The organism is Paraburkholderia sp. BR10141 (assembly GCF_056155635.1).
On sequence record NZ_JBMIQH010000012.1, the window covers coordinates 1 to 56260 of the forward strand.

At 64.4% G+C, this 56260-nt stretch carries 56 protein-coding genes and 1 pseudogene; 30 read left to right on the forward strand and 27 right to left on the reverse strand.

Annotated elements, in window-relative coordinates:
- Positions 1-767: 767 nt before the first annotated feature.
- Positions 768-1160 (reverse strand): annotated as a pseudogene (locus tag ACOJB8_RS18035) (PaaI family thioesterase); the annotation flags it as partial.
- 367 nt (positions 1161-1527) lie between these two features.
- On the opposite strand from ACOJB8_RS18035, the gene ACOJB8_RS18040 reads away from it, so the two are divergent.
- Positions 1528-1836, forward strand: a complete 309-nt coding sequence (locus tag ACOJB8_RS18040) for a DUF4148 domain-containing protein (protein WP_342947245.1) — start codon at positions 1528-1530, stop codon at positions 1834-1836.
- Between the two features lie 24 nt (positions 1837-1860).
- Here the strand turns inward: ACOJB8_RS18040 and ACOJB8_RS18045 are convergent, their stop codons facing one another.
- Complete coding sequence (locus ACOJB8_RS18045) at positions 1861-2694, reverse strand: oxidoreductase (protein WP_475013473.1); 834 nt, start codon at positions 2692-2694, stop codon at positions 1861-1863.
- 94 nt (positions 2695-2788) lie between these two features.
- Between ACOJB8_RS18045 and ACOJB8_RS18050 the strand changes: the two genes are divergently transcribed.
- The 12 genes from ACOJB8_RS18050 (at position 2789) to ACOJB8_RS18105 (ending at position 14483) form a co-directional block, all read left to right on the forward strand.
- Positions 2789-3760: an AraC family transcriptional regulator gene (locus tag ACOJB8_RS18050; RefSeq protein ID WP_475013474.1), complete on the forward strand. Its 972-nt coding sequence runs from the start codon at positions 2789-2791 to the stop codon at positions 3758-3760.
- 460 nt (positions 3761-4220) lie between these two features.
- On the forward strand, positions 4221-5309 hold the full coding sequence (locus ACOJB8_RS18055) for an ABC transporter ATP-binding protein (RefSeq protein ID WP_342947242.1): 1089 nt from the start codon (positions 4221-4223) through the stop codon (positions 5307-5309).
- Entirely contained in the window at positions 5299-6225 is a 927-nt protein-coding gene (locus ACOJB8_RS18060) for a carbohydrate ABC transporter permease (protein ID WP_368617097.1), read from the forward strand. The genes ACOJB8_RS18055 and ACOJB8_RS18060 overlap by 11 nt, the downstream gene beginning before the upstream one ends.
- Complete coding sequence (locus tag ACOJB8_RS18065) at positions 6222-7085, forward strand: carbohydrate ABC transporter permease (RefSeq protein WP_368617096.1); 864 nt, start codon at positions 6222-6224, stop codon at positions 7083-7085. The genes ACOJB8_RS18060 and ACOJB8_RS18065 overlap by 4 nt, the downstream gene beginning before the upstream one ends.
- Positions 7086-7200: 115 nt before the next feature.
- Entirely contained in the window at positions 7201-8532 is a 1332-nt protein-coding gene (locus tag ACOJB8_RS18070) for an extracellular solute-binding protein (RefSeq protein ID WP_069266376.1), read from the forward strand.
- Between the two features lie 74 nt (positions 8533-8606).
- Positions 8607-10118 carry an arabinosylfuranosidase ArfA gene (gene arfA, locus ACOJB8_RS18075; RefSeq protein ID WP_475013475.1) on the forward strand — a complete coding sequence of 504 codons (1512 nt, stop codon included), beginning with the start codon at positions 8607-8609 and terminating at the stop codon, positions 10116-10118.
- A 17-nt stretch (positions 10119-10135) separates the two neighbouring features.
- Positions 10136-10900: a FadR/GntR family transcriptional regulator gene (locus ACOJB8_RS18080; protein ID WP_256094849.1), complete on the forward strand. Its 765-nt coding sequence runs from the start codon at positions 10136-10138 to the stop codon at positions 10898-10900.
- A 189-nt stretch (positions 10901-11089) separates the two neighbouring features.
- On the forward strand, positions 11090-11995 hold the full coding sequence (locus tag ACOJB8_RS18085; protein ID WP_475013476.1) for a hypothetical protein: 906 nt from the start codon (positions 11090-11092) through the stop codon (positions 11993-11995).
- Positions 11996-12394: 399 nt separating this feature from the next.
- A complete protein-coding gene (locus tag ACOJB8_RS18090; protein ID WP_342947239.1) occupies positions 12395-12580 on the forward strand; it encodes a hypothetical protein in 186 nt (61 codons plus the stop codon).
- Entirely contained in the window at positions 12577-12822 is a 246-nt protein-coding gene (locus tag ACOJB8_RS18095; RefSeq protein ID WP_141710761.1) for a DUF6726 family protein, read from the forward strand. The genes ACOJB8_RS18090 and ACOJB8_RS18095 overlap by 4 nt, the downstream gene beginning before the upstream one ends.
- Positions 12823-12836: 14 nt before the next feature.
- Positions 12837-13658 (forward strand): hypothetical protein, encoded by an 822-nt coding sequence (locus ACOJB8_RS18100; RefSeq protein ID WP_368726885.1) that lies wholly within the window; start codon positions 12837-12839, stop codon positions 13656-13658.
- 129 nt (positions 13659-13787) lie between these two features.
- Entirely contained in the window at positions 13788-14483 is a 696-nt protein-coding gene (locus tag ACOJB8_RS18105; RefSeq protein WP_083245386.1) for a flagellar basal body L-ring protein FlgH, read from the forward strand.
- A 621-nt stretch (positions 14484-15104) separates the two neighbouring features.
- Here the strand turns inward: ACOJB8_RS18105 and ACOJB8_RS18110 are convergent.
- On the reverse strand, positions 15105-15923 hold the full coding sequence (locus tag ACOJB8_RS18110; protein ID WP_368684492.1) for a response regulator: 819 nt from the start codon (positions 15921-15923) through the stop codon (positions 15105-15107).
- Between the two features lie 85 nt (positions 15924-16008).
- On the reverse strand, positions 16009-16560 hold the full coding sequence (locus tag ACOJB8_RS18115) for a hypothetical protein (protein ID WP_406953794.1): 552 nt from the start codon (positions 16558-16560) through the stop codon (positions 16009-16011).
- Between the two features lie 479 nt (positions 16561-17039).
- Here ACOJB8_RS18115 and ACOJB8_RS18120 point away from each other — a divergent pair, with 479 nt between their 5' ends.
- From ACOJB8_RS18120 to ACOJB8_RS18130, 3 genes are all read left to right on the forward strand, one after another.
- Positions 17040-17951, forward strand: coding sequence for a lysozyme inhibitor LprI family protein (locus tag ACOJB8_RS18120; RefSeq protein WP_475013480.1), 912 nt, complete (start codon positions 17040-17042; stop codon positions 17949-17951).
- A 78-nt stretch (positions 17952-18029) separates the two neighbouring features.
- Positions 18030-18797, forward strand: coding sequence for a response regulator (locus tag ACOJB8_RS18125; RefSeq protein WP_406953792.1), 768 nt, complete (start codon positions 18030-18032; stop codon positions 18795-18797).
- A 4-nt stretch (positions 18798-18801) separates the two neighbouring features.
- Positions 18802-20115, forward strand: coding sequence for an ATP-binding protein (locus ACOJB8_RS18130; protein ID WP_475013482.1), 1314 nt, complete (start codon positions 18802-18804; stop codon positions 20113-20115).
- Positions 20116-20155: 40 nt separating this feature from the next.
- Here ACOJB8_RS18130 and ACOJB8_RS18135 read toward each other — a convergent pair whose 3' ends face one another.
- Positions 20156-21088: a tyrosine-protein phosphatase gene (locus ACOJB8_RS18135; RefSeq protein ID WP_083245429.1), complete on the reverse strand. Its 933-nt coding sequence runs from the start codon at positions 21086-21088 to the stop codon at positions 20156-20158.
- A gap of 430 nt (positions 21089-21518) precedes the next feature.
- Between ACOJB8_RS18135 and flhC the strand changes: the two genes are divergently transcribed.
- Entirely contained in the window at positions 21519-22229 is a 711-nt protein-coding gene (gene flhC / locus ACOJB8_RS18140) for a flagellar transcriptional regulator FlhC (RefSeq protein ID WP_475013485.1), read from the forward strand.
- An 18-nt stretch (positions 22230-22247) separates the two neighbouring features.
- Here flhC and ACOJB8_RS18145 read toward each other — a convergent pair whose 3' ends face one another.
- Positions 22248-22799 (reverse strand): phiTE_015 family protein, encoded by a 552-nt coding sequence (locus ACOJB8_RS18145; RefSeq protein ID WP_475013487.1) that lies wholly within the window; start codon positions 22797-22799, stop codon positions 22248-22250.
- A 23-nt stretch (positions 22800-22822) separates the two neighbouring features.
- Between ACOJB8_RS18145 and ACOJB8_RS18150 the strand changes: the two genes are divergently transcribed.
- The 3 genes from ACOJB8_RS18150 (at position 22823) to ACOJB8_RS18160 (ending at position 25524) form a co-directional block, all read left to right on the forward strand.
- Positions 22823-23296, forward strand: a complete 474-nt coding sequence (locus ACOJB8_RS18150) for a hypothetical protein (protein ID WP_475013489.1) — start codon at positions 22823-22825, stop codon at positions 23294-23296.
- 119 nt (positions 23297-23415) lie between these two features.
- Positions 23416-24387, forward strand: coding sequence for an alpha/beta hydrolase (locus ACOJB8_RS18155; protein ID WP_475013491.1), 972 nt, complete (start codon positions 23416-23418; stop codon positions 24385-24387).
- A 162-nt stretch (positions 24388-24549) separates the two neighbouring features.
- Complete coding sequence (locus tag ACOJB8_RS18160; RefSeq protein ID WP_475013493.1) at positions 24550-25524, forward strand: hypothetical protein; 975 nt, start codon at positions 24550-24552, stop codon at positions 25522-25524.
- Between the two features lie 75 nt (positions 25525-25599).
- On the opposite strand, the gene ACOJB8_RS18165 is transcribed toward ACOJB8_RS18160, so the two are convergent.
- The 13 genes from ACOJB8_RS18165 to ACOJB8_RS18225 form a co-directional block, all read right to left on the reverse strand.
- The gene (locus ACOJB8_RS18165; RefSeq protein WP_475013495.1) at positions 25600-27147 is read right to left on the reverse strand and encodes a methyl-accepting chemotaxis protein; all 1548 of its coding nucleotides are present in this window, start codon (positions 27145-27147) and stop codon (positions 25600-25602) included.
- 69 nt (positions 27148-27216) lie between these two features.
- Positions 27217-27633 carry a PaaI family thioesterase gene (locus tag ACOJB8_RS18170; protein ID WP_069266736.1) on the reverse strand — a complete coding sequence of 139 codons (417 nt, stop codon included), beginning with the start codon at positions 27631-27633 and terminating at the stop codon, positions 27217-27219.
- 57 nt (positions 27634-27690) lie between these two features.
- Positions 27691-28467 carry an enoyl-CoA hydratase/isomerase family protein gene (locus tag ACOJB8_RS18175; RefSeq protein WP_069266737.1) on the reverse strand — a complete coding sequence of 259 codons (777 nt, stop codon included), beginning with the start codon at positions 28465-28467 and terminating at the stop codon, positions 27691-27693.
- Positions 28468-28475: 8 nt separating this feature from the next.
- A complete protein-coding gene (locus ACOJB8_RS18180; protein ID WP_475013497.1) occupies positions 28476-29138 on the reverse strand; it encodes a 4-carboxy-4-hydroxy-2-oxoadipate aldolase/oxaloacetate decarboxylase in 663 nt (220 codons plus the stop codon).
- On the reverse strand, positions 29135-29803 hold the full coding sequence (locus ACOJB8_RS18185; protein WP_342947225.1) for an RraA family protein: 669 nt from the start codon (positions 29801-29803) through the stop codon (positions 29135-29137). Before ACOJB8_RS18185 ends, ACOJB8_RS18180 begins: the two co-directional genes overlap by 4 nt.
- A 36-nt stretch (positions 29804-29839) precedes the next feature.
- Positions 29840-30493, reverse strand: a complete 654-nt coding sequence (locus ACOJB8_RS18190) for an RraA family protein (protein WP_475013500.1) — start codon at positions 30491-30493, stop codon at positions 29840-29842.
- A gap of 40 nt (positions 30494-30533) precedes the next feature.
- Positions 30534-31532: a DODA-type extradiol aromatic ring-opening family dioxygenase gene (locus tag ACOJB8_RS18195; protein WP_475013502.1), complete on the reverse strand. Its 999-nt coding sequence runs from the start codon at positions 31530-31532 to the stop codon at positions 30534-30536.
- 43 nt (positions 31533-31575) lie between these two features.
- The gene (locus tag ACOJB8_RS18200; protein WP_475013504.1) at positions 31576-32814 is read right to left on the reverse strand and encodes a CaiB/BaiF CoA transferase family protein; all 1239 of its coding nucleotides are present in this window, start codon (positions 32812-32814) and stop codon (positions 31576-31578) included.
- Positions 32815-32826: 12 nt separating this feature from the next.
- Positions 32827-33270, reverse strand: coding sequence for a Zn-ribbon domain-containing OB-fold protein (locus ACOJB8_RS18205; protein ID WP_083245431.1), 444 nt, complete (start codon positions 33268-33270; stop codon positions 32827-32829).
- 2 nt (positions 33271-33272) lie between these two features.
- Complete coding sequence (locus ACOJB8_RS18210) at positions 33273-34436, reverse strand: thiolase domain-containing protein (RefSeq protein WP_342947220.1); 1164 nt, start codon at positions 34434-34436, stop codon at positions 33273-33275.
- Positions 34433-35578 (reverse strand): acyl-CoA dehydrogenase family protein, encoded by a 1146-nt coding sequence (locus tag ACOJB8_RS18215; RefSeq protein WP_475013506.1) that lies wholly within the window; start codon positions 35576-35578, stop codon positions 34433-34435. Before ACOJB8_RS18215 ends, ACOJB8_RS18210 begins: the two co-directional genes overlap by 4 nt.
- Before the next feature lie 18 nt (positions 35579-35596).
- Entirely contained in the window at positions 35597-36790 is a 1194-nt protein-coding gene (locus ACOJB8_RS18220; protein WP_368602136.1) for an acyl-CoA dehydrogenase family protein, read from the reverse strand.
- A gap of 16 nt (positions 36791-36806) precedes the next feature.
- Positions 36807-38966, reverse strand: a complete 2160-nt coding sequence (locus ACOJB8_RS18225; protein WP_475013509.1) for an acetate--CoA ligase family protein — start codon at positions 38964-38966, stop codon at positions 36807-36809.
- A 311-nt stretch (positions 38967-39277) separates the two neighbouring features.
- Between ACOJB8_RS18225 and ACOJB8_RS18230 the strand changes: the two genes are divergently transcribed.
- The 7 genes from ACOJB8_RS18230 to ACOJB8_RS18260 all read left to right on the forward strand — a co-directional run bounded on the left by ACOJB8_RS18230 (position 39278) and on the right by ACOJB8_RS18260 (position 46009).
- Complete coding sequence (locus ACOJB8_RS18230; protein ID WP_256094894.1) at positions 39278-40021, forward strand: GntR family transcriptional regulator; 744 nt, start codon at positions 39278-39280, stop codon at positions 40019-40021.
- Between the two features lie 38 nt (positions 40022-40059).
- Positions 40060-40437, forward strand: a complete 378-nt coding sequence (locus tag ACOJB8_RS18235; protein ID WP_475013511.1) for a RidA family protein — start codon at positions 40060-40062, stop codon at positions 40435-40437.
- A 69-nt stretch (positions 40438-40506) separates the two neighbouring features.
- Positions 40507-41511 carry an amidohydrolase family protein gene (locus ACOJB8_RS18240; RefSeq protein ID WP_069266748.1) on the forward strand — a complete coding sequence of 335 codons (1005 nt, stop codon included), beginning with the start codon at positions 40507-40509 and terminating at the stop codon, positions 41509-41511.
- Positions 41512-41513: 2 nt separating this feature from the next.
- Entirely contained in the window at positions 41514-42761 is a 1248-nt protein-coding gene (locus ACOJB8_RS18245; RefSeq protein ID WP_475013513.1) for a Rieske 2Fe-2S domain-containing protein, read from the forward strand.
- Positions 42762-42828: 67 nt separating this feature from the next.
- Positions 42829-43815: a PDR/VanB family oxidoreductase gene (locus tag ACOJB8_RS18250; protein WP_475013515.1), complete on the forward strand. Its 987-nt coding sequence runs from the start codon at positions 42829-42831 to the stop codon at positions 43813-43815.
- A gap of 31 nt (positions 43816-43846) precedes the next feature.
- Entirely contained in the window at positions 43847-44650 is an 804-nt protein-coding gene (locus tag ACOJB8_RS18255) for a crotonase/enoyl-CoA hydratase family protein (protein ID WP_069266750.1), read from the forward strand.
- 24 nt (positions 44651-44674) lie between these two features.
- A complete protein-coding gene (locus ACOJB8_RS18260; protein WP_475013518.1) occupies positions 44675-46009 on the forward strand; it encodes a 3-hydroxyacyl-CoA dehydrogenase in 1335 nt (444 codons plus the stop codon).
- 76 nt (positions 46010-46085) lie between these two features.
- On the opposite strand, the gene ACOJB8_RS18265 is transcribed toward ACOJB8_RS18260, so the two are convergent.
- From ACOJB8_RS18265 to ACOJB8_RS18290, 6 genes are all read right to left on the reverse strand, one after another.
- Entirely contained in the window at positions 46086-46832 is a 747-nt protein-coding gene (locus tag ACOJB8_RS18265; RefSeq protein ID WP_342947214.1) for a GntR family transcriptional regulator, read from the reverse strand.
- 369 nt (positions 46833-47201) lie between these two features.
- Positions 47202-48344: a porin gene (locus tag ACOJB8_RS18270; protein ID WP_342947213.1), complete on the reverse strand. Its 1143-nt coding sequence runs from the start codon at positions 48342-48344 to the stop codon at positions 47202-47204.
- Between the two features lie 80 nt (positions 48345-48424).
- Positions 48425-49819 carry a spinster family MFS transporter gene (locus ACOJB8_RS18275; RefSeq protein ID WP_475013520.1) on the reverse strand — a complete coding sequence of 465 codons (1395 nt, stop codon included), beginning with the start codon at positions 49817-49819 and terminating at the stop codon, positions 48425-48427.
- A gap of 445 nt (positions 49820-50264) precedes the next feature.
- Complete coding sequence (gene ubiM, locus ACOJB8_RS18280; protein ID WP_406953776.1) at positions 50265-51461, reverse strand: 5-demethoxyubiquinol-8 5-hydroxylase UbiM; 1197 nt, start codon at positions 51459-51461, stop codon at positions 50265-50267.
- A gap of 23 nt (positions 51462-51484) precedes the next feature.
- Entirely contained in the window at positions 51485-51934 is a 450-nt protein-coding gene (locus tag ACOJB8_RS18285; RefSeq protein WP_475013523.1) for a hemerythrin domain-containing protein, read from the reverse strand.
- A 273-nt stretch (positions 51935-52207) separates the two neighbouring features.
- Positions 52208-52417: a hypothetical protein gene (locus ACOJB8_RS18290; protein WP_069266757.1), complete on the reverse strand. Its 210-nt coding sequence runs from the start codon at positions 52415-52417 to the stop codon at positions 52208-52210.
- 220 nt (positions 52418-52637) lie between these two features.
- On the opposite strand from ACOJB8_RS18290, the gene ACOJB8_RS18295 reads away from it, so the two are divergent.
- The 3 genes from ACOJB8_RS18295 (at position 52638) to ACOJB8_RS18305 (ending at position 55223) form a co-directional block, all read left to right on the forward strand.
- The gene (locus ACOJB8_RS18295) at positions 52638-53681 is read left to right on the forward strand and encodes a D-cysteine desulfhydrase family protein (RefSeq protein ID WP_475013525.1); all 1044 of its coding nucleotides are present in this window, start codon (positions 52638-52640) and stop codon (positions 53679-53681) included.
- A gap of 54 nt (positions 53682-53735) precedes the next feature.
- On the forward strand, positions 53736-54122 hold the full coding sequence (locus ACOJB8_RS18300) for an SgcJ/EcaC family oxidoreductase (RefSeq protein WP_069266759.1): 387 nt from the start codon (positions 53736-53738) through the stop codon (positions 54120-54122).
- Between the two features lie 246 nt (positions 54123-54368).
- Complete coding sequence (locus tag ACOJB8_RS18305; protein WP_069266760.1) at positions 54369-55223, forward strand: alpha/beta fold hydrolase; 855 nt, start codon at positions 54369-54371, stop codon at positions 55221-55223.
- Between the two features lie 133 nt (positions 55224-55356).
- On the opposite strand, the gene ACOJB8_RS18310 is transcribed toward ACOJB8_RS18305, so the two are convergent.
- Positions 55357-55494, reverse strand: a complete 138-nt coding sequence (locus ACOJB8_RS18310; protein WP_475013528.1) for a hypothetical protein — start codon at positions 55492-55494, stop codon at positions 55357-55359.
- 22 nt (positions 55495-55516) lie between these two features.
- Positions 55517-56227 (reverse strand): YceH family protein, encoded by a 711-nt coding sequence (locus ACOJB8_RS18315; RefSeq protein ID WP_342947208.1) that lies wholly within the window; start codon positions 56225-56227, stop codon positions 55517-55519.
- Positions 56228-56260: the final 33 nt, after the last annotated feature.

Below are 56260 nucleotides of genomic sequence, written 5' to 3' on the forward strand. Positions count from 1 at the left end.
GGCGCGGGCGCGGGTGCGGGCTCCGGCGGCAATGGTGCGGGCTCGGGGGGCAGCGGTTCCGGCTCCGGTGGCGCCGGTGCCGGTTCGGGTGGCGCCGGTGCCGGTTCGGGTGGCGGCGGTGCCGGTTCGGGCGGCGCCGGCGCCGGTTCGGGTGGCAATGGTGCGGGTTCGGGAGGGGGCGGCCACGGTGCCGGCAGCTCTGGCGCAGGCAGCTCCGGTGCAGGCAATTCGGGCACGGGTAGCGCAGGTGGAGGCGCCGGCGGTGGTAATGCGAGTGCTGGCGGCCCTGGCGTGGCATCGGCCAGCGCCCTGGGAAGCATGTTCGCCCGGCTGCGCATGAGGCAGAACGTAGTCGCGGTAATGCCCCGGACCGCGCCGAACTCCATCGCGCACCCCGCGCCGGCAACATACGGCCAACCGAGGGCGGGTGCGGGCGGGAGCGCAAACGCCTCCTCGACGGCGACCTCGGATACCGGCTACGGCCCGCCAGGCGCCGTTGGCACGGGCACGGGCACTCGTAGTACGGCAGCCGCCATACCGGTCAGCAGCCAGTACGGCCCGCCGGGTGACGTCGGCCCGAGTCCCGGTTCGGGTCCCTGGGGCGGCTTCGCCGTGGATACGGGCGGTATTGAACCACCGATCCTGACCCCCAACGGGCCGGTCAAGTGATCGAGGACGGCTGCCACGCCGAAGCGTCATAGCGACAGGGTTGGTGCTGCCGTTGCATCTTCCGCTTCCTGGGGTGGTTCCAGGCGAGTATTTCCGGATCAGCGAGTGATGCTTGCGCCCGGCTCGATGGGTTGAGCCGGGATGTGCCCTCTCTTCAAAAAGCAGGTTGCGGTAGCGGTCGCTAACAGCTTTCCATCGAAGGACTTCAATGTACCCACCGGGGTCGCGATGTTTCGAGAGATGTGAACCGAGCGAGCCTCGGCCACCAGATCCTGATCGATCGGTACGGGTCGCAACATCTAGACTTGCAGATCGATCGTGCCGTATCCAACGCCCGCTTCCAGCATCGAATGAACTGCGCAGCCCGTTGCGGAGTCGAGTACCGTTGCCGCGAAGCCGCCGTGGACGCCGCCAGGAGGGTTGAGATGTTGCTTCTCCGCGCGCGCTGAAAGCTTTACATAGCCTGGATCGACGTCCAGAAACGTCATCGGTGGAATACATTGCAATGTCGTCGTCCTTGCTTGCGTCGCGCCGAAGTCAGCGCGACCGCAGATCGCTCGACAGCGTCGGCGATCCGCTTCGACAGCGCCGGACCGGCACCGCGCGCGCCAGCGTGACTCCGCCCGACAACATCGCAAGCAGCGCGATCGCACGGTCGTCGCGCACCGCGCCGGGTTCGTCGGGCAGCCCGCCGAGACCTCCTCGATCAAGCGGCGCAACTCTGCCTCATAGGCTTCGCGAGTCTTTCGGTATCTACTGCGCCTCCCCCGGCGACTGGTCTAAGGCAAAATAAACGCGGAAATCACGCGCGACGGGTGGCACCGCTCGTCGCGCCAATCGCACGCGTGGAGATGCGCCATGGAACGCCGCCCGAAAAACCGCTTCATGCTGACGGCGCTGGCGCTCCAGCTGGCTGGATGTGCCGCCGGCGGCGTCCCACCAGGCGGGCCACATCTGAGCGCAACGGAGTGCCGTGACCTCGCCGCACTCAGGAGCAACGCGCCTCCGACGATGGCGCAACACCAAAGCGAGGTTGCAGCGTTGAGGAAGGCAGGCTACGCCCCGTCACCATGGAACGACCCGTACTACCCCGAGGATCTACAAGTGGCGCAGCACCGGGTCGAGCAGTGGTTTGCAACGGAGTGCCAGCAGTCTCAAGCCGGGTGAGAAGCCCCGATACACCGGCAATCTTCAGCCGTCAGTCGAGACCGTCACGCTCTCCCAGGCACGAATTTCGTCTTCCAGCGCCGACAGCTTGTCCCTCACGAGCCCCAGAGCATCGCTACCGAGCAAAAGATGCGCGGGCGGGTGGTCCGCGGCAATTGCGGCAAGCATCGCGCGTGCAGCCTTTTGGGGATCGCCCAGTTGTTTGCCGCTTTTCTCCTCGCGCGCTTTGCGGACAGGGTCGAATATCGCGTCGTAATCCGGGATCGAACGCGGCGTCCGTTGCATCGAGCGACCGGCCCAGTCGGTGCGGAAGGAGCCAGGTGCGACGGCTGTCACCGCGATGCCCAAAGCCTTGACCTCTTTACCCAGCGCCTCGGAAATGCCCTCCAGTGCGAACTTGCTCCCGCAGTAATAACTGATGCCCGGCATGGTGATATAGCCGCCCATCGACGTGATGTTCAGAATGTGGCCACGTCTGCGCGCACGCATGAACGGCAAAACCGCCTTCATCATGGCGACAGCGCCAAACACATTGACGTCGAACTGTCTGCGCATTTCGGCCAGCGGCGATTCTTCCATGACGCCTTCATGCCCGTAGCCGGCGTTGTTGACCAACACGTCGACCGGCCCGACGCTCGCCTCGATTTCCTCGACGATACCGTCGATCACATCGAAGTCGGTCACATCGAGCACGCGTGCGAATGCGCAATCCGCAGAGAGAGACTCGAACTCGCGCTTCGCCTCCACACTTCTCACGGTACCGACGACTTTGTGACCTGCCACAAGCGCCTCTTGCGCAAGCGCGCGGCCAAAGCCGCTGCTTACGCCAGTGATGAGCAGAATTTTGCCGGACTCCATTGAAGCTTCTCCCGAATGTTGGCTGGTGAGTGCATACTAGTCTGACGCGCGGAGCGCGCAAAGCAAAATTCCGCTATTTTTCTTGCCTAAAACTATGAGCACGAAGCGGGCCTCTACCCACAATCCCGACCTCCCGTCGCGCAGCCGCAAGCGCATCATTGCGTTGCTTCGCGCGTTGGCGCCCGAGGAGGGCTACAACCTCACCGCGCTGCCCGGCGTGCGTATTCTGCGTTCGAACCGGCCGCTGTCACGCACGCCGGTGCTCTACGACCCCGGCATCGTGATCGTTTGTCAGGGGAGCAAGCGAGGCTATTTCGGCGACCATCTCTACCTGTACGACGAACAGCACTATCTCGCCGTGTCCGTGCCGGTTCCGTTCAGCATGGAAACCGATGCGACCGAGCAGCGGCCATTGCTTGCGCTCTACTTGCATCTCGATTTCACGCTGGCCGCGGAACTGGCGGTACAGATCGATCGCGAAGGCGTAACCGGGCACGTGCAAGCGCCCCAAAGCATGATGTCGACGCGGATGGATGACGCAATGCAGGTATCTGTGCTGCGCTTGCTCGAAGCGATGCATCGGCCTCTCGAAGCCGCAGTATTGGGCCCGTGCCTGCTGCGCGAACTCTATTTCCGGGTGCTCACAGGCGCACAAGGCAGTTCGATGCGCGAGGCTTTGGCGATGCGCGGTCAGTTCGGCCGAATTGGCAGATCGCTACGCCTGATCCATGCCGGCTATGCAAAGCCGCTGGACGTGATGCAGTTGGCGCAAGAAGCGGGCATGAGCGTTCCGAGCTTCCATAGCCACTTCAAGGCGATCACACAGGTTTCGCCTATGCAGTACGTCAAGTCGACGCGTTTGCATCAGGCTCGTCTGTTGATGCTCCGCCAGGACCTGACCGCCGAAGCAGCGAGCCTCGCAGTGGGTTACACAAGTGCATCCCAGTTCAGCAGGGAGTTCAAAAGACTCTTCGGCCTGACGCCTGCAGCGGAAACGAAGCGGATGCGCGCGAGCTTTGCCATTCCGGAGCCGTTAGCGGATGCGATATATGTTTCGTCGCATTGAGTCTGGCTCGCTTTGGGCTTAATGGGCGACAACGCTGCGGAAACGATGTCAACGGGCAGCGCCCGCGCTCTGTCACGGTTGTTCCAACAGATCCCGTTTCCGCATTAATGCTCTCAGTATTCCAAATTAATATTCACGCGATCTACTTACGCAGACATTTCGCTAGCCCTCTCCGTTCTGATAGGTGTGGAATGCCGCGGCACAGGCTACAGTTTGCATCGAGGGCGCCCCTGCGTCCTCTCTTGGTGTCTCCTCAAACCTCTTGCCCGCCTCGTGCGGGTATTTTTTTGCCTCGCGAATACGCGCGCGCAATCACCCTCCTCTTCGACGCAATACGCATAAACCCATTATTTGGGACGTCGAATGATTAAGTGTTTACACGAATGGGTTAGCACGCCACTCTTTTCATAATATCAACGCACTGTATGCGGCGGTACGAGACTACTCCACAGGAGGCACCGTGACGGGCATCCGACTGAGCGGCGTAACGAAGCGGTATGGCGAAACCGAGGTGATCACCGGCCTCGACCTCGACATTCAATCCGGTGAGTTCCTCGTCTTCCTCGGCCCTTCGGGTTGCGGGAAATCCACCTTGCTGCGCATGATCGCCGGCCTCGAAACCGTGAGCGACGGTCAGATCAACATTGGCGAGCGGCGCGTGAACGACCAGCCGCCAGGCAAGCGCGGCGTGGCGATGGTGTTCCAGCACTACGCGCTCTACCCACACATGACCGTGTACGACAACATGGCGTTCGGCCTGCGCAATACCGGCGTGAGCGCGGGCGAAGTCGACCAGCGCATCAACGAGGCCGCGCGCATGCTCGAACTCAGCCCGCTGCTGCAGCGCCGCCCTGCCCAGCTTTCGGGCGGCCAGCGCCAGCGCGTCGCCATCGGCCGCGCCGTCGTCAAGGAACCCGAAGCATTTCTCTTCGACGAGCCACTCTCCAACCTCGACGCCGCGTTGCGCACCCGCACGCGGCTCGAGCTCGCGCGCATTCATCAGCGCCTGCACTCCACCATGGTGTTCGTCACGCACGATCAGGTGGAGGCCATGACGCTCGCCACGCGCATCGTCGTCATGAACCGCGGGCGTATCGAGCAGATCGGCGCACCGCTCGACATCTACAAGCGGCCCGCCACGCGCTTCGTCGCGGGCTTCATCGGCACGCCGGCCATGAACTTCATCGATGTCGAGCGCGTTGGCGACAACGGGGGCCGGCTAATCGTCGCTCTGCCGTTCGATGGCGTTGAGGCGCCCACCGCGATTGCCGCGGCGAGCCTGCCAGCAGGCAAGCTCACGCTGGGCGTGCGTGCCGAACACGTGCTGCTGGACCCGCAAGGGCCGCTGGTCGGCCGCGCCGAAGTCATCGAACGGCTGGGCGACCGCTCGCTCGCGCATGTGAGCATGCCCAACGGTCAATTGCTCGTGGCCGAATTGCCGCGCGCACGCGAGCTCGAAATCGAGACGGGCGACACCATCCGCATGAGTCTCGACGCAGCCCACCTGCATGTGTTCGATGAAACTGGCAAGGCCTGGCATGGCCTCTAACCGCTCGCTCGCCATGCGGCTTGCGCAATCGCGCAAGGGCCGGCGGCGCAACCTGCGGGCGCCGTGGTCCAACGCGCTGTTCGTGCTGCCCTTCGTGATCGTCTACGTCCTGTTGCTGATCGTTCCGCTGTGCTTTGGCTGGTGGCTCAGCCTGCAACGCGTGGATTTGCTCGCCGGCACGAGCGAATTCATCGGCATTCGCAACTATCTCGACCTCACCCTCGACCCGATCTTCCGCGGCGCGCTGCGCAACACGTTCTACTTCGTCATCCTCACGGTTCCCGTGTTCGTGCTGCTCGGCCTCGCGCTCGCGCTGGTGCTGAACCGGCCAGGGCGCTTCGGCGCCGCGCTGCGCGCGCTCTTTTTCGGCTCTTCCGTGTTATCGGTCACAATCGTCACGCTGGTCTGGAAACTCGTGATGATGCCCGGCAACGGCCTGCTCGCCGACCTGAGCCACGCGCTCCATTTGCCGGAATTCGTTCCGTTGATGCACGAGGCCACCGCGCTGCCCGCCATCGCCGTCGTCACGGTCTGGTGGATCATGGGCCTGCCGATGATGCTGTTCCTGGCCGCGCTCCAGCAGATTCCGCAGGAACTCTACGAGGCCGCGGCGCTCGACAGCGCCTCGCGCTGGCGCACGTTCACGAAGATCACGTTGCCTTCCATCTGGCGCACCGTTGCGCTCGTGGCGGTGATCGAAGCCGTGCTGCAGTTTCAGTTGTTCGGCCAGGCCCAGTTGCTCACGGACGGCGGCCCGAACAATTCCACGCGACCGCTCGTGCAATTCATCTACGAAACCGGCTTCCGCCAATGGTCGTTCGGCTATTCCGCCGCCGCCGCGCAAGTGCTGTTCGCGCTGATGCTGATCGGCGTGGTTGCACAGGCCTGGCTTCTGCGCAAGAAGGAGAGGGTATGAGCACGCTCGCTTTCGAAACCCGCTCCCGCGGTTCGCTGACGGGCCGCATGGGCGACTGCCTGATGCTGGGCGCCGTGGTCGTGCTCGCGCTTTTCTGGATCACCCCGCTCGTCTGGGTGCTGTGCCTCTCGTTCAAGCCGAATGCATTTCTCGAACGGCACACCGACGTGCTCTTTTCGCCGCCCTTCACGCTGCAGAACTACACGAACATCCTCAACACCTCGGCGGTGGGCGGGTGGCTCGTCAACAGCCTCATCGTTTCGATCGGCCAGACGCTGCTCACGCTCGTGATCGCCTCGCTCGCTGGCTATGGCTTCGCGCGCACCGAGTTTCCCGGCAAGCGTTATATCTACGTGCTTTGCCTTTGCGGACTCGCGGTGCCCGAACAGGCGCTCGTGATTCCGCTGCACCATATCTTCGCCACGCTCGACTGGCACAACACCTATGGCGCGCTGATCCTGCCGCGCCTTGCCTCGCCGTTCGGCGTCTATCTCATGACGCAGTACTTCAAGGCCGTGCCCATCGAGATCGAGGAGGCCGCCTTGCTCGACAATGCCTCGCGCTTCAAGGTGTTCTGGCGCGTCGTGCTGCCGCTTTCGCTGCCGGCGCAGGCTACGCTCGCCATCTTCACGTTTCTCAGTGCGTGGAACGACTATCTCTGGCCGCTCGTCTCCGCGTCCAAGCCAGAGATGTACACGCTGACGATCGGGCTCGCCTCCACGCAAGGCAATTTCGCGCAGTCCGAGGGCATCGGCTACCTCATGGCGCAGGCCGTCTTCGCCGGCTTGCCCATCTTCGTGCTGTATCTGTTCTTCCAGAAGTACATCGTGGCGGCCGTAGCCGGCACCGCAGTTCGGTAGGCGGTGACCCCGAACCATACATCGGCCGGTCGCCAATTGATTCGCAGTACAAACAAAACGATCCACTGGTAGCACGTGAACAACGCGCCAGCGGGGTCTTGCACAGGAGAGAGACATGAGAAGATCGTTGGTGCGCGGCGTACTCACGCTGGCTGCGCTCGGCCTCGCGGCGACCTTGACCGCGCCGGCCCACGCCAAAACGGAAATCACACTGTCACGCTTTTTCGGCGCCTGCGACGCCGAATACGGCAAGGTCAATGACGTGAGCCAGGCCTCGGGCGAATGCGGCATCATCACGACGCTCGTGAACCAGTTCAACGCGACGAACAAGGAAGACATCGTCGTCAAGCCGCAGATCATCGAGTGGGCGCCCTACTATACGCAGATCGATGCGCGCATTCTGAGTCGCGACGTGCCGACCATCTCGGTCATGCACGAGGCGGTCCTGGGCGACTACGTGAAGCGCAATCTGGTCGAGCCGCTCGACGACGGCTTCAAGTCGGTCGGCGTGGACACCAACGATTTCACGCCCCAGGCCCACCGCGCCGTGACGTTCGGCGGTAAGACCTATGCGCTGCCGTTCGACACGCATTCGTGGCTCTGGCACATCAACGTCAACCTGTTCAAGAAGGCGGGACTCGTCGACGCGAGCGGCAAGCCCATCCTGCCGAAAACGCCCGACGAACTGCTCGCGCAGGCGAAGCAGTTCAAGGACAAGACGGGTCTGCCCTACTTCGCCGTGCCGATCGCCAATGAATCGGCCGCGCAAACGCGCACGTTCGACACGTGGGTCTATCAGCAAAATGGCACGCTGTTCCCCGCCGGCCCGACGAAGATCGACATGCACACGCCGGCAGCCGCCAACGCGCTCACGCTCTACGACAAGCTCATGAAGGCGGGAGACGTCACACCGGGGCTCGACTATGGCGCCGCCAACCAGGCGTTCGAGAACGGCAAGGCCGGCGTGCTGATGGTCGGCACGTGGATGATCGAGGACTTCACGAATCTCGCGAAGAAGCCCGATTCCCCGCTCGCGAATGGCTACGACGTGGTGCCGTTCCCGAATCTGTATCAGAAGAAGGCGGTCTGGGCAGACGGCCATTCGTGGGTCATGCTCAAGGGCGGCGCGAAGGACGAAAAGACGCGCCACGCCGCGCTCGTCTTCCTCAAGTTCCTTTACGACCACGATGGCGACTGGGCGCGCACCGGCCATCTGCCCGCGCGCCAGTCGATCATCACGAGCGCCACGTTCAACGCGCTGCCGCATCGCGCCGAAATCAAGGAAATCTCCACCACCGGTTACGCACTGCCGAACACGGTGCCGCGCCAGTTCGCGATCCAGCAGATCGTGGGCGAAGAGATCAGCAACATGCTCTCGACCGGCAAGTCGGTCGCCGACGTGCAGAAGGAAGCCGAACAACGCACCAACGCCCTGCTCGCGCGATAACGCCACGTTAGGTCCGCGCCCGCCCGGCGCGGCCGCCTCACTTCACACCGCTACAGGATGGATAGAGGAACACCATGATCGCTTCCCGCCTCATCGTCGATCGCGACTTCGTCATTTCCGAGCTAGACCGGCGCCTGTTCGGCGTCTTCGTCGAGCACATGGGCCGCTGCGTCTATACCGGCATCTTCGAGCCCGGCCATCCGGACGCCGACGAGCGCGGCTACCGCAAGGACGTGATGGCGCTCACGCGCGAACTCGGCCCGACGATCGTGCGTTACCCTGGCGGCAATTTCCTCTCGGGCTACAACTGGGAAGACGGCGTGGGACCGCGCGAAAAACGCCCGCGCCGGCTCGATCTCGCGTGGTACTCCACCGAAACCAACCAGTTCGGCACGAACGAATTCATCGAATGGTGCCGCTCGCTCGACATCGAACCCATGTACGGCGTGAACCTCGGCACGCGCGGCCCCGACGAAGCGCGTCGCTTCGTCGAATACTGCAATCATCCAGGCGGCACGGCGCTCTCCGAAATGCGCAGCGAGCACGGCTATGAACAGCCCCACGACATCAAATTCTGGTGTCTCGGCAATGAAATGGACGGCCCGTGGCAGATCTGCCGCAAGACCGCCGAAGAATATGGGCGCGCCGCGCTCGAGACGGCCAAGCTCATGCGCTCGGTCGACCCGACCATTCAGCTCGCCGCGTGCGGTTCCTCCACGCACGAAATGCCCACCTACGGCGCGTGGGAGGACCGCGTGCTCGACCATTGCTTCGAGCAGGTCGATTTCATTTCGCTACATACTTACTTCGAGAACCGGCGCGATTCGACCGCGGAATTCTTCGGCAACATCGAAGTGATGGATCTGTTCATCAAGGAAATCGTCTCGGTGGCGGACAGCGTGGCCGCGCGCAAGCATTCGTCCAAGCGCATCATGCTTTCATTCGACGAATGGAATGTCTGGTACAAGGCGCGCACCATCAACGACCTGCGCAAGCCGGGCTGGCCCGAGGCGCCACGGCTGATCGAGGAGGTCTACAACCACGAAGACGCGCTCGTGGTGGGCGGCGCGCTGATCACCATGATGAACAATTCGGACCGCGTGAAGACCGCCTGTCTCGCACAACTCGTCAACGTAATCGGGCCGATCATGACGGAGCCTGGCGGCCGCGCGTGGCGCCAGACCATCTTCCATCCGTTCGCTCAGGCCTCGAAATTCGGCCATGGCCGCGTGCTCAAACCGGTGATCGATTCTCCCACCTATGAAGCGGAAACCTTTCCGGCGATCCCCTATCTTTGCGCAGCGGTGGTGGACGATCGCGTCACGGGCACGACGACCCTCTTCGCGCTCAACCGCCACCTGAGCGACGAAATGGAACTCGATGTCGAGCTGCGCGGGCTCGGCAAGGAACGTACGCTCGATCACGCGCTCGAGTTGTATCATGCCAACATGAAAGCGGTGAACACGGTGGAAGCGCCAACGACGGTGGCGCCGGCAGTGAACAACGCCGTGACGGTCGAGGGGGAACGCGTGCGCGCGAAGCTCAAACCGGGCTCGTGGAACGTGATTGTGACGACCGCCCGATAACACAGCACGGACACGCTGTGCACGACGTCCATGAAGGGGAAGTGATGTTCGAGCGCGAACCGATCGTTGGCAATATAACAACGCAGATCGCCAAGATTATCGGCATGCGCGTGGTCTCGGGCGAGTTTGCGCCCGGCGACGCGCTGCCGGTCGAAAGCGAACTGTGCAGCGCGTACGGCGTGAGCCGCACCACCCTGCGCGAAGCGATCAAGCAGTTGGCGGGCAAACGGCTCATTGCCGTTTCGCCCAAGATCGGCACACGTGTCCTGCCCTTCTCCGACTGGAACCTGCTCGACCGCGATGTGCTCGCGTGGCGCCTCAATGCGCAGTTCGACTCGAAGATCGTCGAAGACATCTTCGAAATGCGCATCTGCTTCGAGCCGCGCGCGAGCTTTCTTGCCGCACGCCACGGCAAGGAAGAGACCTTCCAGATCATCGAGCGCCGCTACCTGGAATTGGCTAGCGCTTACGGCCAGTCTGCCCAGCATGGCGCCTCGGACATACGCGCGGCCGCCGACGCGAATCTCGAGTTCCACCTCGCCATCATCACGGCCTCGCAGAACGGCATGTTCATCACGATCGGCAACGCCATCAAGGCCGCGCTGCGCGTGTCGTCGGAAATGATGCAGCGCCAGGCCGCGAAACCTAGCGAAGATCTCGAACTGCACGATGCCGTGCGCCGGCACATCGTCGCGCGCGAAGCCGACGCTGCGGCGGCTGCGATGACGCGCCTGCTCGAGCAGTCGCGCGACCGGATCCTGCGTTATACGATCGCGCCTTGACGAGCGCAGGCGCGCGTTGGCATGGATTGCCGCGTTGTGCCGATTGCACCTGAATCGGACGTTTTCCCCGGGGTGCCAGATCGCCCGTATCGCCAGTTCCGCAATCGGGCATGACCGTTGCGCCCACGCCTCGTACGCGGCGGCACCGCCCGTCGAAAGCGAAGGGAGACAGTCATGAGGCAAACCGTATTGGGCGTCTACGACAGCTATGGGAGCGCATGTTCCGCGCAAAAGGCGCTAGGCGACGCAGGCGTCGCGCAAGCCGATATCGCCATTTACTCAATGTCGATGGAGGCCCCGGTGGAAAAAGGACCGAGGGTGTATGCAGCGGGCGCGAGCGATACTGAGCAACGCATGCCGGTATTCGATCAGCTCGAACGCTTGTTCGCGCGGCTCTTCACGCCCGGCGCGTATCCGCCGGTGACCGAAGATTACCGGGAGTTCATCCGTCGAGGCGGAACCGTCGTCAGTGCAGACGTTTCCGAAATGCAGGTAAATCTGGCCCGCGATGTGATGCGCAGCGCGGGTGCAGCGGACATCGAGGAACGCAGCCGTGCCTGGCACCAAGCTTCGTCGGGCATTGCACCCTCCAGGAGTACGGCTCGCGCGGCCGGCAATTTTCACCAGACGTCGCCCGAAGCGCCCGCCGAAACACGGCACGCCGCCTATTCATCTGCAGTGCCAACTGTAGTCAGCGGCATGCAGCAGGTCTCCACGCGCACAGCGACGGAACCCGAACGGACCTCCAGCACGGCCAATGCGCCACAGACCGCGGCCAATGCGCCACAGACATCGGCGAGAGGCCTCGTAGGGGATCCCGTCATGGGCACCCCGCTCGACGACGGATCCGACGAGACGGAAGTCCGCAAAGACTATGACGCAAATTACGCGGACACCGGCATGTCCTACGAAGAATACTGCGCAGCCTACGAGCACGGCGCAACGCTCAGCCAGGATGAACGGTATCGCGGACACGACTGGCAAGGCATTGAGCCGAGTGCTCGCGAGGATTGGGAGTCGCGCTACCCGGAAAGCGGCTGGGAAAGATTCAAGGCGGCCGTGCGGCACGGCTGGGAACGCATGAAGAGGGTTTGACGCCGCCTGCTTCCACCTTATTTTGCTTTCACCCAGGCTGCTGAGCCAGGCAGCCAGCCTGGGAACGTGCGCTCGCCTCACCTTTCTCGTCCTCCCCACCCCTTACACGCCGCGCGCAAATCGCATTTGCGGATTTCCTTCGGTTCCAGCCCAGTTCTGCGCCTCGTCAGCGGCTCCCCGCCGAATTCCCGCCTTTCAAACTTGCACATTCGTATACCCCTGGAAGGACTCGTAAGCGATTGGCCAAAGGCCACGCTGATTCCCGCTTCATGCACACGCTCTGGAAGCGAAGATTTGCCTCGCCGCACGTCGATTGCCCCCCGATCGGCGTAAGGCGGGGCGCGCTTCCCCCTTCTCGGCGCGCCCCTTTTTTGTTCCATTGCGCCAAGGAGGCCCATCATGACCAGCCCTATCGGTTCGAGCAACATCGCGCACACGTCCTCGTTGACGACGCTGGGCGAAAACCGCAACACCAGGAACTCCAGCACGGGAGGTACCGCCGGTAACCCCTTTCCGCAGCAGGAAACCGTGAATCCGGCCCCACCGATCGGTCCGCTCGGCCACAACATCAACACTTCGGCATGACCACTTCGCTGTCACGGGAGCCGTCGACGCAGCGCTCGCCCATGTGCCTGACACCCCGGTTGTCAACGCATCTGGCGCGCGCCGCGTCGGCCATTGCCCTCGCCTGCCTGGCTCTGCCGCTCGACGGCTGCGCCGTGGTGGCCTTTCCATGCCGGGTCGCATCGGCCACGCTGAAGATCGTGCCGCTGGTCGGCCATCCCGCAGCCGTGCCGTTCGACGCGTGCGCGGCGGCGGTCGACTGATCGAGGTTTAGCCGATGAAACGGGCGTCATTGATCGCTTGCGCTTTGAGCGGCGCATGCCTGGCCGCGCCGCTCTCGCCCGCGCATGCGGACACGCACTACGAAGGGCGCGTGCAAATGTACGTCGCGCCGCAGGCCCCCGCGCCGGCGAGCCCGCCGAGCGCATTGATTACCGCGAACGCGGTGCATGAGGCAAGCGCAGCGAAACCGCCCGCGGCACCACCCAGAAAACGGCGGCCGTCGCCCGCTTCACCGCCCACCCGTCCGCGCGTTCCGGCGCCGGATGAATCGCCCTTTGCGTTTCGCGGCATTGTGCTCGGTACGCCGCTGAGCGCGCTACGGCAAACGGACATGGTGCGCGCAACGCCGCACGAGAGCGAACTGCTTTGCGAGACCGACATCGCGGGCAGCGACATCGGCATGATGGTCAAGAGTTACACGAGCCAGACGGTCGCTTGCCGGTGGGCTCACCATACGGCGCAAGGCTGGACGCCCTCGCGCGCCGTCGTGGACGGCGTGCCCGCGGTGGACCATATCCTGCGCTTTGCGCACGCATCGGCGGGCGACCCGCTGCGGCTCTATGAAATGTCGTTCGTCGTGGACTCGACAACGGCATTCGACCTGCGCAATCTGCTCGCCTCGCGCTACGGCGCGCCGCGCGTGCTCGGCGCGTCTTCGCTGCCGCTGCTCGTGTGGGAGAACGCATCGAGCACGATCACCATCTGCCTGCTGCCCGACAGCCAGCGCGCGACGCTCACCTACCTGCTCAAGCCCGCCACGCTGCGCGGCAGAGGCAGCGAGAAGACGCTCAAGCTGAGCCAGTTCGATGAAGGCTGAAACGATGCGCGCCAACCCGTCGCCCGAACGAACTCGACGAATCTGCTGACTTCGCTGAATTCGCCAAATCCGATGAATCACTCTTGCACCCGCCCCACCGCCATGCCCTACGATCAATCGGAATCCTCAATGTCCAGCGCGTGCCGGACGACTCGTTCGAAAAGCTTGCGGTACGTGTTGCTGTGCGCGTCGCTCGGCGCGGCGCTGGCTGGCTGCGCGACGCCGGAGTCGATCGTCAACACGCCGATGACGCCGCCGCTCGCGGAACCGCTGCTGAACGTCAACACCAGCGGCGCGATCTATCAGTCGGGCACCGCCATCTCGCTGTACGAAACACCGCGGGCGCAGCGAATCGGCGACGTGCTCACAATCCGGCTTTCCGAAACCTATAGCGGCAACGATGTCGCGAATGCGGCTGCGAAGCGCGACAGCAACATCACGGCCACGGCCGCTGACCAGTCGACCGGCGCGGCGGCGCGACTTGCGCGCCTGTTCAATATCGGCTCGGCTTCGACCTCGTTCAACGGCAGCGGCAGTCACACGCTTTCGAGCGACATGACTGGCACGCTGGCCGTCACGGTCATCAGCAAGACGCCTACGGGTAATCTGGTTGTGTCCGGCGAGAAGATTATCGCGATGAGCGGTGAGCATCAACGGTTGCGGCTTTCCGGGATCGTTAATCCTAACGATGTCGAAGCCGATAATTACGTTGAGTCGGGGAAGATTGCCAATGCCCGGATCGAGCAGGTGGGGCGTGGGTTGCTGAATGATGCGACTACTGTTGGGTGGTTGCAGCGTATGTTTCTTAGTGTGCTGACGTTTTGATTGTTTTTGCTTTTGTTGTTTTGTTGTTTTGTTGTTTTGTTGTTTTGTTGTTTTCTTGTTTTCGCGTCGGTATGCATGCGTTGCCCCTGTGCGGGGCGGCACCTACTTTCTTTGCGGCGGCAAAGAAAGTAGGCAAAGAAAGCCGCTCAAACCGCTAATGTCTGCCACAGTTCACATCGCACCACTAATGGTGAATGGCTCCGGAGCGTCTGTCACCTCGCGCCTTCAAAGGTAGTGACAAGGCGCTCATCCTTCCGGCGGCTCTGCGCGCGCCGAAGGGCATAACCCAACACCAGCGGGGCGCGTGCATTCTCGCGAACCTTGGCAATACCCCCTGGTTTCCCATGCAGACCCGACCGCAGTGCGCGCAGCGAGCAGCGGGATGAATGACTGCCTTGTCACTCACTTGGGTGGTGCGAGGCGACAGACGCTCCGGAGCCATTCACCATTAGTGGTGCGATGTGAACCGTGGCAGGCGCTAGCGGTGTGAGCGGCTTTCTTTGCCTACTTTCTTTGCCGCCGCAAAGAAAGTAGGTGCCGCCCCGCACAGGGGCAACCCAGGCAGACCGACGCGAAAACAAGAAAATGCCAACGGTTTAACGAAAAGCACAAAAAAGCCGCTCAGTCCTCCTCATCATCAGGCATTTCACCTTCAAACTCATCGGCATATTCACTGCCGCCTTCACCGGCCGGCTCCCGAGCAGCATGTTCACCAAACCGCTCGGCAAACCCCACCTCACCGTCCGGCACAAACACATACCCATGCCCCCAAACAGTCTGAAGATACCGCGGTTCAGAAGGATCGGTTTCTATGAGCCGCCGCAAACGCCAGATCGCGACATCGAGACTGCGGTTCCGATACCGCCCCGCCTCCCCATACACGATTTCAATAATGCGCTCACGCGAAAGAATCGTCATTGAGTGATTGACGAATAGCTTGAGAAACGCGAATTCACTGGAACGCAGCGGCATGCGAACTTCCTCGCGATACAACTCCCGCGAACGAAAATCGAGTTCAAAAGGGCCGAAGCGAAACGATTCCCGGCTCTCCGGCGCGCCCGTGAGATTCGATATGCTGCGCCGGCGCATGACTGAACGAATGCGCGCCACCAGCTCGCCCGGATCGAACGGCTTGCCCACGTAGTCGTCGGCGCCGAATTCGAGGCCCAGTACGCGATCGATCACTTCGTTACGCGCGGTGAGCATGATGACCGGCAAGTCGTCGCCGCTTTCGCGCAAAGCGCGCAGCGCGCTGATGCCATCCACTTCCGGCATCATGATATCGAGCACGACAACCTGCGGCCGCTCGGAGCGCAGCCGCTCCTGCATCGCGCGCACGGAAGGCAGCGTCGTGACAGTAAAGCCGCGCATCTGCAGATATTCGGCCGTGACGTCGCGCACGACCGGATCGTCGTCGACGAGAAAGATATTATTTGCCATGCGTAAATCGTAAGGGACGAGAACGAGCCGGTACAGGCCCGCAGCCTTACCAATCCTTTCCCACGCCTCGCGTGGGACACCCGTTTTACTGGTCGCTCGAAGCGGACTGGAATGAATTGCCCAATTGCGTCTGGTCGACCACCATGCTGTCCAACAGCCCCTTGAGCTTCACCGCCGCGCTCGAATAGCGGTCGGTGCCAAGGCCGTGCACTTCGTAACGCCCCGTAACGGCAATATGATTGTGCATGAAGATCGTCAGATTGATTGTCGAAAGATAGGCCCGGCTTTCGTCGCTGAACGTCGGCTTGCCGAATTCGATCGATGCGTTATACACGAGGCGTCCTTCACAACTCACCGGCTCGGTTCCGGCGCCGTAGACGTCCGAAGTCACGCCGCGCTGCGCGAGCACGAGCTGCAGCGATGGCACGAAGTCTCCCGACGTGACCATGGGATTGTTCTCGATGCAGATCGAACTGAGATTGACCGGCCGGCCCGACACGAATTTAGGCGAGGAGTAATTCGACGCGACTGCGTAACCCGCCTGGATCACGGAGCCGGTCGCATCGGCCGCGGTGATGAGCGTCCATGCACAGCCGTTGAGCGCAAGCGCCGCGGCGCACGCGGCGCCGAGTTTCACCGCGCGCGCCCTCGCACGGCTGACGTATGACACGATTTCATGTGGCATGGGAGCGGATACCCGATGCGTTAATGGGCTGCGCGGAACATGACACATTCCCTGCAGGACTCGCCACGCATGATCGGCGCAAAGCGATCCGCGCGATGGCCGGGACATCGGTCAATGTTGAATGCCACTTTCCACTTCTTCAAAAACCTCCCGCCTGGTAAGGCGTTGAACGGCACTCGTGTGCGCCGTTTCAACGCGGAGGCGCGCACCACAAGCGCTCAACGACCTTCGGTCACGACCGCGGGCGGCTGCGCGTGTAATGTTTCGTAAGCGCTCCTGCATTCTCCCCGCTGAGCGAGACATTGCGGATTCACCGCCGCGCTATCGTTCTCACTGCGGTTCTCACTGCGGCGCCTCGCGCCTTTGCGACGCCGGACGAGCCACACGCTGTTCCTGTCTTTCTCCTGCTATTCAACATCATCATGGCTGCCATGAACCGAGAACCGAAAATCCGTCGCGCCCACTTCTTGAAGCGCGGCCTGAACGCTGCTGCGATCGCGCTGTTCGCGTCGCTCGCTGGCTCGCCGTTCGCGCACGCTGCAAGCTTTCACTGCCCGCATAACGCGTCCGCCTCCGAGCGGCTCGTGTGCAACGATCCGACGCTCTCCGCGCTCGACGACAAACTCGCCGCGCTCTATCGCAGCGCGTTCGACGCGAGCACCGACACCACCGCGCTCGAAGCCGACCGCGTGAGCCAGTGGCAATGGCGTCAGCACAACTGCAAGGACAAGGCGTGTGTGACGGACTGGTACGACCGCCGCATCGCCGAACTCGAAGGCGATCTCAAGCATGGCAAGCAGGCTGCCGCGCGCCGCGTGAAGGAAGGCGTCGTCGACCAGCATCTCGCCCCGTCGGCACAAGACGCTGTGCTCGAGATGCACGGCATCCCGCCCGCGCCGAAGGACGATAGCGCAGCGGCCGCGCCCTCTGCGGACAGCACGAAAAGTGTGAAGAAGGCGGCCGCGAAGGCCGCGGGTGCCGAAGCCGATGCGTCGCTGCACCTGCAAAAGATGCCGAGCGGCGTGGCCGCCGACGCGCGCCAGACGCGACTCGTGCAAGCGCAGGCACACGCGCATGGGCTGCCCCAAAAGGATGTCGCCCCGACGGGTGACGTTTCGGCGATGACCGCGAAAATGGCTGGCGCGAACTCGGCGTTCGCCAAAGCGGCAGGCATGGCATCCATCGACGCGCCGGCCACACAGCCCGCGAGCCCCGCGGCCAATGAAGCAGCCGCGAAGCCGGCGGGCCAGGCGAGCGCACTCAACTGCGCATCCGTCGCGTCGACGGAATCCGCGCACGCTACGCAGGCAGCCATCGAGCCAGGCGCCGTCGCCATGAAGTAACACGCCATGTAAGCTACGGGAAGAAATCTGCGGTCGCGCGCTGTTCTGCCGGTTGTCGATATCAAATAAAATACGGCGATGAGTCCACACGTTCTCATCGTCGACGACGATCCGGTCGTGCGCGATCTCCTCTCCAGCTTTCTTCGGGCCAATGGTTTCGAGGCCTCGGTCCTCCACGACGGCACGCATCTCGGCGCTCGGCTGGAACGCGAGCGGCCATCGGTCGTCGTGCTCGACGTCATGATGCCGCGCACCGACGGCTTGCGCGCCCTCGCCGCCTTGCGCGCGCAGGGCGACGACATTCCGGTGATCTTCGCCTCCGCACGCGGCGCGGTGGGCGACCGCATTGCGGGTCTCACGCTGGGCGCGGACGACTACGTCGCCAAGCCCTTCGATCCGCAGGAATTGCTGCTGCGTATCCAGACCGTGCTGCGCAGGCGCGGCAACGGCCCCGCAGGCGCACCCGTGGCGCGCGAACGCTACCGCTTCGGCGACTTCGAGCTCGATTTCATGGCGCGCACGCTCGAACGCGACGGCAAGCGCGTGCCGTTGCGCAGCAGTGAGTTCGTCCTCCTGAAGATTTTCACGGAGCATCCGTATCGCGTGCTTTCACGCGTGCTGATTCACGACCTGCTCCACGCAGACGGCCTCGAATTCAACGAGCGCAGCCTCGATGTACCGGTCTGGCGCCTGCGCCGCGTGATCGAAGACAATCCCGCACAGCCGCGCTACGTGCAGACCCTGCGAGGCAAAGGCTACGTGTTCGTGCCGCAGAGCGGGGTCGGCATCGAAGGCGACGCAGGCAACCCCCCAGCAGACGACAGCGGCCGCAGCCTGAACGCGTAATTGCATGAACAATCCGTTGAATACGCTGTTCGGACGCATGGCGCTGATGTCCGCGCTCCTGCTGTTCGCCATTCAGGCATGCTGGTTCATCGTGTTCGCGCCGCAGCCGCGCCGCCACGAAGTGGAAGGCTTCGAGCGCGGTCTGCTGCTCATGCTGCACGCGGCAACCAGCGCGGCGCCCGGTACGGCGACGAGCGCGGCACCCAGCACGCCCCCTAACGAGATGGACCTCGCGCCAGCCCTGCGCGTGCATCTCGTGCCCACCTGGAACATGCCCGCCGATGTACGGCTCGAAGTGCCCAAACGCGAGCCGCTTGCCGACTTGCGCAAGCAACTCCTGCGCGATTTGCCGCCCGGCACCGAGATTCTCGCCGACCTGCGCCATCGCGAAGCCCTATGGGTGCGTTTCGCGGGGCAATCCACCTGGATCATCGCGCCCGTCGATCTGCCGCCACCGCGAAACCTGCTGCCGCTGTTCGGTTCGATGCTCGCCATTTCGCTGCTGCTCGCGCTACTCGCCATGTGGCAGATGCAACGGCCGCTTTCGCTCGTGGCCCAAGCCGCGCGCGCATTCGGCACCGGCCATCGTCCCGCGCCCGTCAAGCAGCACGGACCGCGCGAATTGCGCGAACTGATCGGCTCATTCAACGGCATGATGAAGCAGCTCAACGAAGCCGACGACGATCAGGCCGTCATGCTCGCGGGCGTCGCCCACGATCTGAAGTCGCCGCTCACGCGCCTGAAGCTGCGTGCAAGCATGATGGGCTCCGAGCGCGAGCGCGAACAGCTCATCCGCGAAGTCGATTCGCTGAACGATATCGTCCAGCAGTTCCTGGAATTTGCCCGCCAGCGGCCTGAATCGGGTCCCGAGGTGGATGTCGATGCGCTGCTGCGCGAGCAGTTCTTTTCCGATGCAGGCGATGACGACGATGCGCTCTTCAGGCTCGATCTGCGCGCGGGCTCGGCGTTCAGGCTGCCGCGCACGCTGCTCGACCGGCTCGTGTCGAATCTCGTCGACAATGCGCTCGAACACGGCGTGCCGCCCGTGGAAATCGCCACGCGCCGCGAAGGCACGCAGTGGATCATCGAAGTGCGCGATCATGGCCCCGGCATCCCGCCCGAGCGCGTGGCCGCAGCGCTCAAACCCTTCGTACGCCTTGACGAAGCGCGCGGCGGCGAAGGCCATTGCGGGCTGGGTCTCGCCATCGTGACGCGCCTCACGCGCAATCAGGGTGGCCGCTGCGAGCTGACCAATCACCCCGAAGGCGGGCTGCGCGTGCGTATCGCGCTGCCGGCCGATGCACGCTCCGCTGTGTAAGCCCGCTCGGATTACCTGTTGATTCAGCGCTGCGCGCCGCTCAGACCACGAGCCGGCCGCGCAGACGATTCACCGTGTCGGACGCAAGGCCGAGACCCGCGGTGAGATACCGGTTGAGGTCGCCGTAGCTGCCCTGCACCGCGTCGAATGCGGCCTGCAGATAGCTGGCCTGCACGGGCGGCGTGAGATTGGTCGAATCCACACCCGTCGAGCGCCACGCATCGGTCAGCATGAAATCCTTCACGATGATTTCGAGCGGCACGTTTGCGATCAGCAGCAACAGGGCGCACGCCCAGCCCGCCACGTCCACGCCTGTGCCACCCGTGATTAGCAGCGGCCCCGGTGCGTCCGCGATGTGTTCGAGCAGCGCGCCGTAGATCGAGCATTGCGTGCGGCCTGTCACGAGCGTGCGCCAATGCATTTGCATCGCCGCATCGAGTTCGCCGGCCAGCATGCCCCCGAACGACGGCGGCTCGAGCGTGCCCAGCACATTCAGCGCGAGGTAACTGGCGGTGCTGGGCGTTACGTCGGGCGCCGCGTCGATCTCAGCAGGCGTGCGCAGATCGTAGATGTTGGACAGCGCCATGCGCTCGAGCGTCGCGGCGTCGGCGGCGCTCGGCGTGAGCGCGTCGGAGCGGTAAATCAAGGCGCGGCGCACGTGCGCGCCGTCGCTCGTCGAGTAGCCAGGCGCAGCGCCGCCCAGATCGCGGAAGTTCGCGACGGAGCCGATCACCGGCGTGGGCGCATCCTGCGCGCCGTCGCCTCCCGTGTATTCGCCGCCGCACGCACTCAACAACGTGCTCGCGCAACCGCTCAGCGCGAGCAGGCTCACCGTGCCCTTGAGCAGCGCGCGGCGCGGCGGGTTGTCGAGCGCGCCGCCGCCACTGCGGTTGAAGTTGCCGGTCGCGGCCACAGGCAAACGCTTACGCGCCTGCGCGAACGAAGAAGTGTAGGCGGAGAAAGACAAATTCATCGGTTGGCAGCTTATGTAGGGAACCCGCAGTTCGCGCGGGCCGCTGCAACGTCGCACGTCGCATGCGTTCGGAAAGGCCGCAGTTTACCGGCAGATGCGCCTGAAAAGGTAAAAGCGCAAAACGCGGTAATAATTTTTTCCGATCCATGGTGCATTGCGCACTGATATTTTCCGCCGGTTTGCACTTATATTCTTACCGTACCTTTCTATTCACACCGAACAGGTAATTACCGTGGTAATGCGCGGTTATTTCCCATTTCAATCCACACCTGAATATCGGCTGCACAGGCCATTTTCTTTATAGATATTCCAGATTCTTTCCAAATATTATTCTTGACGCTCTTTGTCGCGCTTTTATAATCGCCCGTGAATTCAGGCATTCGCCTGGACCACCGTGGCGGTCGTCGGCTGCCCCTGGGAGTACCACGTCATGTACAAAGGCAGTGTGACCGAAGAAGCGCGTGAAGTGCTGCGCGCAATCGAGCTGATCCAGCTGGGCGCACGCATGCCTGTGCTCGAAAAAGAACTGACGCTTTCGCGCAATCGTTTGATCAGGCTTTATCGGGAACTCAAGAATGCTTCGCCGCCCAAGGGCATGTTGCCGTTTTCGGCAGACTGGTATTTCACATGGCTACCGAACATTCATGCGTCGCTCTTCTACAACATCTATCTGTTTCTTACGGATAGAGCGAAATGCAGCCGGCTCGATGCCCTCACGCGTGCATACCGCCTTTATCTCGAGCATTGCGAGAGCGCCGAAACCGAGCGCGTGCTGAGCTTCACGCGGGCATGGACGCTGCTGCGCTTCTTCGAAGGCGGCCTGCTCACGCTGTCGAGCTGCACCGTTTGCCACGGCCGCTTCGTGCGCCACGTGTGCGACGCACACAAGCCCACCGCCTGCTGCATTTGCATGCCGCCCGCGCGCGCCGGCATGACGCGTGCCGCACGCGCGAGCCGCACGACGGAATCCGATGCCCCGGCAGCCGCCTCCGCCACGCGGGGCCGCGCCGCAGCAGCAGTGGGCGAACTTTCGGGCACCATGCGCGAAACCATGCGCGACACGCTCGCCGAAGTCACGCGCGCCCTCGATCCAAAGCGTTCCGCGAACCGCCTGCGCCTCGTCGCTTCCGTCCCCGTCTAGGTTAAAGCGGCACGTTCCTTACGTCACATCCTCGTCGCGCTCTGCATCCGTCTGCAGAGCGCGAATATCGCACGCACAAATCCGGCAGATTGCTTTGTGATCCTGATGAGCGTGCTGATTCTGACGACGCTCGCATTGCTGAGCCGCAAGCTCGATGGCGTGTGAGTGCGCGGCCTGCCAGATCTCCCACGCGATCTGCGCGCCGCTTTGCGAATAATCGTCGTTTTGATCGCGCTCGAGCGCATCGGGCAGGCGCGTGTGGACTTGCAGATAGAGCGTGCGATAAAGCGCCTCGAAAATCTCGCGGCGTGACGGGCGCTTCAAGCTCGCCTCTTCGCGAACGTGAACGGATTTGTGAGGCGCAGAGACTTCATCCACATTCGACGTCGAGGCGTGCTTCTTCTTGCGGGTGGGGAGGATCACACAGACGTCGCGCGGTAATACGCGCACGACGTTACGGATACCGATATTGTCGCAGGCTCTGCAAAAGAATTGGCCGCGGAATATCGCGAATTTTTCGGCGTTATTCGTGAGTCGCTTCAGCGCTGGACCTGCGATTATTGCAGGCATAAGAAAGTCGAAAGGAGTCGACCATGCAAATCGGGGCGGCGACACAGTTCGCCAACGGTAGCGCCAACACGAGCACACTCCGTGCGGGCGCGGCTTCAGACCAGGCAGAACGGGACGGCACGCAGTCGAGCCACGCATCGACGAACGTCGCGCCGTCCACATCGCAGGACGAGGCCGTGCAGATTTCGCCGCAAGGCTATGCGGCTGCATGGACCGACGATAGCGCGGACAGCGGCGACGCCGCGGCCGACACGAGCGATGCAACCGATACAACTGATGCGAGCGACACGAGCGATACCGGCGATGCCACCGACACGAGCGACGCAACCGACACGACATCGACGCCGGGCAACGCGCAGCCCGTGAAATCGCTCGTCTATGGCGCGCTAGGCCTCGAGCGTCCCGACGCGCCCGCCGACCCGAACCACACCTATACGCTTGGGCGCTGGATCGCGGCGGGCATCACACTGGGCGGCATCATTTCGCTGTTCATCTGAGCGCGCTGCACCGCAATCCGGAGCGCATAATGTTTCGGAGACCCGATGATATGGGCGGCAAGTCGGCTATCATCACTGCCGGCAAGACCATCAACCCATAACGTACACGAGGTCCACCCGTGGCTCTCAGCGCCTTTGCCGCTTCGCAAGCCGTTCCGCTCGCTGCCATCGCCGCCGCGGCCGTCGCGCTCGTCAAGGGCGGCCCGAGGCAGCCCGAGCCGCTCGAATCGATCAACGCGCCGTTCAAGGAAGTCGACTTTTCCGACCTTCCTGCGGTGCGCCGTTATCCGGCGCGAGACGGTGCGTCGCTCGCCTGGCGCGCCTACCTGCCGCAGGCGGGCGCGCCACAAGCGTGTGTCGTGCTCATCCATGGATCGTCGGCAAGCAGCGCGAGTCTCCACCCGCTTGCGCGCCAGTTCGCCGCCGCGGGCTACGCGGCCTGCGTGCCCGATATGCGTGGCCACGGTGAATCGGGGCGCAAGGGCACGATTGCCTACATCGGTCAGTTGGAAGACGATCTCGAAGATCTGCTCGCCGCACTGCCGGGCGAGCTGGCAGCGCTGCCCAGGACGCTGATCGGCTTCTCGTCCGGCGGCGGCTTTGCGCTGCGCTTTGCGGGCGGTACACGTCAGCGCCTGTTCGAGCGTTACGTGCTGCTCGCACCCTTCCTGCACCACAAGGCGCGCACCACGCGCAACGAGGTCGGCGGCTGGGTCTCGGTCGGCATACCTCGCCTCATCGTGCTCGCTATGCTTAACGGCTTGCGCATCCGCGTCTTCAATCATCTGCCGACGATCGCCTATGCGCTCGCGCCCGAGGTCCGAGACGAGCTCACGCCGCAGTATTCGTTCAACCTGATGCAGAATTTCCGCCCGCACGACGACTACCGCGCGGACATACGCGGCGCGCGGCAGCCGGTGCACGTGCTGGCCGGCGCCGACGACGAGGTTTTTCATGCCAGCGAATACGCGGCGGCGTTCGAGGAAGCGGGCGCACACGTGCCGGTCACGATCGTGCCCGGCGTGGGGCACATCGGCTTGACGCTGGATGCCACTGCAATCGCCACGATCATCGGCTGCGTGAAGGGATAAGGCAAAGGCGCCCTCGCCGCCGTTTCGCCTGTCCGTATCCGCCAAACTGGCGGAATCCGCCGATTGATCTTCGCGGCGAAGTGGCCCATATTCAAATGAGTGCGTACATCAGGCACCGGTTTTGCGGCAATTCGTCAATCGAAGCGAAAGCGCGCTCCTCCCATGCTCAACACCCCTGGTCACGACGATTCCGATCCGTCGGAATGCCCCTACTGTGGGACCAGGTTCAATGCGCCGCTTGCACTCTGCCCCCAATGCGGAGCGAATCAACAGGCCGCTGCCGCGCGCATCGCAGGCGCTGACGAAGGCTTGCCGGACGAACGCGCGCACGGGGTAGCCGAGCGCCTGCGTGCAAACCTGGCCCTTGGCGCCAATCGGCCCTACGACGGCGAGTACCCTTCGATCGACGAGGAACACGTCGCCGAGCGTAAGCGGTTGCCGCGCTATGCCTGGGCGGCTCTCGGCGCGCTCGCGATCGCGCTCACCGGCTACGCGTTCCTGCATCGCGGCGAATGGGAGCCGAAGCTCGGCGTACAGGTGGTCCAGGGGGCCGTGAGCGGGTCGAAGGGCACGCGGGGCACTCACGGCAGCAGCCGCAGTGTCGCCGCAGTGACTAATCGGCCACCCGCCGTCCTGCCGCATGCGAACGCGGCGCAGCGCCGCGTCGCCCAGCAGAATACGCCGGCGGTCTCGCGTCCGCTCGCCGCGCCGCGCTATGCGAGTGCGCATCCCGAGGTCGCGAGCAATCTGGCCAGCGCGCGTCTGAGTCTCGACAAGAACAACCTCTGGCCCGCACGCAGGGCGCTCACGAGTGCGCTAGCCGTCGAGCCCGGCAACCCTGAAGCGCAGCAGATGCAGGCCGAACTCGTCACGCGCGAGCAGCAGCGCGACGCGTTGATCGGCGAGGCGCGGCAATGCGAGCACGAGCGCCAATGGGCTTGTGTGCGGCAAGACGCGGGGCATGCGGTGGAAGTCGACGCATCGAGCCGCGAAGCGAGGCACCTGCTCACGCTCGCCGGCACCGAGCACCAGCCGGCCGCCGGCAAGCGCAATCGCCGTACATGGCCAGGGGAAAGCCAGTATGCGCAGGCAGGCGACAGCCGCTCTCGCCAGGATCCCCTCTTCTGGCATCACTGATCCGCCCCGCAGGCAGTGACATCGGTTCAGTCGCGAACACATCGGCCGCCACCGGGATGGCTACAGTCATGCTGCCTATCCTTGCGCAGGCAGCACGAAGCGCGCAATCGCCTCGCGCAAGCTCGCGGCCTGATCGCGCAACGAGTGCGCAGCAGCCGCGGCTTCTTCGACCAGTGCTGCGTTCTGCTGCGTCACCTGGTCCATCTCCCCGATCGCTCGGTTCACCTGCTCGATACCCGCGCTCTGCTCCTGCGAGGCGTGGCTGATTTCATCGAGAATCGCGTGCACGCGCGTAACCGACCGCACGATGTCGCCCATCGTCACGCCCGCATTCGATACCCGCTCGGCCCCGGCCTCCACCGTTTGCGTCGACGCGCCGATCAGGTCCTTGATGTCGTGAGCGGCCGCTGCCGAGCGTTGCGCGAGGCTGCGCACTTCCGCCGCGACCACGGCGAAGCCACGCCCGTTCTCGCCGGCGCGCGCCGCCTCCACTGCCGCGTTCAGCGCCAGGATGTTGGTCTGAAATGCAATGGCATCGATCACGCCAATGATGTTGGTGATTTCCCGCGAGCTGCTCGTGATCTCGCCCATGGTGTGCACTACGCCCTCCACCGCCTTGCTGCCGCGCCTCGCGGCCTCGGCGGCCTCGCTCGCGAGGTGCGCGGCCTGCCCGGCGCTTGCCGCGTTGCGCTTCACGTTCGCGGTGATTTCCTCCATGCTCGACGCCGTCTCCACCAGCGCGGCGGCCTGCTTCTCCGTGCGGCTCGATAGATCGGCATTGCCCGAGGCGATCTCGTGCGCACCGACATTGATGTTCTCCGCGCCCGCTTGCACGCGCGAGACCGTCTCGACAATGCCGTCGCGCATGGTGGCCAGCGCCAGCATCAGGCTGGGTTGCACGACGTTGCGCACCGGAACCTGCGCGACGAGGTCGCCTTGCGACATGCGCTGCGCCGCAGCGACGGCCACTTCCATCTCGCCACCCAGCGCCCGCAAAACGCTGCTTACGACGACACTCATCACCAGCGTAGAGCCGCCTGCAAGCAGTCCAGTGACGGCTAACCACAGCAGCAGATTTGCATGGAACACCTTGTCGATGTCGTCCATGTACATGCCCGTCGCGATGTACCAGTCCCACGGCAGGAAACATACGACGTAGTTGGTCTTGACTGCACGCAGGTCGCTGTCCGGCTTGCGGCCAACATAGTCGGCAAAGCCACCACCTGGCTGGTTGCCCGCGGCCACGAGCTTCGGGAACAGCGGCTGACCGGCCCCGTCCATCATGCGGCTCACGTCCTTGCCGGTCATTTGCTGCAGGAACGGGTTCATCACGATCACGAGATGCGAGTCGATGACCGCGAAATAGCCGTCCTTGCCGTAGCGCAGCCCCGCTAGCGCGGCGAGCGCCTGCTTGCGTGCGTCGGAGTCGCTGAGCACCCCTTGCTGTGCGAGGCGGTGGTAGTGATTGACGAGCGTTTCGGCCTGCTGCACGAGCGATTTCAACTGATCACGCCGGTCGTCCAGCATGGTCGAGCGCATTTGCCATGCACCAAAGCCGCCGATCAATACGAGGCCGATCCACAGCACGGCGATCATCGACAGGAGCTTGCGATTCAACGTCATGTTTGTATTTTTTTAAGGATAACGAATCAGACTCAACAAAGCGCCACCCTGCCCCGCGCGCGGCGGCACTTACCGTGCGACGATCATGCACACTGCCGTTGCCGTGGCGATGAGCTTGTCTTCCTGCCAGAGTTCGCCGTGCACGTTGCATACGCCGCGCCCCCTGCGCACGAGGTTTGCGCGGCCGGTCAGCTTCCCGGGCCTTGCGGCCCTCAGGAATGAAGTGTTCAGGCTGAGCGTCGCGCAGTGCTCGCCTTCGGCGAGCGTGGAGGTAACCAGCGTTGCCGTCACGTCGTCGAGCATGGCACACAGCATGCCGCCCTGCACTTGCCCCGCCGGGTTGCGAAACGACAGGGCGCCCTCGTACTCGGCCTCGAGCGCATTGTCGCTCAGCGAGAGAAACGTGGCGCCCAGCGTGGTCGTGATCGGCGGCGCGCCGTTCACGCCGTATAGACGCGCGAGAGCCGGGTTATCTTCGATTTCCATGAATGCCGTCCTTTTCGTATAGCTTCGCGGGGGTGCTCGTGTTTTGCCGCTCGCGGCTCACTCGCCGCGAAATACCGGCTTTCGTTTCTCCTTCCAGGCGAGCGAACCTTCGCATAGATCGCGCGAGGCATCCGCTTCTTTCACGTCGCGCTGGAATTCGTCTTCGTCGAGCGTTCCACTCGCGATCCGATTCAGGTGCTTCTTCATACCCAGCAGAGCGAGCGGCGCCATTGCCGCCAGTTCGCCGCTCAGGCGCTCGACTTCGTCGAATAACATTGCACGCGCAACGACTGTGTCGAGAAAACCGCAAGCCCGCATCTGTCCGGCATCGAGGGTCGTGGCGCACAACAGCAGCTTCTTCGCCACGTTCAGTCCGAGCCGCGACACGTAGCGCCGCAAACCACCGCGATAGAACAGCAGGCCGAGCCGGGCCGCAGGCACGAACATCTGGCTGCTTTCGACGCCGACGCGGAAGTCACACGCGAGCGCCAGATCGGTCGCACCGCCATAAACGCCGCCGTTGATCGCGGCGATCGTCACAGGCCGCGCTTCTTCGAGTTCGTTGGCGAGCGCCTCGAAACTCGCCCCCGCGTTCTCGTCGGCAACGCTGCCAATGTCGAACCCGGCGCAAAAGTGCTTGCCTTCGGCGCACAGCCGCAGCACGAGCACCTCGCGTTGCGCGTTCACTTCGCGAATGAAACCGCGCAATGTGGCGAGGTCTTCGAATTCGAGGCGGTTCGCCATCTCGGGGCGGCGCAGCGTGATGGTCGCGATCTTCCCGGCGACGGTGAGTTCCGGCGCCTGACCTGCTGAATGAGCGGGTTTCGAGGTCATCGTCAGCCTCAGTGGAAGTTGTAGATCTGCATGGTAGTTTCGCCTCCCTCGATGCGCTTGCAGATCGCGGCTTCGTCGGCTTCGCGCTGCACGCCCTTCTCCACCACTTCTGCCGCGCGGGCACGCGGAACGGCCACCACACCGTCGCGGTCGCCGACGATCAGGTCGCCCGCACAAACCGTGACGTTTCCGATCATCACCGGCTCGTTGATCCAGCCGATCGCGCCAAAGTCCTTGCCCGTGCCGCGAATGGACAGCCCGCGCGAGAACACCGGGAAGCCGATCGACTCCAGCAGGTCGGCGTCGCGCACCGCGCCGTCAATCACGAGCCCCGCAAGACCGCGCACCTTCGCGGCTGTCGTCATCACCTCGCCCCAGTAGCCGTGTTCGTACATGCCGTTCGTGTAGACCACCAGCACGTCGCCCGGCTGAGCAAGCTGAATGGCGCGGTGCAGCCAGAGGTTGTCGCCGCCCGGCGAATGCACGGTGACTGCCGTGCCGCAGATCCTGAAGCCAGGCGCGACAGGCTTGATCGCAGCGGGCAGCGCGCCGATCTTGCCGCCGGCTTCGTGCAGCGTGGCTGCGGGCACCTGGCGGGCCGCGTCGACCACGCGTGCCTCGACGCGTTCGATTGAAGTGCGGATAGTGGTTGCCGAATCGTGTTCTTTCATACCTTTTGCTCCCGCGTTTGCAACTGGTGGTACTTGAACTGCTTGCGCGCTTCGTCCAGACGCATACCGCCGCGGCACGCCTCTCGAATCGCTTCCTCGGCATGATGGATCGCCTCCGCGGCATCGAGGACAGCGTCTTCGTGCTCGCGCGGAATCGCGAGCACGCCATCGGCGTCGCCGCGCAGGATGTCACCGGGCTGCACGCGCGCCTCGCCCATGTTGACGGGAATATTGGTCGCCTCGACCTGCACGCGGTCCTTGCCGGTGCGCATCCAGTGATCGCGGCTGAACACCGGATAACCGAGCTTCAGGCACAGCGAAACGTCGCGGCAGATGCCGTTGATCACAGTGCCCGCAATGCCACGGCGGTGCGCGATCTCGGTGAGAATGTCGCCCCACACGGTCGCATCTTCGCGTCCGCCGTTATCGAGCACGATGACCGCGCCTTCCGGGACGTCGTCGATATAGTCGCCCACCGTGCCCGGCGGGTTGGCGGCGGGACCGTACTTGAGCGTCCAGGCGCGTCCCGCGAGGCGGAAGTCCGTGCTGCGCGCCTTGATCTTGTAGCACTGGCCGTTGATGCCGAGCTTGTCGAGCGCGTCGGAGAGCGTGGCGGTGTCGAGCTTGCCGGCACGCTCCACGTTGCGGTTGTCGTTCGTCGTCATGGTTCTGGATCGCTTGCGTGAATTGTGAATATGCGCTCAGGCGAGCATGTGTTCGTAGTTGCCGCCCATGACCCTGCCGACTGGGACGCCTGCAAGAATCGCTTTTGCCATCGCGGCCTCCTTCGCCACAATCGTCTCCGCGGTGTCCAGCACGAGGCCGATATCGGCAGCGCGAATGAAGATCACGGCGCTGCTGTCGGCCACGACGTAGTCGCCTGCCTCCACCTGCACCTCGCCGATCTGAACCGGCACATTGGTGCCCTTTTCCACCACGCGGCCGCGTGCCGTGCGCGCCGTGGTGGCGCGGCTGAACACGGGCAATTCGTAGCCGATGGCCTCGTCGATATCGCGCACGGGCCCGTCGGCCACGACGCCGGCGACCTGGCGCACCTTCGCGGCGAGCGAGAGTAGGCCGCCCCAGCAGCCGGCTTCCACGCCGCTGCGCTGCTCGACCACGATCACGTTGTCGGCGTCGGCCTGTTCGATTGCGGTACATCCGAGGTGCACGGGCGGTCCGGGCGGCGCGTCACCGGTGCCGAGCTTGACGGTGATCGCGCGGCCCGCAATGCGGCCCTGGCCCGAGCGCTGCGGCAACCCGCTCACCACGCCGGGCAGTTTGAGTTTGTCGAGCGCGTCCGAGACGGCGCAGCAGTCGAGCCGCCGCAGGCGCTGTACATTTTGGTCAGCCATGTTCTAGTCTTCCGTGAAGGTCTTGCGCAAATGAAGCGGATCAGTCCAGCGTGCGCCACGCGGCGAAGCAAAGACCCGTGCCGGTGAGCGCGGGGCTGCGATAGCCCGGCGTGTACGAAACCCATTCGAGGTCGAGCGACTTGACCGCCTCGACCGCGATGATCCAGTTGCGGATTTCCGAACTACCCGCCTGTAGCTGCTTCGGATCGAGCGCGGCAAGCCACGCGCTGTCCTTGCGGTGGATCGCTTCGATAATGCCGTTGTCGAGCGCCTCGTCCACCACGAAGTGCGAGAGGCCGCCCGACGCGAGCACGCCCACCCTCAGGTCTTCGGGGTATGCCTCGATCAGCTCGCGCAGCGCGGCGCCAAGCTGAATGCAGCGGCGCGGCGTGGGCTGGTTCGGCGGATCGAAGGTATTGACGATCACCGGAATGACAGGCAAGTCGAGGCCCTGCAGATAGCGGCGGTGAATGAACGAGAACGCGTGGCCCTCGTACTGGCCGCCCTCCAGACCGTCCATCGCCGCCATGTCGAAGTCGCGCTCGCAGAGTTCACGAATCATCCAGCGTGCCATCTCCGACTTGACGGGATAGTGCACGTCGGCATCCGGCTCCTGGCGCATGGTGCGGGCGCGGGCGTACCAACTGTCGTTCGGGCTCGTCTCGCGCTTTGCGTTGCGGATGGTCTCGCCATAGTAGATGGCGAATGCCGGGTTATTCGTGGTACGAAACAACTCGGTCTGATCGTCACCCACCACGATCAGCACATCGAGCCGGGCTGCGCGAATACGCTCACGCAATTCATCCATCGCCGCTTCCGACCGGTCGTAGCGCTCGCCCATGCGCTCGGGCGTGACCATCGCCTCGGCGTCGGCCGGTGCGCGTTCCAGCAGGTCGCCGTACGTAACGTGATTGCCCGCCTTGTCGTAGTAGTGCGGATTCTTCGGGTCCACCGCGCGAAAGCCGTGCTGCCAGTCTTCGCGCTGCGACACCAGCATGATGCTGTGCGACGAGCCGAATGCCGCTACCAAACGTGCCATTTCGTCTCCTTCTCCTGTGCGTTATTGCTTTGCCGGCACGCGCTCAGACCACGAATGCCGCGCGCCATTGTTCGATCTGTTCGTCCGCGTAACCGAGTTCGCGCAAGATGGCCTGCGTATGCTCGCCCTGCTCGGGCGCAAGCCGCGGCGACGCTTCGCGCGGATAGCGCGAGAGCCGGAACGGCTGGCCCACGAAGGCGACCTCGCCTTTGCCCGGCAACTCGACCGGCCACGCCATGCCGAGATGCTTGACCTGCGGGTCCTCGAACACCTCGTCGATGCGGTGAATCGGGCCGCAAGGCACGCCCGATTTAATCAGCACTGCAGTCCATTCTTTCGTCGTCCGAGTCTTGAAGACTTCGCCCACAGCGCGGTTCACGGCGTCGCGGTTGGCCACGCGCGCCGGATCGGAATCGAAGCCCGCGGCGCGCGCCAGATGTTCGAGGCCGAGCGCCTCGCACAACCGTGTCCACATCGTCTGGCCGATGGCAGCGAGATTCAGGTAACCGTCCTTCGTTTCGAACACGCCGGTCGGCACCGTGAGCGGATGCTCGTTGCCTACCTGCTGCGGCACCTTTTTGTCCACGAGCCACTGTGCGGCCTGAAAATCGAGCATTGCGAGCTGTGCCTCCAGCAGCGAGGTTTGCACCCACTGGCCTTCGCCCGACGCGTCACGCTCCAGTAGCGCGGTGAGAATCGCCATCGCGCAGAAGTGGCCCGCGCACAGGTCCGCGATTGGGATGCCCACGCGCATCGGGCCTTCGCCCGGCTTGCCCGTCACGCTCATGAGGCCGCCCATGCCCTGCGCGATCGAATCGAAACCCGGCCAGTTCGCATAGGGACCGTCCTGGCCGAAGCCCGAGATGCTCGCGTAGACGAGGCGCGGATTGATCGCCCGCAGCGCGTCCGGGCCAATGCCGAGGCGGTCCTTCACGTCGGGGCGGAAGTTTTCGATGAACACGTCGGCGCGGCGCACCAGCTCGCGGAGAATCCCGCGGCCCGCGGGGTCCTTCATGTTCAGCGTGAGGCTTTCCTTGCTGCGATGCAGGTTTTCATAATCGGCGCGATTGTGGTCGCGGCCGCCGATCATGTCGTCGCCACCTGGCGCTCCGGGCGGGATTTCGAGCTTGATGACGCGTGCGCCCATGTCCGCGAAAAGACGCATGGCGGTCGGGCCCGCTCGCACCCGCGAGGCGTCGATGATCGTGAAGCGTGACAGCGCGCCTTTACGGGCGGTGGCCGCACCCTGGTCGTGCTGGGTGTCCTTGTTTTCTGCGCTCATGGGCGTTTTTCCTCAGGCCGGAGTGAACATCGGAACCGGATAGCCGCCATCGCTCGGCTCGAACACGACCTGCACGCGCTGGCCGATGGCGAGCGTGGCCGGGTCGCAGTCGACGATATTGCTGAGCATGTGTACGCCTTCGTCGAGCGTCACATAGGCCAGCGTGTAGCGCGCCTCTTCCTTGCCCATCGTGCTGCACGAGTAGATCGCGCCTTTGCCCTTCGACTCGACCCACTCCGTGTTCGCGCTCAGGCAATGCGGGCAGATGTCGCGCGGGTAGTAGTGCGTCTCGCCGCAGTCGGCGCAGCGCTTGACGAGCAGGCGCCCATCCTTCGCCGCTTCCCAGAAAGGCATCGCCTCGGGCAATACGCGCGGCGGCGAAATGCGGCGCCGGCCGGTGGCCGCGGCGGCCTTGGCCGCCTTTTCCGTAGCAGGGTTCTGATTAGTCGTACTCATCGTTAAGCCCGTTCCAAAATGAGCGTTGCGGCCGTATGACGCGAAGCCAGTGCGCCGCCGATTCCGTTCGCCAGTGCGATATCGCAGTTCGGCACCTGCACGGCGGGGTGCGCTTCGCCGCGCAACTGGCGCACGGCCTCGATCACCTTCGTGACACCGCCCCGGTTCGCGGGATGGTTGTTGCACAGGCCACCGCCATCGGTATTGAAAGGCAGCTTGCCCACGCCCGAAATCAGGCCGCCGTCCTGCACGAACCTGCCGCCCTCGCCCTTCTTGCAGAAGCCGAGGTCTTCGAGCTGCATGAGCACGGTGATCGTGAAGCTGTCGTAGAGCGACGCATACTTGATATCGGCGGGCGTCAAACCTGCTTCGGCGAACGCTGCCGCGCCTGACCACTTCGCCGCCGACCACGTGAGGTCGATCTTGCCGCCGCCAGCGTGCTTGGGCGCTTCGCCCGTACCGCGCACCTTCACGAGCGGGCGCTTCAACTGCTTCGCGATCTCGGGACGCGCCACGATGAGCGCGCCGCCGCCATCGCTCATCACGCAGCAGTCCAGACGATGCAGCGGGTCAGCGACCATCGGCGAGTTCACGACGTCTTCGACGGTCACGACGTTGCGCAGCATCGCGTTGGGGTTGTGCTGCGCGTGGTGGGACGCCGCGACCTTGATCCACGCGAGTTGCTCGCTTGTGGTGCCGTACTCGTACATATGGCGCTTCGCGACCATGCCGTACAGATTCTGTGTGGCCGGGCCGAACGGCAGCTCGAACTGCACTTCGGGCGCGTCCGGGTCCGGCGCCTTGAGCGAAAGCGCTGCGCCCGCCGCACGTGGGCGGCCCGCAAGCGTGATCAGCGCGATATTGCAGCGGCCGGCCGCAATCGCTTGCGCCGCGTGCGCGACGTGCAGGATCGGCGCGGACCCGCCGCATTCGGTCGAATCGACGTGGCGCAGCTTCAGGCCGAGGTATTCGGCAATGGTCGTCGTGCCGAGGCCGGGCGCATCCCCCGCGCAGAAGTAGCCGTCGATGTCGTCTTTCGTCAGGCCCGCGTCTTCCAGCGCGCCCTTCGCGACGTCGGCGTGCAGGCGCGCGACGGAAAGGTCGTCCGCTTTGCGCGTGGGGTGCTCATAGGCGCCGACGATACAGGCTTGTCCGTTCAGAGTCATTCGGATTCCTTATCGAGTCGTTGCACCGTAAAGCGGTTCAGATGCCAGGTGGCGTCACCGTAGGTCATGTTGATCGCGAACATGCGCTTTGCGTAGTGGCCCGCGCGGCACTCTTGCGTCATGCCCATCGCGCCATGCAGCTGAATCGCCCATTCGCCCGCGTTCTTGCACACATCGCCGATAAAGGCCTTGACGGCGGAGACAAAGCGGCCACGGCGCGCCGGGTCGTTTTCATCGACGGCCATGGCCGCCGCGCACGCCATCGACTTGCCCTGTTCGAGCGCGATCAGCATGTCGGCCACGCGGTGTTGCAGCGCCTGAAACTTCGCCAACGGCGCACCGAATTGCGAGCGCGTATTCAGGTGCTCGGCGGTCAGTTCGAGCAGCGCTTCCAGCGCGCCGACCGACTCTGCGCACAGCGCCGCGTTCGCGCGGTCGAGCGCGGCTTCGATGAGCGCGTGCGCTTCGCCGGCCTCGCCGATCAGGTCGGCTTTGGTCACGATCACGTTGGCGAAGCTCACGTGGGCCGCTTCGCGTGCGTCGATCGTCGCAAAGCGGCGCAGCGTGATGCCTTGCGCTTTGGCGTCGACGAGGAAAAGCGAGAGGCCATGCATGTCGCCGCGCTCGCCCGAGGTGCGCACGGCTACCACGAATGCGTCGGCGATCGCGCCGTCGAACACGAGTGTCTTGGTGCCGTCGATGCGCCAGCCGTCGCCCGTTTCCTTCGCGCGCACCGCGATGCGCGCAAGCTCGTAGCGCGCATCGGCTTCGCCCACCGCGAGCGCAAGCACCTTCTCGCCGCACGCGGCCGCTTCGAGCCATTGCGAGCGCTGCTGCGCGCTGCCCGCCGCGCCGATCAGCGCAGCCGCCGGCAAGCCACTCGACAGCCAGCCTGCGCCGCCCAACGCGCGGCCGAGTTGCTGCGCGACGAGCATCGTTTCCACCGCGCCGTAGCCGCTGCCGCCCTGTCCGGCGTCGATGATGAGGCCCGTGATGCCGAGTTCGGCGAAGCCCTGGCGGCGGTGTGCCGCAAGCGCCGCGTCTTCGGTGTCGCCGCGCCGGTGCGCGGGAAACTCGCCGTCGCAGAAGCGGCGTACCGCGTCTTGCAGCGCGACGTGATCTTCAGTCAGAGAAAAGTCCATGTTTATTCGTGTCCCGCTTCAGGCATTGAAGAACGCGCGGCTGATCAGGTTGCGCTGCACTTCGTTCGTGCCGCCGTAGATCGACAGCTTGCGTGCATCGAAGTAGTTGGCCGCGACGGCAACGGTCTCTTCCGGGCTCGGCGGCTCGTGGCCCGCCTGGTCGAGCAGCGCGGCTTCGTCGAACGGAATGCCGTCGGGCCCTGCGACTTCCGCGAGCAGCGCGTAGATCGCCTGGCGCAGCTCGGTGCCGCGCACCTTGAGCATTGACGCCTCTACCGCCGGCACGGGGCTCTGCTGGTTTGCGCTCAGCATGCGCAGGCCCGTGAATTCGAGCGCCATCAACTCGATTTCGAAGCGGCTCACGCGCGCCTCGAATAGCGGATCGCCGGCGAGGCCCTGCTGCTTGCCAAGCTGCTTGACGCGCGCGAGCTGCTGCTTGCAGGAGCCGATGCCCGCAATGCCGGTGCGTTCGTGGCCGAGCAGATACTTGCCGTACGACCAGCCCTTGTTGATCTCGCCGACGAGATTCTCGACCGGCACGCGCACGTTGTCGAGATAGACCTCGTTGAGGTCGGTGCCGCCTTCGAGCATGCGAATGGGGCGCAGCTCCACGCCCGGCGACTTCATGTCGATCAGCAGGAACGAAATGCCTTCCTGCGGCTTGGCGGTCGGGTCGGTGCGCACCAGCGCGAACATCATCTCGCACCAGTGCGCGTACGAAGTCCAGACCTTGTGGCCATTCACGACGAAGTGATCGCCGTCGCTGTCTCTGGAAAGCACGGCGGTGGTGCGCACGCTGGCGAGGTCAGAGCCCGCACCCGGCTCCGAGAAGCCCTGCGCCCACCACGTTTCGCTGCGGCGGATTGCGGGCAGGTAGCGCTCTTTCTGCTCGGGCGTTCCGAACGCATTGAGCACAGGGCCCAGCATGTTGATGCCGCTCGCGATGATGCGCGGCGCGCCGCCAACGAGCGTTTCCTCGTCGAAGATATAGCGTTGCAGCGGCGTCCAGCCAGGGCCACCGGCCTCCTTCGGCCACGACGGCGTGATCCAGCCGCGCTCGTACAGATGCGTGTACCACTCGACATAATCGGCGCGCTCGATGCGCAGGCCCAGTTCAGCCTTGCGCTTGAGTGCGGGCGAAAGGTTCTTCTTGACGAACTCGCGCACCTCGGCGCGAAACGCCTCGTCCTCTGCGGAGAATTCCAGTCTCATTGATTCATTGTCCTTATTAGTGATGTGCGCCGCTGTTTGCGCCCTGCGAACCGCACACGACGAGTGCATCGAGCGCGAGCACGCGGTCCGGGTAGGCAACGAGCGGATTCACATCGATCTCGGTGATCTGCGGGTTCGCGCGCATCTGCGCACCGATCGCGGCCACGGCCTTCGCGATGGCGGCCACGTCCACACCTTCGGCGCCGCGCACGCCGTCGAGCAGCGCGGCGGCCTTCAGGCGGCGCAGCTCGACCACGATGTCGGTTTCGGCCATGTCGGCGGGAATCAGGCGCACGTCCTTGAGCGCTTCGATCCAGATGCCGCCCAGGCCGACCAGCACGACGGGGCCCCATTCGGCGTCACGCCTGGCGCCCACCACGAGTTCGAGACCGCGCTGGCCCATCGCTTCGACAAGCGCACCGTCGAGCCGCAGCTCGGGGCGATGCGAAGCCACGCTCGCGTGCAGCTTGTCCCAGCCGGCGCGCAGCGAGGCCGCATCGGCGAGACCGACCACCACGCCGCCCACGTCGCTCTTGTGCGGCAGTTCGCTCGCCTGCGCCTTGAGCACGACCGGATAGCCGATTTCATCCGCAATCTTCTGCGCTTCGTCGATCGTCTTCGCGAGTCGCCCCGGCGGCACCGGCAGACCCGCTGCGGCAAGCCATTGCTTGCCCTGATATTCGGCGTAAATACCGTTCGCCGGCACGGCGCCCGGCAGCGCGATCGCGGCTGGCTGCGCCGTTTGCGCGCGCTGTGCTCGCTGCAGCGATTCGCCGTAGGCCGCCACGCGTGCGCAGGCGCGCAGCGCGCGGTCCGGCGAACGGAAGAACGGCACGCCGCTCGCGGCAATCGCTTCGACGAAGAACGGCTCCAGCACGTTGTTGTCGCCCATTACCGCAAGCACCGCGGGCTTGGTGGCGCGCGCGAGCGCGGGCACGAGGTGGTCGGCCTTGTCGCGCTGCGCGATGGGAGGGCCGCCCATGATCGAGAGGACGAGGCTGCCGATGTTCGGGTCGGCGAGCACCGTGTCGATCAGTTCGCCGATCAGGCCGGGGTTGCGCACGCCGATCGTCGTGTAGTCGAGCGGGTTGTCGGCCACGGCGAAGTCCGGCAGCAGTTCGGTGAGCTTCCCGAGCGTCGGCTCGGTGAGCGGCGGCAGGTTCAGACCGATGTCGTCGGCGAAGTCGAGCGTAATGTTCTTCACCGCGCCCGATGCCGTCATGACCGCCGTACCCGCTGCGGGCGGCACCGGGAAGCGCGCGAGGATCGTCGTGGTGTCGAACAGTTCATCGAGCGAATCGACCACCACCACGCCTTCGCGCGCGAGTAGCACGCTCGCCGTGGCATGGTCGCCTGCGAGCGCGCCGGTGTGCGACTGTGCCGCTTCGCGCGCTCGCGCGCTCTTGCCCGGCATCAGCATCACGATCGGCTTGCCTGCCGCACGCGCTTCGCGCGCCAGCGCGAGGAAAGTCTGCGGGCGGCGCACCTGCTCCGCATACACGGCGATCGCAGTCGTCTGCGGGTCGGCGATGAACCACGCGAGATAGTCCTCGATGCCAAGCACGGCTTCGTTGCCGGTCGAAACGGCCGCCGTGATCGGCTGGCCGCGGCCCATGAAGGCGTCGCGCAGGTTCGCGGCCATCGCGCCGCTTTGCGCAACCACGCCAACGCCCTTGCGACCCGCGCACGGATATGGCGCGAGCGCCTCGAAAGTGACCGGCACGCCGGCCTGGAAATTGGTGAAGCCCATGCAGTTCGGACCGATCAGCGCGATGCCCGCGGCGTTCGCGGCCTCAGTGAGCGCCTGCTGTTTCGCACGGCCTTCCTCGCCTGCTTCGGCGTAGCCCGAAGCGAAGATCACCGCCGCGCCCGCGCCGCGCGCGCCCAGCGTGTAGACGGCGTCGAGCACACCGGCTTCCGGAATGCATAGCACCACGAGGTCGATGCCTTCGGGCAGCGCGTCCACGCTCTTCACGCACGGGCGGCCGTTGATTTCCTCGCTGCTGCGCGACACGAGATGGATCGCGCCCGCAAAGCCGAAACGCTCCAGGTTCTGCAGCACGAAGTTGCCGAACGAGCGGGGATCGGCGGAAGCACCGACGATCGCGATCGAGCGCGGCTTGAGCACGCGTTCGACGGACAACACGCCGCCTGCTTCGGAGAGTGACTTACTCATCAGGTCATGCCTCTTCTTGATTGCGATCCCGGCACTGGCAAACCAGGATCAGTTCGATTGAGAGTCATTCTGGCATACCACAACCGCTTTCTCAATACACCAGAGGCACATTTACCAGGTTAGTGTTTTCCCCTAACCGCACCCACCCGGGCCACCTATCAGACGGCATCTCATTGATTTTAATATCTTTTAATTGTCGCTCGACGTACATCCAGCAAACGGCGCGACCGTATAAGAAAAGCGCCGCCTTGAATACCACAACATCATTTTGGTATATTTAAGCCATCCGAACCCCAACGACCGTCCTTTCCATGAAACCTGTAGCCGACCTGACCGCCGAACGCGACGGCGCAGCGCCCGCCCATCCGGCAGCCGCGCCCCGTATGCGAGCGAGTCTCGCGAACGACATTCGCGAGACGCTTCAGGCCGAGATCGAAACTGGCCAGCTCGCGCCGGGCATGCCGATCGACGAGCGTGCGCTCGCTGCGCGCTTCAACGTGTCGCGCACGCCGGTGCGCGAAGCGCTTCAGCATCTCGCGGCGCGCGAGCTGGTGGTGATCTCGCCGCGCCAGGGCATGACCGTGGCGCGGCTGTCGATCGCCAAGGTGCGCTCGATGCTGGAGTACATCGGGGAACTGGAGGCGCTGTGCGCACGCTTTTGCGCAAGGCGCGCGAGCGACACCCTGCGCGAGGCGCTCGACCGCGCGCTGATGGCGTGCCAGCAGGCCGCAGTGGAAGGCGACGCCGGCGAGTACGCACGCGCCAATGCGCTTTTTCACGACACGATCTACGAAGGCAGCCGCAACGAGTGCCTCGCCGACCAGATTCGCGCCGCGCGCCGCCAGTCGGCGCGCTACCGCGTGGCCGACCTGCGCAACCGCAGCCAGATCAGCCGCTCGCTCCAGGAGCACTTCGAGATCGCGCGCGCCATCCAGGCCGGCGACGAAGCGAAAGCCGCCGAGGTGATGCGGCGTCACGTTCCCGCGGGCACGACCGGCTTTTCCGAATTCCTCGCCGCCGTGCCACGCCACTTCTTCGACTTCGGCACCGACTGAGATATCCAGTCATCCTGAATAATCCATACGGAGACACCATGCCCCGCTCCATCGACGTCCCAGGCCTCTTGCATAACGCCCCGATTCCGGTGGGCGCCCGCGTGGCCAACGTGCTGTGCTCGTCCGCGATCGCCGGCAAGGACCCGGCCACCGGCAAGCTCGCCGCCGGCCCCGCCGACCAGGCCCGCCTCGCGTTCGACAACCTCGAGCGCTTTCTCGACGCAGGCGGTGCGACGCTCGCGGACGTCGTGAAACTCACCGTCTATGTGAAAGACGACAGCGTGCGCGAACACATCAACGCGCGCTGGCTCGCCTTCTGGCCCGACCCGGCGCAGCGGCCCGCACGCCATATCGTCGTGCACGACCTGCAGCACGGCATGGCTCTTCAGCTCGAAGCAATCGCCGTCGCGCCCTGAACGCGCGGCCTCCACCACCAACGTCAAGCAACGCAGCGCATCCGTCCATTCATTGAAAAAGGTTCCAACGTGATCATCGACTCCCACGCCCACGTCGTCATGCCACCGCAAAGCTTCCGCTACATGGCGGAGCTCGTTGGCGGCCGCGCCAACCCGTCGACCAACCCGAACATCCCGGACGAAGCGGTGCGCAAGCAGGCCGAGGAACTCGTGCGCAGCATGGACGCCGTCGGCACCGACGTTCAGTTCATCTCGCCGCGCCCCTACCTGCAAATGCATTCGGTGAAGCCGGCGCGCGTGACCGAGCTGTGGACGCGTCACTGCAACGACCTGATCAAGCGCTTCGTCGACATGTTCCCGGACCGCTTCCGTGGCGTGGCCGGCCTGCCGCAGTTCATGAACGAATCGCCCGCCGAAAAATGCGTGGCCGAACTGAAGCGCTGCGTGAATGAACTGGGCTTCGTCGGCACGCTGCTGAACCCCGATCCGACCGAAGGCGAGGGCCCCGCGCCGGCCGGCCTCGGCGATCCGTTCTGGTATCCGCTCTATGAAACGATGACGGCGCTCGACGTGCCCGCACTGATCCACTCGGCCGGCAGTTGCAGCCCGCGCGAGTCGTACACGCTGAAGTTCATCAACGAAGAAAACATCGCGGTCATTTCGCTGCTCGAATCGGACGTGTTCCAGAAGTTCCCGAACCTGAAGATCGTGGTGGGCCACGGCGGCGGCGCGATTCCCTACCAGATGGGCCGCTTCCGTTCGTGGGCCGTGCGCCGCAATCATCCACAGACTTTCGACGAACAACTGCGCAAGCTCTACTTCGACACCTGCAACTACTCGAAAGATTCGATCGAGCTGCTGCTCAAGGTGGCCGGCACCGACAACGTGCTGTTCGGAACCGAAAAGCCGGGCACGGGCAGCGCGCGCGACCCGATCTCGGGCCGCGACTACGACGACATGAAGCCGGTGATCGAAAGCATCGAGTGGCTCACCGAGGAACAACGCAGGAACGTGTTCGAGTGCAATTGCCAGCGCGTCTATCCGCGTGCGTTCCGCCACTATCAGGAGGCCTGAACATGGCCATGACCGCTGAAGAAAACGATCTGCTCACGCGCGTCGAAAACGGCGCGCCGATGGGCGAGATGATCCGCCAGCATTACTGGATCCCTGCCGTGCCGTCGGCGAAGCTCGAAGCGGATGGCGCGCCCGTGCTGGTTCGCCTGCTTGGCTCGAACTTCGTGGCGTTTCGCGGCACCGACGGCAAGGCCGGCGTGATCGACGAGCTTTGCCCGCACCGCAAGACCTCGATGATGATGGCGCGCAACGAGAATAACGGCTTGCGCTGCATTTTCCACGGCTGGAAGGTGAACGTGGAAGGCCAGGTGGTCGAAGCGCCGAACCAGGTTGGCGACCAGGCGCAGTTCTGCAAGCGCGTGAAGACGAGTCAGTACAGCGTGGAGGAGCGCGGCGGCATCGTCTGGATATGGCTCGGCAAGGGCGGCGAGAACGCCGGGCCGCCGCGCTTCCCCGACCTGCCGTTCACTCAGCTGCCCGCCGGGCAGCGCTCGGTCACCTGCGTCGAAGTGCCGACCAACTGGGTGCAGGGCGTCGAGGCGTCGATGGATTCGTCGCACGTGGGCGTGCTGCACGAATCGACCACGCAGATCACGGCTGGTGGCGGCAACGAACGCATGCACATGACGAAAGCGCTCGCGCCACGCCTTGAGTTCGAGGACCGGCCATACGGCTATCGCTACGCCGCGCTACGCGATTTGCCCGACGAAAAGGTCTATGCACGCGTCAACAATTTCGTGATGCCGTGGTACGGCATCATCTGCGCGCCGGACTCGAACGGGCCGAGCACGGTGTTCTTCTCCACGCCCGTGGATGACGTCACGCACCGCGCCTGGTTCGTGCACTTCAACCCTACGCGCAAGCTCGGCATGACGGTGATGTCGGCTACGCCGGATGTGTGGAACTTCCCGCCGCTGCCGCCGGGAACGCGCGAAACCGGCTTCGGTCAGAACCGCGACCTCATGAAGCGCGGCCACGCCACCGGCTTTCACCAGCACCTGGGGACCGAAGACTTCGCGATGTTCCTCGGCCAGGGCCCGATTGCGGACCGCACCACCGAGCAACTCTGCTCCGCCGACGGCGCCGTGCTGCGCGTGCGCGGGCTGCTGCTCAAGTCGGCACGCGAGTTCATGGCCGGCAAGACGCCCACGCTCGCCGACAACCCCGAACTCGACTACTCGCGCGCGATCTCGATCGGCGGCGTGCTGCCGGTCGGTTCGGACTGGCGTTCGCTGACCGATGCCACGTAATCGTATGCAATCCTACGTAAGCCACCGAATTACACCCGCATAACACCGTATCTCCGGAATGACTTCGATGCTTGCTCCCCTGCTGCTCATGCTGCGCGTCGCGGCGATCGACACCCCGACTTCGCTCATCAAGTCGTATACGCTCGAAGCGGCCGACGGCGCGTTGCTGCCCGGCTTCGAGCCTGGCGCGCACCTTCAGGTCGAGATCCCGTCCCCGACGGGCGGCGTACCGCAGTGGCGTTCGTATTCGCTGATCCATCTCGATCCGTCCGTCGATCCTCGCGGTGGCGTTCCGGCCTACCGGCTCGGCATCCGCCGCGAGGACGAAGGCCGCGGCGGCTCGCGCCACATGCATGCGCTGGAAGTGGGCGCCACGCTCAACGTGCGCGCGCCGGTCAACCATTTCCGGCTCGCCGCGCCGCCGCGCGTGCTGCTCGTCGCGGGCGGCATCGGCATCACGCCGATCGTCTCGATGGCCAGCGCCCTCGCCGCACAGCAACGCGAATTCGAACTGCATTTCAGCGGCCGCACGCGCGAGGCGCTGCCCTTCGTCGATGAACTCCGCGCGCTCGCGGGCAAAAGGCTCGTGCTGCACGCCGACGACGATCCGGCCACGCGCCTCTCGGTCGACGCGTTGCTCGACGGCGCTCAGGTGAACCAGCCGATCTACGTGTGCGGACCGGCGGGCATGATCGAAGCGGTGCTTTCAGCGGCGCGCCAGCGCGGCTGGCATGAATGTGATCTGCACTACGAGCTGTTTGCCGAGGCCGTGGCGCACGAAGGCGACGCCGCATTCGAAGTCGAACTGAAGTCGTCGGGCAAATGCTTCACGGTGCCCGCCGACAAGTCTCTGCTCGATACGCTGATCGAAAACGGCGCCGACGTGATGTACGACTGCCGCGCCGGCTACTGCGGACTGTGCACGACCAAAGTGAGCAGCGGCGAGATCGAGCATCGCGACGTCTATCTCTCCGAGGCGGACAAGGCCAGCGGCAAGGTCATGCAGGTTTGCGTGTCGCGTTGCAAGAGCGGCCGCCTCGTGCTCGACCTCTAACACTTTCCACGCAATTCAAGCGGAATCCAGAATGAGCAAAATCCTGGTTACTTATGAACTCGACGGCCCGGTCGCCCTGATCGGCCTGAACCGCCCTGACAAGCGCAACGCGATCAACGAAGACGTGATCGCCCAACTGCGCGCCGCCGTCATGCGCGCGGGCGAAGAAGCCGACGTTGGCGTGCTGTTCGGGCACGGCGGCAATTTCAGCGCGGGTCTTGACCTGCGCGAAGCGCTTGCGCGCGCAACCGGTGAGACCGCGGCCCCGCGCAAGCGCCGCCGCCACTCATGGCACGAAGTGTTCGACATCATTGCGCGCGGACCGATTCCTTTCGTCGCGGCGCTGCACGGCGCCGTGGTGGGTGGCGGCCTCGAGCTCGCGACGGCGGCCCACGTGCGCGTGGGCGACTCGACAGCGTTCTTCGGCCTGCCCGAAGGCCAGCGCGGCATCTTCGTGGGCGGCGGCGGCACGGTGCGCATTCAGCGCGTGATCGGCTACACGGTCATGGCCGACCTCATGCTCACGGGGCGCCTGCTCTCGGCCGAAGAAGGCTTACGCGAGCACGTCATCACGTATCTCACGCCGCCGGGCGAAGCGCTCGCCAAGGCGAAGGAGCTGGCCGCGAAAATCGCCCAGAACGCGCCCGATACGAACTGGCGCATCACCAACCTGCTGCCGCGCGTGAACGATCTTTCGCACGAGGACGGCCTCTTCCTTGAATACATGAGCTCGAATATGGCGCGCTCGCCCGAAACCGCGAAGCGCCTGCAGGCGTTCGTGGATGGCAAGGCGAAGCCGCTCGAGCGCCCCGACACCCGCAAGACCACGGCATAACGACAGCGTGAGGCGCAACGAATCATGAATGCATCAAACGAACTGAATCCGCAGGAAGCGGTCGCGCGCGAAGCGGCGCTCGCGCACGTGAAGGCTGCCGAGAAGACAGCCGCGCAAATCCCGGTCGGCGACGCTGCGCCGCGCCCGGTCGCGCAGGCCGCCGTGATCGGCGCAGGCACGATGGGTGGCGGCATTGCGATGGCGCTGGCCGCCGCTGGCATCCCCGTGACGCTGATCGACGCGAACGAGGAAGGCCTCGCGCGCGGCCTCGCCCGCATTCGCGACAACTACGAAAACAGCGTGAAGCGCGGCAAGCTCGACGCCGCCGTGCGCGACGAGCGTCTCGCGCGCATCACGGGCTCCCTCTCGATCGCCGACGTGAAGAACGCCGACATCGTGATCGAGGCCGTATTCGAAGACCTCGCGCTCAAGCAGGGCATCTTCCGCGAGCTGGACGTGCACGCGAAGCCGGGCGCAGTCCTCGCCACCAACACCTCGGGCCTCGACATCGACGAGATCGCCGCCGTTACGAAGCGCCCCGCCGACGTGGTGGGCGCGCACTTCTTCAGCCCCGCGCACGTCATGCGCCTGCTCGAAGTCGTGCGCGCCGCGCAAACCGCCAACGACGTGATCGCCACGCTCATGGATCTGGGCCGCCGCATGGGCAAAGTGTCGGTGCTCTCGCGCATCTATCCGGGCTTTATCGGCAATGCGCTCTTTCGCAACTACAACCGCGAAGCGCACTTTCTTGTCGAAGACGGCGCACTGCCGCACGAAGTGGATGCGGCGCTCAAGGCGTTCGGCTACGCGATGGGCATCTTCGCCGTGCACGACATGGCCGGCAACGACGTGGGCTACCAGACGCGCAAGGCGCAGATGACGACACGTCCCACCGACCGCCGCTGGAACGATCTCATCATGAAGCTCGTGGAAATGGGCCGGCTCGGCCAGAAAAGCGGCAAGGGCTGGTATCGCTACGAGGCGGGCAGCCGCGAGCCGCAGCGCGACGAAGAACTGGAGCGCTTCATCGTAGAGGAATCGGAACGCATGGGCATTACCCGCCGCCCGATATCCGCCGGGGAAGTCGTCAAGCGCTGCGTGTACGGCATGATCAACGAAGGCGCGAGGCTGCTGGAACAGGGTATCGCGCTGCGTGCGAGCGACATCGACGTAGTTTACGTGACGGGCTACGGCTTTCCCGCGCACCGCGGCGGCCCGATGTACTACGCAGACCAGATCGGCCTGGCGAACGTCTATCGCGACATCCAGCGGCTCCATGAGGAGTATGGCTACTGGTGGAAGCCCGCACCGCTCCTGGAAAAGCTCGCGGCGGAGAACGGCCGCTTCGGCGATCTGTGACGCAACCGCTGTCCCGCAGCCGCCGCGCGTACGCGCACGGCGGCCGTTACGGCGCCCGGCCGAACGGGCGACGCTTTCACTCTTCGTCCTGCTCGGCGTCGAGCGACCCGGCCTCGGCCGAAGCCGTTTCGCGCGCGTGGCTCATCGGCGCGTCGTTGAAGAACTCGGCCGGCAAGGTGGCGAGGAACTCCGAGAAGCCCGCGTCGCCGCCCGGCGAATGCTGCGCCATGACTTCCTCGGCGGTCGCCTCGTCGCCCGAAAGCAGCGCTTGCGCGAGGCGCTGGTGGTCGGCGATCACCTTCTCCCGGCGGCTCGGCGCCAGAAACAACTTGGGGCGATAGCGTGAAATCAGGCGGCGGATCGCCCGGATCTGCTCGGCCAGGTAGTCGTTGTGGCAGGCCTGACAGATCACCTCATGGAATTCGGCATTGCTGCGCGCAAAACGGCGGGCGTCGCTCTGGTTCAGCGCTTCCACGCCTTCGTCGATCGTGCGCTGCAGTTCCACGCGCTGCTCGTCGTTCATGCGGCGGGCGGCCAGGCGCGCCGAAACGGCTTCCAGCTCGTGCAGCAGTTCAAGCATGTTCCGCAGCTGCGGGACCGTCATCTTTGTCACGAACACGCCCTGGCGCGGCACGATCTGCACATACTGCTGCGCGGCAAGCTGCTGCAGCGCCTCGCGAATGGGCGTGCGCGACACATTGAAGCGCGCGGCGAGCGCGCGCTCGTCGAGCGCGGCGCCCGGCACGAGTTCGCCTCGCTCGATTTCCGATTCCAGGAGCGCCTTGATTTCGGCGGACCGGCTCAGTTTGGGTGGCAGACTCATTGAATGGCTGACAGTGGGTTCGAAGGGCCATATCGGCGGCTTGCAACTGCCGATGGCGTTTAAAATCCATATGATACCGTCAGGTATACCAAACGCCCAACTGTGTGTTACCCCAATGAAAAGGGAATGATCGAGTCGCCGGAGGGCATCCGTGCGCGCGGACAGCAACTCAACCCGCGCAAGAGAGTGGCATTCTCCTTACCCCGGCTTGGCGCCCCAGGGCTTCGCGCGCGAATGCCCGCCAGGTCCATGCGGTCCTGGCGGGCATGTAGACAAACGGTTTGAACCGGCCGACCTGTCGAGTAGGATTCCTTAAAAAAGCGCCGGCACCCGGAAACTCAATCCAGCTACCGGCGCGTCGCGAAACGATTAGAAAGTGTGTCGAATACCGATCTGCATAGCCAGCTGGTTGGCCGTGGTCGATGCGAGGTTACCGTACAGCGAGCCGCCAGCTCCCGGAACCGAGTACGGCGTCGAAACGAGGAAGCTGTCCGCGAACTTCTGCCCCGCGAACGCATGCTGGAATACGCCGAACATGTAGACGTCGGTGCGTTTCGAAAGGTGATAGTCCACGCCGGCGCTGTAGAGGTCGTACTTGCCAAGGCGGTGCTGGTCTACATAAGTGAACCCGCCGCCCACCGTGAGCATCGGCGAGATCCTGTAGCTCGTGCCGACCTCGTAGGCGTTCACCGTGACGACACCACGCGGGCTCTTCGACGCATTCGTGTACGTGTACAACCCATTGACCGACCATGCATCGTTCAGGTTCACCATGCCGCCAACGGCAACCGTGTAGATCGACTCCGCGTCGAGCGCAACCTGCGCCATCGTGCCGACGCCGCGCGTTGCGTTGCCGCCGTCCGTCTTTGTGATCACGGCAGCCATCGAGTACGGTGCGTTGAACGTGCCGGTCGGGCTGTACTTGATGCCGCCGCTAATCACGCGCGGGTTACCGGTCGGCGTGCCGCCGAAAGCGCCTGCGATATTGCTGAAGCCATACATCACGCCCGCGCCGAAGCCATGCCAGTTAGGCGTTTCGTAGCGCACCATGTTGCTCACCGGCTCGCCCGCGAGGCGGTCAATGTCGTAGGCGCCGTGGAACGCATACGAAGGCGCGAACTGCGCGACGTTCGTGTAATAGGAGATGTAGTCGTAAATGAAGTCGTAATCGTAGCCGGCGATCAGCGTACCGAACCTGTCGCTCGACAGTCCCACGAAAGCGCGGCGTCCGAACAACGCGCCGCCGTGGCCCGCGGCGCCGGTGTTCAGCGAAAAACCGTTCTCCAGCGTGAAGATCGCCTTCAGTCCGCCCCCCAGATCCTCCACGCCTTTCAAGCCCCAGCGCGACGCCTGGTTGATGCCGTCATCCATTTTCCAGAGCGAATGACCGCCCGCGTTGCTCACATAGGTGAGGCCATTGTCGATAATCCCGTACAGCGTCACGCTGCTTTGCGCGTGCGCGCCACCCGCCATCACGGCCGCTATCGCGCCCGCCAAAACCTTCTTCTTCACTTGACGATCTCCTGAAATTGCGGGCTTTTGCACCCGCTTTTATTGCTGGTGTATTCCCATCGGCTGGCGCCGGCTTCGAACTACTTGCTGCGAGAGAGGTGGCGCGAGGCCAGGAAGTAATGGACAGCCGACCATCCGAGCGCCACGCTGACCGCCAGCATCGCGTAACGAATGCCGTGAGCCGAAGCATCGTGACAGGCCGACGCGAAGGCTCCCTGACCTGCGGCAACTGCGCCATGCAGGCCGTGTGCGCCGCCAGCCGCGCAAACCAGCTTGAACTGGCCTTGCGTGAACAGGCGTGCCGCAAGGTGATCGCTCAGGAATCCTACAGTGGTCGGACCCAAACCCTGACCCACCAGATTCATGAGCAGGAACACACAGGCCGACGCGGTGGCGCGCATGCGCGGTTCGACGATGCCGTGCACGACGGCGAAGGTCGGGCCATTCCACATGCTCAGCATGATCGTGGCGCAGAAGATCAGTGCCACCGCGGCGGGCCATTGCCCGAGGGTGAGGGCGAATGCCACGAGCGGAAAGCCGATCGCCGTGCCGAGCGCGGGCACCCAGGCATACCAGCGCCGATTCTTCACGCCCAGCGAATCGGCGAGCAGGCCGCCCAGCGGGTTGCCGAGCAAACCGCCCACACCGATCATGAGGCCGAAGATCAGCCCGGCCTGCGCGAAGCTCAGGCCGTACACGCGGTTCAGATAGACGGGGATGAACAGGTTGACGCCGTACTGCGCGAACCCGCCGATCACGGTGCCGAGCAGCATGTGCACGAAGGCGCGGCTCTTGAACAGAACGGCGAGCACATCGCGCAGCGGCGGCACGGGGGCCGCAGCGTGCGCACCGCCCTCCTCCGCCCCGCCGCGCTTCGGTTCGCGCAGCGTGACCCAGGCAAGCAGACCGAAGATGAGTCCCGGGAGGCCGACCACGAAGAACACCGGGCGCCAGCCCATGTGCTGCACCATCAAGCCGCCGCCTAGCGCGCCGGCAAGCACGCCGATGGGCGGCCCGAACGCATAGATGGAGAGCGCGCTCGCGCGGCGGCGCGGGCCAAACTGGTCGGAAATCAGCGAGTGCGCGGTGGGTGTGCTGCCGGCCTCGCCAATGCCCACCCCAAGTCGGTAGAGCAGCAATTGCCAGTACGCACCGGCAGTGCCGCACAGCGCCGTCATGACCGACCAGGCACCAATAGAAAGCGCGATCAGCACGACACGGTTGAAACGCTCGGCGAGACGCGCGATCGGCAGGCCCAACAGCGAATAGAAGATCGAGAACGCGAGCCCGTTCAGCAGCCCGAGTTGCAGGTCGCTCAGGTTCATCTCGATCTTCATCGACTGGCCGACGACCGCGATGATGATCCGGTCGACAAAACTCGACGCATAGATCAGAACGAGGAGTAGCAGAAACCAGCTGCGGTACCAGCCGGTTTCGGACCTCGCTCCGATGTTCGGGGCCGTCAGTTCCTTCATTTGGTGTCTCCGAGGTGAACCTTACGTCATGTTTGGCTCGCCGTTTGTATGCCACAAAGCGTCTGTGGGATTTTTTGAGGATTCTGTAGCATAATTTTTAGGTGCGCAAGGCTAACTCGCGTCAAAGGCATCCTCGTTTTCACTAGGACGAATCGTCTAATCAATGCAGTCCCCGGCGACCGGATAAGTCCTGGCAAGCCGCAAATGCGCGCTGACCAAGGCGCAGACGGGCGCGAGCCGGCAAACGGCTAACGGATGGAGAGGGTGAGACGCGACAATCAGCGATTTGTTGCGCACGCAACGAACATGATCGAACAGCTTGTCACCAATCCGGCGCCATTTACTGTTTGATGTTTGGCGCCAAAGGTGCTACGAGTGGTGTGGCGAACGCGGTGCCCGCCCTCGAACGCATCGTTGCGGTCGATGTGCGCGAGGGGGCGTGAAGTCAGCCGGTCAGAGAAGCCGCGATGGCCTTCCTGAACGGCATCAGTTTCGAAGCCGCGCGCAGCATGAACTCGCGCGCCAGTTTCGCGGGCGCGGTGTTGTTCGTATAGACGTCAGTGATGAACCGGGTCGCGAGATAGAGCGGCTTCGTCGCGCGGCGGTGCTGGGTTTCATAGCGCTGCAAAACCGAGGGAGCCCAGATATCGAAGCCGCTTTTGTGCGCCTCGATGATTCGGTTACCTAATGTTTCCACGCCGAGCAGACCGAAATTGAATCCATGCGCGGTCACCGGATGCATGCCCACCGCGGCGTCGCCCACGGCCGCGAAGCGTCTGCCGACGAAGCGCTCCGGATAAACGGCCACGAGCGGATACACATGCCGCGTGCTCGCCAGCCTCATCGCGCCCAACCTGTGCATGAAGCGATCTTCGATATGCCGCGCGAACGCGACGGGCGCAAGCGCGGCGGTCTCGTTGACCTGTCCCATGGGTAGCGTGAGCACGACCGACGACTGATGCGCGTTCGTCGAGCGCTCCGCGTTCATGGGCAGCAACGCGAGCGTCTGATCGTAGCCGAACCATTCCCACGCGGCGTGCTCGTGAGGCGCTTCGTGCGTCATGCGGCAAACCAGCATAGCCTTGCCGAAATCGTGCATGTTGGCAGCAATGCCCATCATCTTGCGCGTAGGCGAGAAGCGGCTGTCCGCCGCGACGATCAACTTCGCCGAGAGCGTTTCACCGCTCTCCAGTGTCACGTTCGCCAGAGCGTCATCGGCTTTCACAGCGCTGACCTTTTGCGCCGCGAGCAGCGTCACGTCGCCATGCTCCGCCGCGCTTTGCCGCAGCGCCTCGTAGGCGGCCCGGCGAATCAGGTGATTGGAGACCAGCCAGCCCAGTTCCGTGTGGCCGCTCAGGTCGTGCCCGATCTCGAGCGCCCCCGGCGAGGGACCATTGAATACCCTCGCGCTGCGAAGCGGCGCACGCGCGTGCGGGTCGATGAGATCCCAAAGCCCGAACCTGCGCATCGCGCGCACCGACTTCTGGGTCAGCGCGATCTCGCGTCCGTCGAACTGCGGTTCGCTGATGTCGGCGAGGCACTGCTGCTCGACGATGACGATCTTGAGGCCAACACCACTGAGCGAGCGCGCGAGACACAGCCCCACCGGTCCGGCGCCCACGATTACGATATCTGCTTGCATGAACCGAACGATTGGAATGTGATTCAGACGGGTTGATCGGTTAGATCGGCCTGATCGGCCGTTGCGATGCCGCGTTCGCGCAGGGCTTCGACCATGAGCGCGTCCATCGACTTCACGTGCCAGGCGAACCATTCGCGTAGTTCGCTCACCAGTTGCCGCCCGCTGTCGAAGCGTCCCTCGTCGGCGACTTGCCTGCGCACCTCGCGGGCCACGTTCAGGACGTGCCGATGCTGGCTCCCATGGCAATGGCGCGGACCAAAGTTCATCTCCTCCATCCATGCCTCTTCCTGCGCGAAATGCTGCTTCGTATGCGCCGCCCACGCGTCGAACGCGCCGAGCCAGGTTTCGTCGCTCGCGCACGCGAGCGCGTCGACCAGCGCGACGAATTCGGCATGCATCGTATCGGTCATGGGTTCGCCCAGTTGCAGATCGGGCGCAAGTGTCGGCGAGGTGCGCGGCGCGGGTGAATTCATCAAGGGGGTGACTGCGCTCAGAAACGGTCTGAAAGCCCACTCGGGCAATTTTTCAAGATACCGGGGCGCATGAGATTGCGCGCTGATTTTTAGCAAACGTCGCACGATCGGTCGGTGAGGCCGATGGACGCGGCCCGCCCACATGCAGGCAAAGCGATCAGACGAAAAGAAACATCGATTCCGGCGCAGCGCGGGGAGCGCGGGCCGCAAACGTGGAAGGATGCGAGGAAAGGTGCCGCAGACGTAAAAACACGAAGCCGCGCGGCGCGCGGCTCAAACCAGTTCGGCGAGATTGACGAGGGCGCGGTCGCCGTCGGACTGCGCTTCGTCTTCGGCGCGGAAAGTCTTCTCGCTGTACGCGATGACCTTGAACCCGCCGCCTGCCGAACGCTCTATGGTGATACCCCAGTGCCAGCCGCCTTCCTGTTCAAATACGTGCAGCTTCGGACTCGATGGTTGGCTCGGCGATTGAAAAATATTCATTTGAAGCCTCCCGTGGTGGGAATATCGTCTCCGACGATTGCCTGGATAAGAATCAGTCTAAAAACCTCCTTGCTGCGACGCAATACGGAATTACGTGGACGTGAGAACCCTGAGGCGTTGCGCATTATTCGAGAAGTACCCCGGTTACTATTCGACGCCTGGCAAGCGCAAATGCCGCCAGCCACGCTCCCATTCCTGAGTGCGAAACAGCGAGAGCCCGATGACTACCGTAACGAATGCCACGACGCATGCCGCGTCCCCCTATCGGCTCGATCTTTCGCGGCATGCTCGCCGCGCACTGCTGGAAGGACCCACGCCGATCCAGCCCTTGCCGCGGCTAAGCCAGGAACTGGGGGGCGTCAATGTCTATGTCAAGCGCGACGATCTGACTGGCCTCGGCGGCGGCGGCAACAAGCTGCGCAAGCTGGAGTTCCTGATGGGCGAAGCGCTGGCTGCGGGCGCGGACACCATCATCACTGTGGGCGCGCGCCAGTCGAACCATGCGCGCTTGACGGCGGCTGCGGCGGCGCAAGCGGGCCTGCAGTGCGAACTCGTGCTCACGCGGGCCGTGCCGCGCGCGGATTTCGAGTATCTGGAGAACGGCAACATCCTGCTCGACGACCTGCTCGGCGCACGCGTGCACGACCTGCCCGGCACGGCCAACGCACTGGAGTTCGCCCAGGCCCGCGCCGACGAGCTGCGCGCCCAGGGCCGCAAGGTCTACGTGTGCCCGCTGGGCGGATCGAGCCCGGTCGGATGTCTGGGGTACGCGGCGTGCGCCGCGGAAATCATGACGCAGGCCCATGCACAGGGTTTGAGCTTCGCACGCGTCGTCGTGCCGAACGGCAGCGGCGGCATGCACGCAGGGCTCGCCGCCGGCTTCGCGGCCTTGGGCATCGACCCGAGCCTCGTGCTTGCGTACACCGTGCTGGCGAAGGCCGGGCAGGCCCACGCCGCAACGTTCGAAAAGGCCGGCAAGACGCTCGAGCTGATCGATCAGGCGCGGCGCATCGAGGGCCGCTCGATCGTGATCGACGAAGCCCAGCTCGGCGAAGGCTACGGCATTCCAACCGACGCGATGCGCGAGGCCGTGCGTCTCGTCGCTTCGAAAGAAGGCCTGCTGATCGACCCCGTGTACGGCGGCAAGGCGTTCGCGGGTCTCGTGCACGCCGCGCGATCGGGGCGCCTTGCACGCGGCAAGAACGTCCTCTTCGTCATGACTGGCGGCTTGCCGGGCCTGTTTGCTTATCGCAGTGCATTCTGATGCGTCGCGCGCCGCATTCTAGAATCGTCGAACTGAACGACGAGGGAGTCCACGATGACCGATGACGAACGTGCCATTCGAGAGCTGGTGCAAACCTGGATGGAGGCCAGCCGCGCCGGCGATACGGCCAAAGTCCTGAGCCTGATGACCGACGACGTGGTGTTCACGGTGCCCGGCCAGGAGCCGTTCGGCAAGGCCGAGTTCGCGGCGGCCTCGCAAGCGCAGCAAGACATGCGCATAGAGGGCACGGCTGAGATCGTGGAACTGCAGGTGCTGGGCGATTGGGCCTTTCTGCGCAATCGCATCGATATCGCCATTACGCCGCCGGGCGCGCCCCAGCCCATACGCCGTGCAGGCTACACGCTCACGCTGGTGCGCAAGGACGCGAGCGGACGCTGGCTGCTCGCGCGTGACGCCAATCTCGTGGCGCCTAAGGCGTAAATTCCCCGCCGCGAACGCGGTCGGCGCCGCTACAAACCACGATCCTGCCGCCGCGCTCCAGGCCGCCGGCGGCGCGGGCGCACCCGCTTGCTTTCACCACTGAAAGAGAACAGCCCCGCGCGACGGGCCTCGCAGCGTTACGTCCCTTTTTCGAATCAGAAAAGCTTATCGATTCCTTCAGTTTATTGAGTTTCCCTTAATCGTTCGGTTGCGGCAAAGTGACGCTCATACGCTCGGAGCCACTCCTTGAACCAACGCATCGATCCCTCCCTACTTGCTGTGCCCGACCTGTCGTACGCGACGTTGCACTCGGGCATTGCCCTGCCGTTCCTGGAGCGCGGCGATGGCGAGCCGCTGCTGTTCGTCCACGGATCGCTCTGCGATTACCGCTACTGGATGCCGCAGCTCAACGGCCTGTCGGAGCATTTTCGCTGCATCGCGCCGAGCCTGAGCCATTACTGGCCCGCGGCCGACGCCTGTATCCAGGGCGATTTCGGCTGGGAGAGCCACGTCACCGAGTTGGCCGATTTCATCGCCGCGCTGGGTCTCGAATCGGTGCACCTCGTGGGACATTCGCGTGGCGGCTGTGTGGCGTGGCATCTGGCGCGCCGCTATCCGCGCCTCGTGCGCACGCTGGTGCTGGCCGACCCGGGCGGCCCGCTCTCGCGCGTGGACGACGACGAAGCCGCGCTGCCCCCTGCCACCAACGCACTGCGCACGCGCGCGGCCGACCTCATCCATGCCGGCGAAGTCGAAGCGGGGCTCGAGTTGTTCGTCGACTCCGTGAGCGTGCCGGGCGCGTGGAAGAAAGGCTCGGCGGCGTTTCGCCAGATGGCCATCGCCAACGCCACGACACTGCCCAAGCAGTTGCAGGACCCGCTGCCGCCGTATGCGCCGCGCGCCGCGGGCGAGATCAAGTGCCGCACACTGCTAATCGACGGCCAGCGCAGCCCGCTCATGTTCCGCAACAACGTCGAAGCGCTGGACGAGTGGATCGAGTTCGCGCGCCGCGTCACGATCAAGGGCGCCACGCACGGCATGAACGGCACGCACCCCGACCTCTTCAACACCCACGTCCATACCTTCATCACGCAAGGCTGAGACTTCAGTCACGGCCCGGTTGATATGTCGCCTGTGGTCGAGGCGACTCAACCGTTGGCCGCAATTCCAGCCGCACCGGCATGCGATTCGGCACCATCGCGAACGCCGTGTTTTCCTCGATCATCGAAGGTTCCTACGCCCACTGTTCGAGCACACGATGCAGTTTGGGCGCATTCAGCTGATGCAGATTGCCGATGAGCGGCAAGCCGCGCGGGCATGGCAGGTCGCGCACCTGGCGCAGGCGCCGGGCGGAGGATGCGGCGGCGTCCATGGCGCGACGGAGGCGAAGGCGCTCAGTCGAGCGACATGCCCAGCTCGGCGGCCATGCGAGCGACGAGCGTTTGCAGGCGCGCGACTTCATCGGCGAGACGCTGCTGTTCGGCGCGTACTGCTTCGAAGTCCGCGAGCGAGACGCTCTCGCCGGCCTCCTCGCGCGCCCCGGGAGCGATGGTCCCCGCGGCGACGAAATTTGCCGTGTTGACCTCGCCGCACATCAGATGCATCCAGCGGCTTTCGCGCTCGCCCGGCGCGCGCGGCAGCTTCACGACGAGCGGCGGCTCGCGTTCGGCCAATTCTTCGAGGAAGCCTTCGACCGAAGAGACGTCGGCGAACCCGTGCAGGCGCGACGAGTTCAGGCGCAATTCCGCGGCCGTCTGTGCGCCGCGCAGCAGCAGCACCGTCAGGAGCGCAACGGCCTGGCTCGGCACGCCGAGCACGCGGTTCAGGTTGTGCTCGAAGCGCGGCACGCGGCTGCTGCTGCCTTCGAACACCAGGCTCAACAGCTTGAGGTCTTCGATGGCGGCCAGCACTTCGGCTTCGCTCACGTTCATGACCGGCGTGCGCGCGGTCTTCTGGTTGCAGCCGAGCGTGAGTGCGTTGAGCGAGAGCGGATAGGTGTCGGGCACCGTGTGCTGCTTTTCGACCAGCACGCCGACGATACGGGCCTCGATCGGCGAGAGCGCGCGCAGTGCGCGCGGCGAGGAAGCATCGGCAGGAGAATTCATGGGCAGATCAGTCCGCTGTGTTTCTGTTGGAAT

Bases quoted from the DNA above. Each gene is read 5' to 3' on its own strand.
- ACOJB8_RS18125 (WP_406953792.1), top strand. From the start codon at position 18,030: ATGAGTCCACACGTTCTCATCGTCGACGACGATCCGGTCGTGCGCGAT.
- ACOJB8_RS18205 (WP_083245431.1), bottom strand. From the start codon at position 33,270: ATGAGTACGACTAATCAGAACCCTGCTACGGAAAAGGCGGCCAAGGCC.
- ACOJB8_RS18105 (WP_083245386.1), top strand. From the start codon at position 13,788: ATGTCCAGCGCGTGCCGGACGACTCGTTCGAAAAGCTTGCGGTACGTG.
- ACOJB8_RS18180 (WP_475013497.1), bottom strand. From the start codon at position 29,138: ATGAAAGAACACGATTCGGCAACCACTATCCGCACTTCAATCGAACGC.
- ACOJB8_RS18210 (WP_342947220.1), bottom strand. From the start codon at position 34,436: ATGACTCTGAACGGACAAGCCTGTATCGTCGGCGCCTATGAGCACCCC.
- ACOJB8_RS18225 (WP_475013509.1), bottom strand. From the start codon at position 38,966: ATGAGTAAGTCACTCTCCGAAGCAGGCGGCGTGTTGTCCGTCGAACGC.
- ACOJB8_RS18045 (WP_475013473.1), bottom strand. From the start codon at position 2,694: ATGGAGTCCGGCAAAATTCTGCTCATCACTGGCGTAAGCAGCGGCTTT.
- ubiM (WP_406953776.1), bottom strand. From the start codon at position 51,461: ATGCAAGCAGATATCGTAATCGTGGGCGCCGGACCGGTGGGGCTGTGT.
- ACOJB8_RS18040 (WP_342947245.1), top strand. From the start codon at position 1,528: ATGGAACGCCGCCCGAAAAACCGCTTCATGCTGACGGCGCTGGCGCTC.
- ACOJB8_RS18090 (WP_342947239.1), top strand. From the start codon at position 12,395: ATGACCAGCCCTATCGGTTCGAGCAACATCGCGCACACGTCCTCGTTG.
- ACOJB8_RS18195 (WP_475013502.1), bottom strand. From the start codon at position 31,532: ATGGCACGTTTGGTAGCGGCATTCGGCTCGTCGCACAGCATCATGCTG.
- ACOJB8_RS18190 (WP_475013500.1), bottom strand. From the start codon at position 30,493: ATGGCTGACCAAAATGTACAGCGCCTGCGGCGGCTCGACTGCTGCGCC.
- ACOJB8_RS18285 (WP_475013523.1), bottom strand. From the start codon at position 51,934: ATGAATTCACCCGCGCCGCGCACCTCGCCGACACTTGCGCCCGATCTG.
- ACOJB8_RS18310 (WP_475013528.1), bottom strand. From the start codon at position 55,494: ATGGACGCCGCCGCATCCTCCGCCCGGCGCCTGCGCCAGGTGCGCGAC.
- ACOJB8_RS18295 (WP_475013525.1), top strand. From the start codon at position 52,638: ATGACTACCGTAACGAATGCCACGACGCATGCCGCGTCCCCCTATCGG.
- ACOJB8_RS18265 (WP_342947214.1), bottom strand. From the start codon at position 46,832: ATGAGTCTGCCACCCAAACTGAGCCGGTCCGCCGAAATCAAGGCGCTC.
- ACOJB8_RS18100 (WP_368726885.1), top strand. From the start codon at position 12,837: ATGAAACGGGCGTCATTGATCGCTTGCGCTTTGAGCGGCGCATGCCTG.
- ACOJB8_RS18220 (WP_368602136.1), bottom strand. From the start codon at position 36,790: ATGAGACTGGAATTCTCCGCAGAGGACGAGGCGTTTCGCGCCGAGGTG.
- ACOJB8_RS18095 (WP_141710761.1), top strand. From the start codon at position 12,577: ATGACCACTTCGCTGTCACGGGAGCCGTCGACGCAGCGCTCGCCCATG.
- ACOJB8_RS18175 (WP_069266737.1), bottom strand. From the start codon at position 28,467: ATGACCTCGAAACCCGCTCATTCAGCAGGTCAGGCGCCGGAACTCACC.
- ACOJB8_RS18255 (WP_069266750.1), top strand. From the start codon at position 43,847: ATGAGCAAAATCCTGGTTACTTATGAACTCGACGGCCCGGTCGCCCTG.
- ACOJB8_RS18275 (WP_475013520.1), bottom strand. From the start codon at position 49,819: ATGAAGGAACTGACGGCCCCGAACATCGGAGCGAGGTCCGAAACCGGC.
- ACOJB8_RS18130 (WP_475013482.1), top strand. From the start codon at position 18,802: ATGAACAATCCGTTGAATACGCTGTTCGGACGCATGGCGCTGATGTCC.
- ACOJB8_RS18145 (WP_475013487.1), bottom strand. From the start codon at position 22,799: ATGCCTGCAATAATCGCAGGTCCAGCGCTGAAGCGACTCACGAATAAC.
- arfA (WP_475013475.1), top strand. From the start codon at position 8,607: ATGATCGCTTCCCGCCTCATCGTCGATCGCGACTTCGTCATTTCCGAG.
- ACOJB8_RS18160 (WP_475013493.1), top strand. From the start codon at position 24,550: ATGCTCAACACCCCTGGTCACGACGATTCCGATCCGTCGGAATGCCCC.
- ACOJB8_RS18230 (WP_256094894.1), top strand. From the start codon at position 39,278: ATGAAACCTGTAGCCGACCTGACCGCCGAACGCGACGGCGCAGCGCCC.
- ACOJB8_RS18110 (WP_368684492.1), bottom strand. From the start codon at position 15,923: ATGGCAAATAATATCTTTCTCGTCGACGACGATCCGGTCGTGCGCGAC.
- ACOJB8_RS18215 (WP_475013506.1), bottom strand. From the start codon at position 35,578: ATGGACTTTTCTCTGACTGAAGATCACGTCGCGCTGCAAGACGCGGTA.
- ACOJB8_RS18170 (WP_069266736.1), bottom strand. From the start codon at position 27,633: ATGGAAATCGAAGATAACCCGGCTCTCGCGCGTCTATACGGCGTGAAC.
- ACOJB8_RS18120 (WP_475013480.1), top strand. From the start codon at position 17,040: ATGAACCGAGAACCGAAAATCCGTCGCGCCCACTTCTTGAAGCGCGGC.
- ACOJB8_RS18260 (WP_475013518.1), top strand. From the start codon at position 44,675: ATGAATGCATCAAACGAACTGAATCCGCAGGAAGCGGTCGCGCGCGAA.
- ACOJB8_RS18065 (WP_368617096.1), top strand. From the start codon at position 6,222: ATGAGCACGCTCGCTTTCGAAACCCGCTCCCGCGGTTCGCTGACGGGC.
- ACOJB8_RS18050 (WP_475013474.1), top strand. From the start codon at position 2,789: ATGAGCACGAAGCGGGCCTCTACCCACAATCCCGACCTCCCGTCGCGC.
- ACOJB8_RS18150 (WP_475013489.1), top strand. From the start codon at position 22,823: ATGCAAATCGGGGCGGCGACACAGTTCGCCAACGGTAGCGCCAACACG.
- flhC (WP_475013485.1), top strand. From the start codon at position 21,519: ATGTACAAAGGCAGTGTGACCGAAGAAGCGCGTGAAGTGCTGCGCGCA.
- ACOJB8_RS18185 (WP_342947225.1), bottom strand. From the start codon at position 29,803: ATGACGACGAACGACAACCGCAACGTGGAGCGTGCCGGCAAGCTCGAC.
- ACOJB8_RS18300 (WP_069266759.1), top strand. From the start codon at position 53,736: ATGACCGATGACGAACGTGCCATTCGAGAGCTGGTGCAAACCTGGATG.
- ACOJB8_RS18315 (WP_342947208.1), bottom strand. From the start codon at position 56,227: ATGAATTCTCCTGCCGATGCTTCCTCGCCGCGCGCACTGCGCGCGCTC.
- ACOJB8_RS18135 (WP_083245429.1), bottom strand. From the start codon at position 21,088: ATGAATTTGTCTTTCTCCGCCTACACTTCTTCGTTCGCGCAGGCGCGT.
- ACOJB8_RS18060 (WP_368617097.1), top strand. From the start codon at position 5,299: ATGGCCTCTAACCGCTCGCTCGCCATGCGGCTTGCGCAATCGCGCAAG.
- ACOJB8_RS18200 (WP_475013504.1), bottom strand. From the start codon at position 32,814: ATGAGCGCAGAAAACAAGGACACCCAGCACGACCAGGGTGCGGCCACC.
- ACOJB8_RS18250 (WP_475013515.1), top strand. From the start codon at position 42,829: ATGCTTGCTCCCCTGCTGCTCATGCTGCGCGTCGCGGCGATCGACACC.
- ACOJB8_RS18165 (WP_475013495.1), bottom strand. From the start codon at position 27,147: ATGACGTTGAATCGCAAGCTCCTGTCGATGATCGCCGTGCTGTGGATC.
- ACOJB8_RS18235 (WP_475013511.1), top strand. From the start codon at position 40,060: ATGCCCCGCTCCATCGACGTCCCAGGCCTCTTGCATAACGCCCCGATT.
- ACOJB8_RS18070 (WP_069266376.1), top strand. From the start codon at position 7,201: ATGAGAAGATCGTTGGTGCGCGGCGTACTCACGCTGGCTGCGCTCGGC.
- ACOJB8_RS18245 (WP_475013513.1), top strand. From the start codon at position 41,514: ATGGCCATGACCGCTGAAGAAAACGATCTGCTCACGCGCGTCGAAAAC.
- ACOJB8_RS18290 (WP_069266757.1), bottom strand. From the start codon at position 52,417: ATGAATATTTTTCAATCGCCGAGCCAACCATCGAGTCCGAAGCTGCAC.